Below are 55029 nucleotides of genomic sequence, written 5' to 3'. Positions count from 1 at the left end.
TACTGTAGAAGGAATTAATAATAAACTCAAATTAATCAAAAGACTTGGATATGGATTTCGTAACTTTAGTAATTTTAGATTACGTAGTTTATTAAACTGGCACTTTAGTATTAATTCTCCATAAAAGGGACGCAAGAGCCAGATTGAGTAATTGGAGAGATATTTTTCTTAAGTTCAATAAAGAAAAAACCAGAGAAAAAAGTATAGAAATTCTTATCTTCTTCTCTGGTTAATAGCTACAAATTTTCAAAATCAAAGGTTGAAATTAGAATTGAAAAACAAAATCGGTATTGACATTCAAACCGGTAACGCCATTAACAATAGCAACAGTTTGACCAAGTAAACCGATTTCTGTATTACCATTGAGAACATTGAGAGTCAAACTGCTAGAGGAAATACCAAGAACACCGATAACATCAGTGCCTTTTTGGAAGTCAAGGATAGTGTTAGCAGCTTTGGGTAGTTCAGCATTGACAATCCAGAATTGGTCAGTGCCAGCACCACCGGAAATTAAGTTACCACCACCAGTAGTAACAAAAAACTTATCATTGCCATCACCACCGAGGGCGCGACCATTAGAACCAAGGTAGAAGGTGTCATCACCCACACCACCTGAGAGGCGATAGCCGCTTACATCTCTCGCTTCAAGACGATCATTGCCAGAACTACCAAACACAACGTCATTGTTGCCGGCGTAAACTGTGTCATCACCGCTGCCAGTATCAATGCGGTTATTGCGAGCAGCACTTCCAGCCATAGATACGTCAACTTCGTCGTTACCAGCACCAGTAAAGACAACATCGTTGATACCATCAAAAGCAGGAATGACTCCAGCAACTGGACTGAATCCAGCCACCAAAGTGTCACCGCCAGTCGATCCACTCACTACTTCAGCCACCTGATTTGCTGCGGCAAGTTCAGAACTAATACCAAACATGGTTTCATACATGAGGTCATAGATCTCGGTATTGTCCAAGGTGCTAGGCAATTTTTCGGCATTCATCCCATAGGCTTTGGAAACAATACTACCTGGGAAATCGGGAGTACCGACCCAAGCTACACCAAAGTTACCCATTGGTCCATCAATGCTGCTTTGAGCTGCGAAGGGTTTCCAAGGTGCTTCTGCTGTACCTGTGCTGCCGTTGACACCATCCAAAACTGCACGGTTAGTATTAGTAGTGGTGGGGTTAACACCAACGAATGGCGCACTAGGCTCAGTATCTGCCAGTGTAGGATTAGAGGTTGAGTTACCAGAGGGACGGGTGTAAGGCTCAAATTGGAAAACTTGCAATCCGCCAGCATCGCTATCTGCGGCTGTGATTACCAAAGTATTGGGATCTTTGGTGTTGACGTAGTTCATAGCTACACCGATCGCTGCATCAGCCCGACGTGCCGCTTCAATCGTACCTACAGCATTATTAGGATTACCGAAGTTATCAGTACCCTCTTCTTCCATGACTACAAAGAAGCCATCAGGGTCTTGGCTGAGAATCTTTAAAGATGCCTCTAACATCTCTGCTACTGTGGGTGCAGTATCCACATAGAGAGGTAAAGGATTAGGGCTATTTAATCCTAGTTGTTCTTCGTTGCGGTCATCAAAGGTAGCCCTAGCAGCAAATACACCTAAAAGCTTGGTGGGTGGGTTTTGGCTATTAACCACCTGATTCATCTGGTCTTCGGTGTAAACTACGGTGTAACCCAGAGTTTGAGCCAATTGAATCAAATTAATGCTGGGGCGACGTTCATCACGCTGTTCAGAAGCGTCTATTTCGGCGGTGACGTGGAAGCCAGTTGTGCCTTTGGGCAACATATATAACTCACCACCACCCATGATGATATCTGTACCAGAGCGGATGGTTTGTTCTATAATCTCGACGTATTTATCCCGCGCCCGAATATTGTCACCCAACCGGTTAGTAGTTGATGCAGCAAAGGCAGCTGTACCAGGTTCTGCTAAGTGTCCAGATTGTAATAATGCTGTTGCTTTACCTGCTGCGATCGCTTCTTCTAAAATTGTATAGCCAACTTTACCAGAAGCTGGAGTCACAATAGATTGGTCTTCATTCAAGCCAAAGGATTCGTTAAAAACCTTCACACCATTAGCATGAGTTACCGCCCCAGCATTGGAAGTACCAGTTAACTGGTTTTCCATATGTCCCAGATATACACCCGCATTGGACATCTTATCCCAATTGAGTCTACCATCAGGACCTTTGTCAATGTTACGAAGCGCCATGAAATGAGAAGGACTTGTACCATCTGGATGGATAAAAATCACATTCCCGGTTTGTTTGGTGGCTTGGGGTGCTGCTGTTGGTTCAGGGTTACGAGATTCTAATTCAACATCGAATAGAGTCTCATACATCAACTCATAAATTTTGGTATTGTCTAGGGTTGCAGGTAATTTGTCTGCATTTAGACCATGCGCTTTAGAAACTATCGAACCGCTAAAATCTGGTGTACCTGCCCAACCAATGCCAAACTTGAAAGTATCACCATTAACATCTGGTGCAGATACAAAAGGCGCAGTGTCAGCTCCGGTTTGTCCATCTAAAGGTACGTTACGGGATTCTGTGGTGGGGTTGTTGTTGACAGTACCTACTGTTTCACCAGTGCGGGGATCTCGCACTTGTAAACCACCAGCATCACTGTCAGCAGCAGTCACCATCAAGGTGTTAGGATGCTTCTTGATAAATTCCATTGCTACACCAATGGCTGCATCTGTGCGGCGCAATCCTTCTAAAGTTCCAGCCGCGTTGTTGTTATTCCCGAAGTTGTCTGTACCTTCCTCTTCCACAATGGCAATAGAACCATTCTTGAAGTTGGGGTGTTTTTCCATCAACTTCTGGGTTACATCCAACATCTCGCCAATGGTGGGTGCTGTAGCCAGATATAGTGGTAAATTGTTCGCTGCTAAAACTTCTTCAGGGCGATCATTAAAGGTATGGATAGGTGCAAATACACCCAATACTTTAGTTGGTGGTACAGGTAGGGCAAGTAACGCATTAAGTTGTTCTTCTGTATAAACAACTGTATAGCCCTTAGTTTTTGCTAATTCAATTAGGTTTTCGGTGGGGCGTACTAGAGAATTGGTACTCAGCGCATCGAGTTGAGCCGCAGTACCGTGAAAACCATTTGTACCAACAGGTAGAAGGTTTAGTTCACCACCACCCATAATAAAGTCAACACCTGAGTTAATTACCTGTTTGGCAATTTCCGCAGCTTGGGCGCGAGGTACGGTGATACTTCCATTAGCGTTAGTAATTTCCTGTGTCTTGGCAACAAAGGCGGCTGTACCAGGCTCAAAAATAGCTCCAGATTGAACTAGGGCAGTAACTTTACCTGCATCTCTAGCTTCTTCAACAATGGTTTTGGTAGTTCCAGAAAGGGACGTGATGGGTAAATTCCCTAATTCATAACCAAAAGACTCAGCATAAACCTTAGCACCTGTAGCATGGGTAACAGCACCAGCGTTAGATGTGCCGCCCAACTAGTCTTCCATGTGACCCAGATACACACCAGTATTGGACATCTTGTCCCAATTCAAACGGCCATCGGGACCCTTATCTACAAATCTTGCAAAGGCGAAGTGAGATGGACTAGTTCCATCTGGGTGCATGAAAATGACATGATTACCTGTTGTCATAAAACCTCTCAATTAGCTAGTTCAGTTTTTGCAAGTTACATTCAAATAATCATGCTTATGTTAAGAAAAGTTACGATAATAGGTTAAGACTAATTTATTTATTTCTTAAATTTATTGATTTAGATGATAAGTATTTATCTATGCAATAAGTTTGCAGCATTTTCACTGGTACAGTAGCTTATTTCTAATATAGGGAGTAAAACCCCCTATTTACCAGCAATACAAGTAGGTGAACCGAAAAATTTAATAGGTATGTGAAGAAAAGTAAAATCGCCCAAAACTCTCTCCCTGTTCCCTATTCCCTTGCCCCAAAGACAATTTTTAACGCCAACCTACTTATTTTATGAATTCTAGATAGATATTAGCTAAAAAATTGATGCTAACCTATCAATTTCTGCCAACTCATTGCCCCAATAATACCATCAGCAGTTAAACCATTTTGCTGTTGAAATTTCTTGATTGCTGCCTCTGTATTCGGTCCATAAATCCCATCAGGATCAGCACCTACACGATATTGTAAATATCTGATAATTACACCACTAGCATGAGTTCCTTGGACAACTCGTTTAGCTAATATTTGATTGATAGCATCCCAGGTGGTATTACCTGCAATTCCTGTGGGTAATACTCCCACAATTCTTTGAAATTTCTCTGTTGCTGAAGATGTAGCTGGACCCATGCTATTATCTTCTACTAAGGACTTATTATTTCTATCAGTAATTTTCAACCGATTTAAAGCCTGTTGTAGTCTGAGAATGCTCTTATCTTTATTGCTTTCTTCATCTATAACAGTATTAACAGGAACACTAGGAACAGGAATGGGAATAGACACACCAGGAGTAGGCTTTACAGGAGTAGGATTTACACGAGGAGGAGTGCTGGCTACTTTACCTGTTAATCCTGCAACTATAGCATTAGCCATTGTTTCACCATCATATAGTTGTATATCTTTGGCAGAATCAATGAAGCAACATTCTATGAGAATTCCTGGCATATTTGTTCTTCTGAGAACATACAGATGTGAACCACTTTTCACACCACGATTAAAAAAGCCTAATTTGACGATTTCATCTAATACAGATTTAGCAGTTTTTCTGCCAGCGTCACTAATAGCAAATACTTCAGTCCCATTAGCCTGTCCATTAAAAGCATTAAAATGAATAGATACAAAAATATCTACTCTGTTACTATTGGCTTTCTCACAACGGCTACCTAAAGATTGATTTACTGTCCTGGCACTATTAGGTTTACAGGCAATTACTGTATGTCCTAAACTTTCTAATTTAGCAATAACCTTATTACCCACTTCCGTTGTTAACTTATCTTCCGATTTAATACCACTTGCACCACTGTCGGGAGGGCAATTGTGACCAATATCAATGCCGAATTTCATTTGTATCTCCTTAATTGACTTTGTTGCTATGTCAAGAGTCTGCTACTGGTTAATATAGTTCCAAAAAGCATAGACATTATTTTAATCTCTCGGTAGAGATTCCCCCATTAATCCCCAAAAATGTTTAAGATCAATGTAAAGAAATATTTCGTAGCAAAAGCGCATGAAACGTATTGTCTTGATTGCTGGGTTTGAATCGTTTAACGCGGACTTGTACCGAAAAGCGGCTGATTTGGCTAATTCCCGGTGTCCAGAGTTGGATATTCGAGTATTTAGCGATCGCAATATTACCACCAATAGCCCGGAAGTAGAAGCAGCCCTCAAAAACGCAGATGTGTTCTTTGGCAGTTTACTCTTCGATTATGACCAAGTTGTGTGGTTACGTGAGCGTGTCGCTAACATCCCTATCCGTCTAATTTTCGAGTCAGCACTGGAATTAATGAGTTTAACCAAAATAGGTGAATTTTCCATTGGAGATAAACCCAAAGGAATGCCTAAACCCATTAAATTCATCCTTGACAAATTCAGCAACGGTAAAGAAGAAGACAAACTCGCCGGTTATATCAGTTTTCTGAAAATCGGACCCAAGTTATTAAAATTTATCCCAGTCCAAAAAGTCCAAGACCTTCGTAACTGGTTAATTATCTATGGTTACTGGAACGCCGGCGGTTCAGAAAACGTCGCTTCCCTATTTTGGACAATTGCGGAAAAATACCTAGATTTAAGAGTCGGCGATATACCCCCACCCATCGAAACCCCCGACATGGGTTTATTACATCCCGACTATCAAGGCTTTTTTACATCACCCAAAGCATACTTACAATGGTATGAAAAAAGGGAACAGGACGTAGGGGCGCAGGGCCTGCGCCCAATCATCGGTATCCTACTTTACCGAAAGCACGTTATCACCAAATTGCCCTATATTCCCCAACTAATCCGCTATTTTGAAAAAGCGGGCTTAACTCCCTTACCCATCTTTATCAACGGCGTAGAAGGTCACGTAGCCGTTAGAGATTGGATGACTAGCGACCACGAAACCCAACAACGTCAAAGAGGTAACATTGAAACCCCTTCCCTCTCCGCAGAAGCAGTAAAAATTGATGCCATAGTTTCTACTATCGGTTTTCCCCTAGTTGGTGGTCCCGCTGGTTCAATGGAAGCAGGAAGACAGGTGGAAGTGGCTAAACGCATTCTCACCGCTAAAAATGTCCCTTATGTCGTTGCTGCGCCTTTATTAATTCAAGATATTTACTCTTGGACGCGCCAAGGTGTAAGCGGTTTGCAAAGTGTTGTCCTATATGCTTTACCTGAATTAGATGGCGCGATTGATACAATTCCTCTCGGTGGTTTAGTTGGGGAACAAATTTATTTAGTTCCTGAACGAGTCCGGCGTTTAACTAATAGAGTCAAAAGTTGGGTTTCTCTCCGCCAAAAACCTATTTCTCAACGAAAAATTGCCATTATTTTATATGGTTTTCCTCCAGGTTATGGCGCAGTGGGAACTGCTGCATTATTAAACGTTCCGCGCAGTTTAATTAAATTACTAAATGCACTAAAAGAACAAGGTTATACAGTTGGTGATATTCCTGAAGATGGTGAAGCATTAATTCAGCAAATTAAAGCAGCAGATGAAATCAATCCCTTAGTAGAAAATAACAAAAAAGATATTACAACCGTCAATGCTAAAACATTAGAAAAATGGTTAGGATATCTTTTCACATCTCGCATTGAAAAACAATGGCAATATCTCACAGGTAGCGGCATTAAAACATACAATGATGAATTTAATATTGGTGGTGTACAACTAGGAAATGTGTGGATAGGTGTCCAGCCACCCTTGGGAATTCAAGGAGATCCCATGCGGTTAATGTTTGAAAGAGATTTAACCCCCCATCCCCAATATGCAGCCTATTATAAATGGCTACAAAATGAATTTGAAGCTGATGCAATTGTCCATTTTGGAATGCACGGAACGGTTGAATGGTTGCCCGGTTCACCATTAGGAAATACAGGTTATTCTTGGTCTGATATTCTCTTGGGAAATATGCCCAATCTCTACATCTATGCCGCAAATAATCCTTCCGAATCAATATTAGCCAAACGTCGCGGTTATGGTGTGTTAATTTCTCACAATGTCCCTCCCTATGGACGTGCTGGTTTATATAAAGAGTTGGTGAATTTACGCGATTTAATTGCAGAATATAGGGAAGATCCAGAAAAGAATTATCTGTTAAAGGAAGGAATTTGTAAAAAGATAGTTGATACTGGTTTGGAGGTAGATTGTCCTTTTGATGATGCCAAAAGGTTAGGTATTCCCTTCACACCGGAGAATGTAAGGATGTTTAGTAATCATGCTTTTGATCATTATTTGGTGAAGTTGTATGAATATTTGCAAGTTCTCGAAAATCGTCTTTTTTCTTCTGGTTTACATACTTTAGGTGAAGCACCGAATCAGGAGGAGTTAACTGGTTATTTGGATGCTTATTTTGGGGGAGATAATGAACCACGTTCGCATAGCGTCCCGCAGGGTAGAAGCGAAGAACACGAAGGAAGAAAAGAAGAAGAAAGAAAGGAAATTACAAGGTTATTAAATCAATCTACTGATGAGTTAACAAATTTATTAAGAGGTTTAAATGGTGAGTTTATTCCTCCTGCACCTGGTGGGGATTTGTTAAGAGATGGTGCTGGTGTGTTACCTACGGGGAGAAATATTCATGCTTTAGATCCTTATCGGATGCCTTCTCCTGCGGCTTTTGAAAGGGGTAAGGAAATTGCCAAGAAAATTATTTCTCAATCTTTGGATGAAAATAAGAAATATCCTGAAACAGTAGCAGTTTTATTATGGGGTTTGGATGCTATTAAAACCAAGGGTGAATCTCTTGGTATTCTTTTGGAATTAGTAGGTGCTGAACCTGTGAAGGAGGGAACGGGAAGAATTGTAAGATATGATTTAAAACCTCTGGCTGAAGTTGGACATCCACGCATTGATGTGTTAGCAAATCTATCGGGTATTTTTCGAGATAGTTTTGTCAATATCATTGAATTGTTAGATGATTTATTTCAACGCGCTGCGGAAATTGATGAACCAGAAGAAATGAATTTTATTAGAAAACACGCTTTGATTTTAAAAGCTAAAGGTGTAGAAAATTCTTCAGCAAGATTGTTTTCTAATCCCTCTGGTGATTTTGGTTCTTTGGTAAATGATAGAGTTGTTGATGGTAATTGGGAATCTGGGGAAGAGTTGGGGAATACTTGGGAAAGTCGCAATGTCTTTAGTTATGGTAGAAATGATAAAGGACAAGCTAGGCCAGAAGTATTACAAACTTTATTAAAAACTAGCGATCGCATTATTCAAGAAATAGATTCGGTAGAATATGGATTAACCGATATTCAGGAATATTATGCCAACACAGGCGGTTTGAAAAAAGCCGCAGAAAAACAAAGCGGCAAAAAAGTACAAGCCAGTTTTGTCGAAAGTTTTTCTAAAGACACCACACCCCGCAATTTAGATGATTTATTGCGAATGGAATATAGAACCAAGTTATTAAATCCCAAATGGGCTGACGCAATGGCTAATCAAGGTTCTGGAGGTGCTTTTGAAATTTCCCAACGCATGACAGCCTTAATAGGTTGGGGTGGAACTGCCGATTTTCAAGATGATTGGGTATATGATCAAGCAGCCGAAACCTATGCTTTAGATCCAGAAATGGCAGAAAAATTACGCAAAGCCAATCCTGAAGCCTTCAAAAATATTATTGGGAGAATGTTAGAAGCATCAGGACGCGGTTTATGGCAAGCTGATGGAGATAAGTTAGATAAACTACGGAAATTGTATGATTTAACTGATGAAGAATTGGAAGGGGTGACGGTGTAAAATGCCATTTACGCAGCCTTACTTCTAAAGCCGGAATAACGGTAGAGGAATTTATGGAAGTTTTGGAAAATTGAACTGGTGTTTTGAATACATTCCGAGTTTTGTCAGTTGGCTTAAACAAAACTTTTGTAGGGTGCGTTAGCAATAGCGTAACGCACCTTTTTATACTCAAATTGGTTGGGACATGGACTTTCATAAAACAACGAAAACCCTAGATTTGTAGGGGTTTAGCAGTGCTAAACCCCTACCCGGAGAATCAAATAATTAAGCCGTGTTGGGTATACATTGAGTTAAGTAGAGTAACAAAAAAATCCAAGCTGTTTAAATTTTTCTGTTAACCTACTTAGGGCTTGCTGAATAAAACTGAAACCTTTTATTAATAAGGGGTTCGCTGATTTTTATCACAATAAAGTGCAAGGTTTTGGCTTATGGTGTCTCAAAATTGGTGCATTTTCCTGGGTCGGATTTAGAAAATTGAGGATATCCAGATGGCTAAAACTGTTCCCTGTTCCCTGTTCCCTGCCCTCACGGACAACTTTTTCAGCAAACCCTACTTATATTGCTAATTGCTGACTGGGCGCAAGCCCTACATTCCCCTATGCCAAGTGCATAAATATCATTTTCAGCAACTCAGCGCGGGTAAAAGGCTTGGTTAAATATCCCGAAGCACCGACAAATCTCGCTTTTACCTTATCTATAATTCCCTTATTGCTAGTCACAAAAATAATGGGAATAGTTTTAAACATGGAATTATTGCGGATAATCTTACATAGTTCATAACCGTCAATTCCTGCCATATTCAAATCCAGTAAAATCAAATCCGGTTTATGTCTAATAATTGACATCACCGCCTTCACTGGTTCATTAATAGTCACCAAAGTAAAATTCTCATCTTCCAAATAACGACTGATTTCCTTGAGAATTGTCGGACTATCATCTACAGAAATAATTTTGTAAGTCTTTTGGGTAATTCTCGTATTGATTTTGACTTTTTGTGAATCGGCTTCTATGTTACTATTAACAACTTCAGGTGCAAAATCCTCTGAAGGTAAATCAGTCACATCTGGGACTAGCTGTTGAACCGACAGATGATTCTGCGAAATAATTGGAGTTTCTGAAGAAGAATCTTGACTGGGTGCTACATCCGCAACAAATAATTTACCCTTAATTAACTCTGTGCTATCTTCAGAAAATAGTAATGAACTTCCACAAGTTTTTGGTAACTTATCAAATGGGGGATCTGGTTCATGTAATACTATAGAACCCTTAACAATATAGGGGTATAAACTTAAAGCTAGTTGCAACTCATCCTGATTCATAATAATCGCTAGATGACGCAAGCTAAACCCCTTCATCCAATTGGTAATATTTTCTTTTAGTGGTGGTAATCTTTTATCCTGAAACTTGCTACTAACTAACAAATATGGACGCTGATAGGGAGAAGAGATGTATCTACCAAGATAGCGCCAATTTTGTAACTGATTTTGGCATTTTTCGATGATATCATTAACATCTAACTTACAAATTCTGGTAAAATTTTCCAGTGGTTCTGTTAGTTCAAAATCGCCTATTTTAATCAGGAGAAATGATTCAATTACTTCTTTAACTAATTCTTGAATCAGTAATGATGCGTGATCAGGAAGAAGATGTTGTTCATTAACCAGCCAATTAATCGCTTCATATTCGGGAATTTGGTTGGGTAAATGATGATTATCTTCAGGTTCAAACATCAAGCGCATTTGTACACGCACTTCATTATCAACTAAAGGAATTTGTGAATGGAGACGACGCATTTGTCGTTCTAATCTATCAAAGGGTTCTACTGAATGAGTTGCATAGATAATTTTTCCTTGTTCTATATATATCAACCAAGATATAGAGTTGCTATGTGCTTGCAAACGGGTAGTTTCATAACAATTGCTTAATTGTCTTAATAAACCTTGGGGTGATAATTTGGTAAATGTGCCAGTATTTTTCATATTTTTACAATTTTTTAGGCGGATACATCAACATAGTATGGGAAAAGATTAAATATCAGGCTGCAATATGATATCACCTGAAAATATGGTCATGATCACAAGTTGTTAAATTATGAATATCAATGAAAAACATTTTTTAAGAATTATCCTCCTGGGTTGAATGTAACAGTTTTTGTAGTTTTTTATTTTGATTTTTTATCATTGGTCTGGATAAAGATCTCTGTTTTGTCATATTTTGTCACTATTTCATCTTGATCAACTAAGTAGTGATACTGTTAAGTATGCTGAGATTTTTTTGGTAGTTTAAATTCATCAATTTTCAGCCGGATCTTCGCACTTTTCCTGGATTTAACAATAATGAATTTATTTACCGAAAGACAGACTTAAATCCCACATAGAATCTTTAAAAATTTATGGAGGTAAATGTATATATTGATTATTACAGCAGATGGCAACTCAATAGACTGGAGAATCTAGGTTAAAAGTTAGGCATTGAGGTTGTTGAACTCCTGAATTCTGGCATTTTAATTTTGGCAAAGTTCAATTATGGTAGACACTTGACAATAAGTAAGATTAAATATCCAATCCTCATAAATTACCAGTGACTAAGTAGTAATGAGGAGTGGGGGAGACATTTGGTAAAATTGCCCCAAGTGAATATCTTTATGAAAAAATTCAATTATCTCCCGCAAAATACCATAATTTTAGTCATACTAGCGCCAGAAACTATATACTTTGAGTAAAAGGAAAATAAGACTTTGGACTATAACATAACACAAAAAGTTATGATTGATACATTTAATCTTGACGAAGTTGTAGAATTCGCGGAAAACCCTGAACCCCGTTGCCCATGCGTGTTATTGCTAGATACTTCTGGCTCGATGCAAGGAGAACGAATCGAAGCTTTAAATCAAGGTTTGTTGAGTTTAAAAGATGAACTGGTTAAAAATTCCTTGGCATCCAGAAGAGTCGAGGTAGCAATTATTACATTTGATAGTAATGTTAATGTTGTCCAGGACTTTGTAACTGCTGATCAATTTAACCCACCGATTCTCACAGCCCAGGGTTTAACAATTATGGGTTCGGCTATTCATAAAGCTTTGGATATTATTCAAGAGCGCAAATCCCAATATCGGACGAATGGTATTGCTTATTACCGTCCTTGGGTATTTATGATTACTGATGGTGAACCCCAGGGTGAACTAGATCATGTTGTTGAACAAGCAGCCCAAAGACTGCAAGGGGATGAGTCTAATAAGCGGGTGGCGTTCTTTACTGTAGGTGTAGAGAATGCGAACATGAGCCGATTAAGTCAAATTGCTGTACGGAGTCCTCTGAAATTAAAAGGATTGAATTTTATTGAAATGTTTGTTTGGCTGTCTGCGAGTATGTCAGCGGTGTCTCATTCTCAGGTAGATGAACAGGTAGCACTACCACCAATTGGTTGGGGATCTGTTTAATGAAAATTGCAGCTTGTTGTTTAAACTGAACTAGCTGTGGAAAACAAATTATATGAATACATCAAAACAGATTTCTCAATGGCGGATAGTGGCTGCTTCTGTATGTGGGACTAGTCATTCAAAAAACCAGCAACTTTGTCAGGATGCTCACCATTGGCAGTTATTGGCTAATAATGTGTTGGTGATAGCAGCGGCCGATGGTGCGGGTTCTGCTAAACTAGGAAAGGTGGGATCAATGATTGCGGTGGAAACGGCAATAGATCATCTTTCTCGCCAAGAGATGACGAGTGATTCTCTGGCTAATGATGATGTTTTGCGTTATTTGCTTACTGATGCGATGTTAGCAGCCCGCAAGGCTATAGAAACTGAGGCGGATGTTTGTAATCATCAACCTCATGATTTAGCAACTACCTTGATTCTGATGATTGCTACACCAGAAATTGTGGCTGTAGGACAGGTTGGTGATGGTTTGGCTGTGGCTAAAAATGGTATGGGTAATCTGATAGCGTTAACCATTCCTAGCAATGGCGAATATATCAATCAAACAACTTTTCTCACATCTCTTGATGGTTTAGAGACAGCACAATTTAAAATATGCCGGGATGAGATTGTTAATGTGGGTGTTTTGACTGATGGTTTACAAATGTTAGCTTTAAATATGATTGTTGGTGAACCTCACAAGCCTTTCTTTTTTCCTTTGTTTGAGTTTGTAGCGAATGCTGAAGATAGAATATTAGCAAAAGAGCATTTGATGCGGTTTTTAAGTTCTGATAAGATTACTCAGCGGACTGATGATGATTTAACTTTAATTTTGGCTGCATTTATTAACTGATAATTTATAGTCATTAGGGATTAAAAATAGTATGGTATTAGCCATACTCTTGAATTTCTGAACTTTTGACGGATTCTAATCACCTCATATAACCTTTATTCTGCCATGCAGGTACTACGTCATCTTCCTAACCCGGAAATTCTCAACCTCTCTGTCAGTGTGGGACATGGTGGTGAGGCTTGTATCTATGCAGTTCCATCGGATGAGAATGTGGTAGCGAAAATCTATCATAAACCAACTGTTGCTTATGCCCAAAAACTGCGGGCGATGCTGGCTAATCCTCCTGTGAATCCGACGGATAATTTAGGGCATATTTCTATTGCTTGGCCACAGGAATTGTTGCAAGCGGCTGATGGTAGCGGCAATGTTGTTGGCTTTGTGATGCCCAGGATTCGGGGAATGCGGCCAATTATGGATTTTTATAATCCAGGGATTCGCCGACAACATTGCCCTTTGTTTAATTATCAATATTTGTTGCGAACTGCCCGGAATCTGGCTGCGGCTTTTGCGGCTTTGCACGCCAGCCGATACTGTGTTGGTGATGTGAATGAGTCGAATATTTTGGTGAGTGATACGGCTTTGGTGACGTTGGTGGATACGGATTCGTTTCAAGTTCCAGAACCGTTGCAGAGTGTTGTTTATCGTTGTTCTGTGGGTAAGCCTGAATATACGCCTCCAGAATTACAGAATAAAACTTTTGCGGACTATGATCGAGAAATTCATCATGATTTGTTTGGGTTGGCTGTGCTGATTTTTCAGTTGTTAATGGAAGGAACTCATCCATTTTCAGGGATATTTCAAGGGGCGATAGATCCTCCTACCTACCAAGGGAGGATTCTTTCTGGGCATTTTACCTATAGTCAAAAGAAACAAGTTCCCTATCTGCCAACGCCTATTTCTCCTGGCTGGGATTTGCTTCATCCTAGTTTGCAAGATTTATTTGTGCGTTGTTTTGAAGAGGGTCATGATCAACCTTTGTTACGCCCTAATGCTCAAACTTGGTTGTCGGCTTTAACGGCGGTGGAGGAGAGTTTGATGATTTGTCGGGTGAATCCTCAGCATCTTTATCATAATCATTTGGAGAAGTGTCCTTGGTGTGTGCGGACTAAAAGATTGGGTGGGAGAGATCCATTTCCGTCATTGGTGGCGATCGCTTCTAAACAACATTTGCAACCACGCGCTAAACCTAAGTCTAAACGTCGCTATATTCCGACTCCACGCATTACACAGCCTTTAAAATCAAATTCTCCGGTGTATCATTGGCAACCTATAGCTAATCAGCAGTTTTATCATCCTCCCTCTGGTAAAAAATTAAATCGGAAGTTATATGGTGTGATTTTTGGGGTGATGGGATTGGGTCTTTTGGGCTATTTGGATGTCATGATTAAATTTACCCGTCCTTTTGTGGCGCAAAATCCTTATACTCAACAAAGTTTGATGTCTCGGACACCTAATCAAACTGGTGATTTGGCAAGTCTTTCTTTTGCGGATTACTACCAGCGCGGTGATGCTGCTTATCAACAACAAGATTATGAACAAGCAGTGGTCAACTTTACCGAAGCTACTAAAAAGAATCCTCAATCTGCTAAGGGGTATATAAATTTGGGTAATGCCCAATATAATTTGAATAATTATGAAGCGGCATTAGCTAATTATAACCAAGCTTTGAAGTTGAATCCTCAAGAAGTTAAAGCATATATAAATAGGGGTAATGCTTATTATATGCTGGCTGATTATAGTAGTGATCCTGATAAAGAATACAAACAAGCGATCGCTGATTTTAATACTGCCATTGGTATAGATAAAACTGATGCAGAAGCTTATATAAGACGGGGTGTTGTCAGATTTGAAACTACTAAATACATCAATAATTCTTTTCCAGAATACCAAAGGTCAATTGCTGATTTTACTGAAGCCATTAGGCTCAATTCAGCTAAAATAGATGCTTACTTTCAACGGGGTTTGGTGCGGTATCAAATGGCGCAATACAGTAGTAATTATGCCACAGAATACAAACAGGCGATCGCTGATTTTAGTGAAGCATTAAAACTTAATCCTCGATTAGCTAAAGGTTACCTAAAACGTGGGATGGCTTACTATGAACTAGCACAATATGGAGAAGGTATAGCTGACAAAAATCATGTTAGAGCAGTAGTTGCAGATTTAGAAACAGCCGCTAAAGTTGCTTTGGAGCAAAATGATATGGATAATTATCAACAGTCCTTAAGTAGTATGTGTATCGTTATTGCTAATAAATGTGACAGTTTATTATCTAACTCAATTCTCTCTGGACAAAGTAATTGATCTAGTAGGAGTTCGGAGTTAGGAGTTAGGAGTTCGGAGTTAGAAGAAGAAAGGAAGAAGAAGAAAGAAGGAAGGAATTAAAATCATCTAAAGTGTGAATAATTTGTAAAAAATAATAGTTAAAATTCACTCCTGACTTCATTAAGAAATTGGGGGTTTTTGTTTTTGTGATTAAAATTACTATAGCGGAATGTGGCTTGAATAAGGCACAAAATTCACGAAAAAAGACAAACACAAAAACACTTTTACTGCTTATTATTATTCTTCCTTCTTTTCCTTGTTCCTTCTTCCTTCTTCTCTTTTTCTCCTTCTTTCTCCTTCTTTCTTATTCTGACTCCTGACTCCTTCTATAAATATTTTACAGATAAAATATCTTAATTTACTTATTCTTTATGATTTTCTAGAAAATAACAGTTAAATTATGTTTATCTACCTAAGAAAGAGAAAGAAAAAATTATTTATTTTTTTACCATCACTGTGCATTCTCTTCATTTCCATCAGTTGAAATTATCATCCATCTGCAAATTTTTGAGGTAACTACATGAAAGCAGTAATTTTAGCAGGAGGTCTGGGTACAAGGTTAAGTGAAGAAACCAGTATCAGACCCAAACCAATGGTTGAAGTTGGTGGTAAGCCAATTCTCTGGCACATCATGAAAACTTACTCTGCTCATGGTATTAATGATTTCATTATTTGTTGCGGCTACAAAGGGTACATCATTAAAGAATACTTTGCTAACTATTTTTTACATATGTCAGACGTGACATTTGATATGCGATTTAATCAAATGAATGTCCATTCTGGATATGCTGAACCCTGGCGCGTCACCTTAGTAAATACAGGTGATAATACAATGACAGGTGGACGTTTAAAGCAAGTTCGTGAACATATTGGCAATGAAACCTTTTGCTTTACCTATGGTGATGGTGTAAGTAATATTAATATTACAGAATTAATTAAATTCCATCGAGAACAAAAGACATTAGCAACACTCAGCGCAGTGCAACCAGCAGGAAGATTTGGCGCAATTTCTCTAGGACAAGAACAAACTAAAATTACCAGTTTTAAAGAAAAACCTGAAGGTGATGGTGCTTGGATTAATGGTGGCTATTTTGTTTTAGAACCACAGGTAATTGATTTTGTTGCTGATAGTTCAACTGTGTGGGAGAAAGAACCATTAGAAAAGTTAGCTGATTTAGAACAATTATCGGCTTACAAACATGATGGTTTCTGGCAACCAATGGACACATTAAGAGATAAAAACTATCTAGAGGAGCTATGGAAAAGTGGTAAAGCTCCTTGGCAAGTTTGGTAATAGCAATTTTGGATTTGAGATATTGGATTAGGGAAAGATTACTAATGTACGATTTTGCGATTATTGGTGGGGGAATAGTTGGACTTTCCACCGCAATGGCTTTAGGAGAGCGTTATCCCCATGCCAAAATATTAGTTTTAGAAAAAGAGAGCCAATGGGCATTTCATCAAACTGGTAATAACAGCGGTGTAATTCATTCGGGAATTTACTATAAACCGGGAAGCTTTAAGGCTAAATTTTCCCGTGATGGTAGCCGTTCAATGGTAGAATTTTGCCAGAAATATGATATTGATCATGAAGTTTGTGGTAAAGTAATTGTTGCTAGTAATGAACAAGAATTACCTCGCTTAGAAAATCTCTACACACGCGGTTTAGAAAACGGCATTCCTGTTAAAAGAATTAGTGCTGAAGAAGTCAAAGAAATTGAACCTCATGTTAGTTGTGTTGGTGGGGTTCAGGTATTCAGCACAGGAATTGTCAATTACAAACAGGTTTGTTTAAAATATGCGGAATTAATTCGCAATCAAGGGGGAGATTTACGTCTCAATACCCAAGTTTTGAAAATTGTCCGCAGTGGCAAAAATCAGGTATTAGAAACTAACAAGGGCAGTTTTGAAACTCGATTTGTAATTAATTGTGCCGGATTGCATAGCGATCGCATTGCCAAATTAGGTAAAGCTAATCCTGAAGCTAAAATCGTTCCCTTTCGCGGTGAATATTACGAACTTACCCCCGAAAAGCGTTATTTGGTGAAAACTCTCATTTACCCAGTTCCTAACCCAGATTTTCCCTTCTTGGGCGTGCATTTCACCCGGATGATTGATAACACCGTTCACGCGGGTCCCAATGCAGTTCTCAGCCTCAAACGCGAAGGTTACAAAAAAACCGACTTTGACTTGCGAGATTTTGCCGAAGTGATCACCTATCCTGGCTTTTGGAAACTAGCAGCAAAACACGCCGACGAAGGGATTCAAGAAATCATTCGTTCCTTTAGTAAAGCAGCCTTTGTCAAAAGTTTGCAAAAACTAATTCCCGAAATTCAAGCCGCAGATGTAATTCCCACCCATGCAGGAGTTCGCGCTCAAGCATTAATGAATAATGGTTCTCTGGTAGATGACTTCTTAATCATTGCAGGTGATAATTCCATTCATGTTTGCAATGCACCTTCACCCGCTGCAACCTCTTCCTTAGAAATTGGTAAAGCCATAGTTAAGCAAATACCAGAACCCACCCATTTACACAGTTTAGTAGCGTAACACAATCATCTCTTATCTGTGTTCATCTGCGTTTATCTGCGGTTAATTATTCTGGAAATATTCTTCCCTACAGACTCTTCAAGAAACAAGTTAATTTCCCACATCAAAAACTTTAACATCATGAAAATTTTAGTAACTGGAACAGAAGGTTATCTTGGTTCTTTATTGCCTTCTTTATTAATGCAAAAAGGACATGAAGTTCTGGGAGTTGACACTGGATTTTATAAAGTTGGTTGGCTATATAACGGCACTAACATCACAGCTAAAACCCTAAATAAAGATATTCGTGATATCAATCCCGAAGATTTAGAAGGCGTAGATGCTATCGTTCACATGGCAGAATTATCCAACGATCCTACTGGACAATTATCCCCCACAATTACCTATGATATTAATCATTTAGGTTCAGTTCGTCTAGCTAATTTGGCAAAATCAGTAGGTATCCGCCGCTTTGTTTATATGTCCTCCTGTAGTGTTTACGGCGTAGCTAGTGAAGGTGATATTACAGAATCATCACCAGTTAATCCGCAAACAGCTTACGCCGAATGTAAAACATTAGTAGAAAGAGATTTACAACCATTAGCTGATGATGATTTCTCCCCTACTTTCATGCGGAATGCGACTGCTTTTGGTGCTTCCCCCAGAATGCGATTTGATATTGTTTTAAACAACTTGGCGGGGTTAGCTTGGACTACAAAAGAAATTAAAATGACCAGTGATGGTACACCTTGGCGGCCATTAGTTCACGCCTTAGATATTTGTAAAGCCATCGTTTGTGCCTTGGAAGCACCAAGAGATATTATTCACAATCAAATTTTTAATGTTGGTGATACAGGCAATAACTATCGAGTTAAAGAAATAGCAGAAATTGTTGCCGATGTTTTCCCTGGTTGTCAATTATCTTTTGGTAATAACGGTTCAGACAATCGTAGCTATCGAGTATCTTTTGAAAAGATCAACACAATTTTACCTGGATTTAAGTGTGATTGGAATGCTCAAAAAGGGGCTGGACAACTATTTAGTTTATTCAAGCAAATTGATATGACCGAAGATACTTTCTTGTCTAGAGGATTCACTCGTCTTAAACAATTAGAATATTTAATTCGCACAGAACAAATTGACAAAGATTTCTTCTGGAACAAACAGGAAAATTATTAACTTATTCCTGAAAATTCCGAAAATATTGTAGGTTGGGTTACGCGACAGCAAAACCCAACTTGATTAATAATTTTTTTTGGTTTCCTTGCGTCAACCTAACCTAAATTTCTACATTTCCTTAACCGAACATTATTGCATCAAGGTGGATTAAATTGAATTTTCTTAATTCAAGATATTCGATTTAAAAGCCTTTTTTAGACACCAACTAATATCATCATACCAGAATTACCATATAATGCAAAAGTTACTAACTATTGCTATTCCTACATACAATCGTGCTGCATTGCTAGATAAACAACTAGCTTGGTTAGCAACAGCAATCAAAGGTTTTGAATCAGAATGTGAAATTATTATTTCCGATAATTGCTCAACAGATAATACACCAGGAGTTGTCAAAAAATGGCAATCTGCTTTTAGTAAAACCGTATTTATAGCGAATAGAAATCGGGAAAATATAGGGTTAATGCCAAATATTGCCTTTTGTCTTCAAGCTGCTGGTAGTAAATATGTTTGGACAGTGGGAGATGACGATCCAATTCAGGAAAGGACTCTAGCTTATGTTATCAATAAAATTAAAGAAAATTCCAATTTATCACTGATGTTTCTCAACTGTTGTGGACGAGATAAAAACACAAATAAAGTTTTGGTAAAACACTGGTTTCCTAGTGATAGTGATGAAATTATTGTTGATAGTAAACCTGTATTTCAAAAGTATCTACAGGGCAGTTTTGGTGGCGTACTATTCATGACAGCTACCATTTATAATACCGAACTTGTGCAACAAGCTTTGCAAAACTGGACCACTTCTTATAAAAATTTAGCATCCCAAGCTTATTGGACTGGATTTTGTGCGGCTCATGGAAATATCATTGTTACTCAAGATAATTATTTGGAATGTACAATGCACGCTAGTTCCCTAGAAGAAAATCCTCGCTGGTCATTAATGATGCGATATGTCTACATCCCAGAAATTTATCTGAAATTGCTAAGTTTAGGATATTCTGCTAAATTTTGTCAAGGCATGATTCTAGAAAATATTTTCAAACTGAGTGATTGGAAAATATTATTAGGTGCTTTAAGAAGATGGCCAGTTCTAGCCACAAATATTATAATTACTTACTTGCAATTGGTAGGCAAATTTATCTATCAATTGAATTTTAATCAGAAAAAATCATCAACAAATATCTCACACCTAAGCAATTAAATAAAAAATAAAATCTTCCTCTATTAACCATATAAAATATTTTTTGCATCAAAAACCATGAACAAACTCCTAACTATTGCTATTCCTACTTACAATCGAGCCGAATTACTAGATAAACAATTAACTTGGTTATCCCAAGCTATTCAAGGATTTGAATCAGAGTGTGAAATTTTAGTTTCTGATAACTGTTCTACTGATCATACTCAATCTATCATTAGTAAATGGCAAAATATTCTCAATAATATCACATTCAAATCAAATAGAAATCCTGAAAACATCGGCGTAATGCGAAATATTTTTCATTGCCTAAGTTTTGTAACAACCAAGTATGTTTGGACAATTGGTGATGATGATCCAATTCAGGAAAGAGCAGTTGCCTATGTGATAGATAAAATTAAAAATATTGATGATTTATCATTATTATTTCTGAATTTTTCTGGTCGAAACAAAATTACTGGTGAAGCAGTACATCCACCAAAAATAGTTGGTAATCGCTGGTTTGATGCGGATACTGAAGATGGTAAAAGTGATGGTAAAGCAATATTTGAACATTGTTTTAGTAAAAGTGTAGGAGCAGTAATTTTTCTAACGGCTACAGTATATCGTGCTGATTTAATTAAAGACGCTCTCCAAATTTGGCCAACTGCTAGTAATAATTGGATATCTTTAGCATATTTAGCCGGTTATTGTGCTGCTAATGGCAAAGTCATTGTGACTAAAGATATCTATTTAGAATGTGTTGTTGGTGTTAGTTATTGGCAAAAAGAACCTAAGTCTGCACTTTTAATGCAATACCAACATATCCCTGAAGTTATTTTAAAACTTGAGCAAGTTGGTTATTCTAAAGCATATTGTTGTCGGATGCTTTTACAAAACTACCATGAAGTAGACCTGAAAGTCTTTTTAGGAGCAATGAGAAGATGGCCTGTATCAGCTATTAAGACAGTAGTTCCCTTTTTAGGTTTAGCTAGTGTGGCAGCATTGGAATTAATACCAATGAGAGAATTTAAAGTAGCAGAAGCAGAAATGGAGACAACAACGACTTCAGAAGTCAGAAAATATCAGGGATAAATCACCAATTGTTTATACAAAAAAACTTTGATTGGGAGGTATTTGGATTGTGATTAATAACGTTACAGAAAAAATCTCAGTCTTAAAAGATGAGTTAGACTATAAAGTGAAGCTTTGGCAACATCAAATAAATTTACCTGCTCTTGATCCAGGAGATAAATTGATTGTTGATACTCTAAAAACATCAGGTGTTTACATTACATCCTTGGAAGATTTAGGTTTTTCATCTACGGCTACAATGTTAGCGACTGCTAATAGTTGCACTGATAGGATGGTAAATCCTAGAGATATTCATGCCGGATACAAATTACCACAAATTTATACGGTTACAGATTTATCGGAATTTTTTAATTGGGGAATGGAATCCCGACTACAAAATATCATTGAGCATTATATAGGTTTACCTATCGCTTTTCATGGTGTTCATGTGCGGAAAGACTTCCCTAATGAAAAACAATCGGAAACTTTACTCTGGCATAAAGATTCTGAAGATAGACGGATGATTAAAGTTATTATCTATTTAGATGATGTGACTGAAGAACATGGACCATTTGAATATATTCCACTACCGACTAATGTTTTAGAGCAAGTTAAGAATTATCAAGTTGATTATGAATTATGGCGTGTTAATTTTTTGGGAATTAACGATGATAAAATGATGAAAGTTATTCCTAAATCAGCTTGGAAATCATGTCCTGGTAAAGCTGGAACCGTGATTTTTGCCGATGTCAGAAATATTTTACATCATGGGACTGTGAGAATCCAAGAACGGTCAACTATATTTTTCACATACACGGCTAAATCTCCTAAAAGACCTGAACTTTGTACACAATATCATGATGATACCTTTCCCAAAATAAGTCAACAATCAATAACTGGTAGCTTAGTTTAAAGATGGAAAATAATAGCCAAAAACATTCGCACTTTTAATAAGAGTTTCTCTACTATGAATGCATTACTGACCATTGCGATACCCACATACAATCGTGCGGAATTATTAAATAAACAGTTGGCTTGGTTAGCTAAATCTATCAAAGGTTATGAATCTGAATGTGAAATTATTGTTTCTGATAATTGTTCAGAAGATCATACACAAGAAATAGTTAAGAAATGGCAGTCATTGTTACCAACTACAACATTTCATATCAATAAAAGTAGTGAAAATGTTGGCGTAATGAAAAATATTACTTATTGCATTGAAGCAGCAACAAGTAAATATGTTTGGACTATTAGCGATGATGACATTATCGCTGATACAACGATCTCTTATATCATCAATACCTTAAAGAAAGAGCCAGATTTAGGATTACTGCTTTTGAATTTTTCCTGTCGTCATGAAGTAACAGGTGAATTATTATATCAACGCTGTTATGAGCTTAATTATGAACAAGTCGAGCATAATGGCAAAGCGGCATTTGAGCGTTGTATACAGGAAAATCGCTCTGGTGTACAACTAATGTCTGCTCAAGTATACAAAACAGAATTAGCTCAAGCTGCTCTCCAAAAATGGCCTAATGGTGTGAAAAACTTAGATTACCAGGTCTATTTAACTGGTTTTTGTGCTTTTCATGGCAGTGTCAAAGTAACCAAAGATAGTTTGTTAGAAAATGCTTTTGGTGCTAGTCATTGGATGGTAAAACCAAAAGTATTGCTGAAAATGCAATATACTTATTCACCCGAAGTTAATATCAAGCTTAAGGAAATAGGATACTCTCAATCATTTTGTAGCCAATTAATTCTTCGGCATTTAACTGATAATAATTGGCGAATTTTCTTCGGGGCTTTAAGAAGATGGCCAATCATAGCAGTTACCACCATTATTCCTTATTTTGGTTTAGTGGCTACGTCAATTTTGGAAAATGTTATGTCACAACAAGAAAGAGAAATTAAAATTTACCAATCAAGCAACTTAGAAAATAAACAAATATCATGATCATACCTTTCCCAAAATAAATCCCCAATTAGGATTCAAGGTATAAACGCAACAGCAAAACCATTTTTTATTTCAACAAAAACCTTATAAACAGCTATGATTTTTACCTCTACTAAACTCGCTGGTGCTTTCATTATTGACTTAGAAGAAAAGCCTGATTCTCGTGGTTTTTTTGCTCGGACTTTTTGCGCTGATGAATTTATTGCTCATGGTTTAAAACCAACAGTTGCCCAATGTAACCTTTCTTTTAATCATAAAAAAGGCACATTGCGAGGAATGCATTATCAAACTCTCCCCGCAGCCGAAACAAAATTAATTCGCTGTACTCAAGGAGCTATTTATGATGTGATTGTGGATATGCGTCCTGAATCTCCCACTTATCTAGCGCATATTGGTGTAGAACTGAGTGCAGAAAATCGTCGCGCTCTTTATGTTCCAGAAATGTTTGCTCATGGTTATCAAGCTTTAACAGATGGCGCAGAAGTTGTATATCAAGTGGGTGAATTTTACACTCCTGGATATGAACGGGGTTTACGTTATGATGATCCAATTTTAGAAATTTCCTGGCCATTGAGTGCAACAGAAATGTCTGATAAAGATCGCAATTGGCCTTTACTAGAATCTATTTTGATAGGAGTTTAATCATGATTATTGTTGATAAGGCTTTACAAGCACGAGCGGCATTAGGTAAACCAGTTAAAGTTGCCATGATTGGTGCTGGTTTTATGGGTCGAGGAATTGCTAATCAAATTATCAATTCTGTGCCAGGAATGGAGTTGGTGGCTATTTCTAATCGTCACATTGATAACGCTAAACGAGCTTATTTAGAAGCAGGAATTGAAGATATCAAAATTGTTGCTAATTTGGCTGATTTAGAAGAGGCGATCGCTCAAAATGAATATGCAATCACCGAAGATGCCATGCTCCTGTGTGAAGCAGATGGCATAGATGCAATCATCGAAGTCACTGGGACAATTGAATACGCGGCTCATTTGGTGTTATGTGCGATCGCTCATCACAAGCATATCATCCTCATGAATGCCGAACTAGATGGCACAATTGGCCCCATCCTCAAAGTCCATGCAGACCGCGCTGGAGTCGTCCTGAGCGCCTGTGACGGCGACCAGCCAGGGGTAGAAATGAACCTCTACCGCTTTGTCAAAAGCATCGGTTTAAAGCCCCTCCTCTGCGGTAACATCAAAGGCTTACAAGACCCCTACCGCAACCCCACCACCCAAGCCGGTTTTGCCCAACGTTGGGGACAAAATCCCGCTATGGTAACAAGCTTTGCCGATGGTACAAAAATCTCCTTTGAGCAAGCCATAGTCGCCAACGGCACAGGTATGAAAGTAGCCAAGCGGGGAATGTTGGGATATGACTACACCGGTCATGTAGATGAAATGACCAAAATGTACGACATTGACCAACTCCAAGAACTAGGCGGTATCGTTGATTACGTAGTTGGTACTAAACCCGGTCCAGGAGTATTCGTATTTGCCACCCACGAAGACCCCAAACAACGTCACTACCTCAACCTTTATAAACTCGGTGAAGGCCCCCTCTACAGCTTCTACACTCCCTATCACCTGTGCCATTTTGAAGTTCCCCTCTCCGTAGCCCGGGCGGTTCTCTTCCATGATGCTGTGCTTGCACCAATCGCCGGTCCCGTTGTTGATGTCGTCACCACCGCCAAAACTGACCTCCAAGCCGGAGCAACCCTTGATGGTATTGGTTATTACATGACCTATGGGCAATGTGAAAATTCCCCAATTGTGCAACAACAAAACCTACTCCCAATGGGTTTAGCCGAAGGATGTCGCTTAAAGCGTGATATTCCTAAAGATCAAGTCCTCACTTATGATGACGTGGAACTACCAGAAGGTAGACTTTGTGATCAATTACGCGCTGAACAAACAGTTTACTTTGCTCCTGTGAGAACTTTAACACTAACAAAATAGTTTTCCAAAAATAGCAACCGTCAAGGTGATCAGGATATGAATTGTTCTAACGTACCGTAGGTATTCATGCAACTTCATCCACAACAGGTTTTTACTCCTGACTCCTGACTCCTGACTCCTGCTATAGCGTCAAAATAATTCAGAGGTTTCCTGATACTTTCATTTAACCTCTGAATTCACATATATACAATAAATGACAGAGATTATTTTGATAATCTTGCGAGGTTTTCCATGATTCAACACCTTATTAAACAACATAAAATAATTGATACCAAACAACTGATACAACCTAGTAATACAACATTAAAAATTTAATTACTAGCCAATAAATATTAAAACCAATCATCAACTACCAAATTATCAAGAAAAAATGAAAATAGCTCTCGTCCATGATTACTTAACCCAACGCGGTGGAGCAGAGCGCGTATTTGAATTATTGTGTAAACGGTATCCCGACGCTGACATTTTCACCTCATTATACGACCCGCAAAAAAGTATTGATTTAGGTGAACGAATTATCAACACCACATTTTTACAAAAAATTCCTGGTGCAACCAAATATTTTCGGATGTTAGCCCCCTTATATTTTCCCGCATTTCGTTCCTTGGATCTTCAAGATTATGACCTAATTATCAGCAGTAGCACCAGTTTTGCCAAAGCAGTACGGAAAAATCCCCAAGCAAAACATATTTGTTTTTGTCATAATGTTACCCGCTTTTTATGGGATACAGAAACATATTTACGGGAATACGGAGACTATAGATACTTTGCTCCTCTCATCGAAAAAATCTTTCAAATGATGAGAGATGTAGACCTGAAATATGCTCAAGAACCCGATCTCTACATCGCTAACTCTAGTATTGTTGCCCAACGGATTCAAAAAATTTATCACAAACAAGCGATCGCCATTAACTATCCAATTGATACTAGCAACTTTGTTTTTTCCGATACTAAAGAAGAATACTACTTGGCATCGGCGCGGATGATAAGTTATAAACGTCTTGATATAATAGTCGAAGCTTTTAATTGGTTAGGCTGGAACTTATTAATATCAGGTGATGGACCAGAACAAGAAAGATTAAAAGCCCAGGCATTACCCAACATCCAATTTCTAGGTCATGTCAGTGATAAAGAACGTAAAGACTTATTTTCTAAAGCCAAATCAATTATTGTTGCGGCTTTGGAAGATTATGGATTAGTTCCAGTCGAGGCAAACGCCAGTGGTACACCAGTCATTGCTTATGGAGCCGGAGGAGTCTTAGACACTCAAATACCAGGTAAAACAGGTGTATTTTTCAAAAGACAAGCACCATGCTCTTTACAAGCAGCTTTACTAGAAGCTGGAGGAATATCTTGGGATTACGAAACTATCCGTAATCATGCTGTTAGTAATTTCTCAGAACAGTCATTCTTTAGTAAAGTTGAGCAAGTTATTGATCAAGCTAGTGCAGCATGGCAAAAATAACTCATCATTAAAAGTTCCGAGAAAGCTTATATGAAGAAGGAGTCAGGAGTCAGTAACCAGGAGTCAGAATAAATTAGTGCGGGATTCATAGCCACCACGAATTAAAGACCAGCAAATCTATGAATTAGTGGGGTCTTAAACCCAATTATACATCCGCTTTTCGGTCATAATTCATTCTGAATTGTGACTCCTGACTTCTGTATTCTTTTTGATAATTTGCTTTTTTAATTTTTAATTCTGCCTTGCAGTATTGGAGGTGTGCATCGCTAATTCATTTAATTTTTTAGGTGTTTGCGTCGTGTATCGCAGATAAGGATAATAAAAGTGGTTCAAACTAGTCTAAATCCCAATATAAATCCAGCATCAGAAACAGAACCAGGTTATGGACAAATGTTTGCAGTAATTCTGCGAAGATTTCCCTGGTTATTATTAGTATTGCTCAGTTCTACGGCTATTGCTGGCATCATCACATTAAAAACTCCACCCAGCTTCAAAAGCACAATGCAATTGTTAGTAGAACCTAACTATCAAGGCAAGAAAGAAGTAGATAACACCGAAAGTCAATTTACTGATGCTAATATCGAGGTAGATACAGCTACTCAATTAAACTTGATGCAGAGTTCTGGACTGATTAAAAAAGCAGTTGATCAACTTAAAACTGAATATCCAGACTTAACCGTAATGAATTTAAAAAAATCCTTAGTTCTTACTCAAATTAAGACTCCAGAGGATAATGTTGCTACTAAAATATTTCAAGTTGATTACACCGATAATGATCCAGAAAAAACTCAAAAAGTTCTCAAGACAATTCAGAAAGTTTATTTAGAATACAATAAACAACAGCAAGATTCACGCTTACAAAAAGGCTTGCAAGTTATCAGAGATCAATTAAGAAAAGCTACTGATGAAGTAAGCGCTTCCGAAGCAAATCTCCAAAGATTTCGCAGAAGTCAAAATTTAATTGATCCAGATGCTCAAGCTAAAACCGTAGAGATAGCTTTAAATACTGTTCAACAGGAACGACAAACAACTCGTTCCCAGTATGAAGAAGCCTTAGCAAAACAAAAATCTTTGCAAACACAACTGAACCGTTCTCCACAAAATGCCTTAGTTTCTTCTCGTCTGAGTCAGTCTACCCGCTACCAAAGCTTACTCAATGAAATCCAAAAAACAGAACTGGCTTTAGCACAAGAACGTTTACGTTTCACAGATGATACTCCCAGCGTTCAAAAATTCAACGAACAACTGCAAAGTCAAAAACAACTTTTACAAAAAGAAGTTAGCAGAACTTTAGGAGAAAAGACCAATCCTACCTTTAGTTCAGGAGACAATCTTTTAGAACAAGGACAACTAGGACAAATTGATCTTAATCTCACAGGTCAATTAGTAGAAACCCAAACTACTATCGTTGCATTAACCGCCCGCGATCAAACCTTAGCAGCAAAAGAGAAAGAATTACAAGCCGACCTCAAGCGGTTTCCTTCTCTATTGGCTTATTACAATCGCATTCTCCCTCAACTACAATTTAGCAGAGAAAGATTAGAACAATTATTAAGAGCAGAACAAAAATTACGCCAAGAACTTTCTAAAGGTGGATTTAATTGGGAAGTAGTAGAAGAACCCCAAGAAGGTTTGCATACTGGGCCGAACATGAGACAAAATCTCTTGTTAGGAGGAGTAATTGGGTTAATGTTAGGAGGAATTGCTGCCTTTATTCGTGAAGCATCTGATGACGCTGTACATACAACTGCGGAATTAGAAAAACAAGCTGCTCTCCCATTATTAGGAACAACTCCTAAATTGCCGCCTGCCAGACCCAGAGAATCCATGATAAAGTTGCCATTTGGCAAGCCAGAAGTTCTCGCACCTTGGACAATTCAAGTATTACAATCTTCTCCCCGTTGGGAATCACTTGATCTCATTTACAAAAATATTGAACTGCTCAATCAAGTCTCAGATTTAAGATCATTAATGGTAACATCAGCATTACCCGATGATGGTAAATCAGCTTTGGCATTAGGTCTAGCTATGAGTGCGGCTCGTCTACATAAAAAAGTCTTACTAATTGATGCCAATTTACGCGATCCTAATCTGCACAAACAGTTAAATCTTCCTAATGAACAAGGACTTTCTAGTTTATTAGAAAGTGAAGTTAATCTACCTAATCATATCAGTGTTCCTTACTCTGGGTCGTCTTACATTGATATTTTAACAGCCGGGCCAACTCCGACCGATCCTGCCCATCTTTTGAGTTCTCCTCGGATGATTAAATTAATGGCTGCATTTGAAGAAAATTATGATTTGGTAATCATAGATGCCCCTTCTGTGCTTGGATTAGTAGATGCTATGCTTACGGCATCATCCTGTCGTAGTGTGGTGATGATGGCAAGTATTGGTAAAGTGACACGCACCCAACTTAATCAAGCCACAGGGATGTTGAGTAGGTTAAATCTGATTGGGGTTGTAGCTAATGGCGTATCTCCATCTGATAGCACCTATGTACCTTATGTAAAGCCAAAACAATTAGTTTTACAACCAGCAATGGAAGAATAAAGCAAAATATTTGCTGACTATTTGACCAAATAAAATATATTAACCCCTGTCTAAGGCAGGGGTTTTTGTCTTGACTATTCAAGATAAATTATTTATTGAACTCTAATTAAGGTGAGTTCGACGAAAATACAACGGTTTTCGCTCTAAGGACATACAATCGAGAGGGCGGGGAAATCCCGCCCCTACGGATTTGAATATAAAAACTGTACCTTAAGTGCTGTAATTTGACTCCTCATTCACAAATTAAGTAGGTAGGCGTTAAAAATTGTCGTTGTGGTAAGGGAACAGGAAGAGAGTTTTGAGTGATTTTACTTTTCTTCACATACCTTTAATTTTTTCTGTTTATCTACTTAAGTAGGAGTCATATATTTAAACCTCTGCTAACAAATTGGTATTATTTGCTTTTTTAATTTTCAGTTTATTACTGTAGTAGGTGGACAAATTACCATTAAATATACAAAATATTTTTGTTGCATAACGAATACACTTTATATTTATTTTTGTTATCCAATAAGTAATTAATAATATGTTTTGTAAGTACAAAAGCGAGATTTATTTTGATTTAGTGACGATTAATTCATTTCACCATATCTTAATATTGGGAAGAAAAAAGTAATCTTTATTTAAAGAGTGAATAAAGAAGTTGTTTCTTGATGATTTATTTATCGAGATTCTTATATTCTAGAGATTGAACCCCATGATCAAAATCTCCAAGACAAAACTGAAGTAATTTTTGAGGGTTGTAAAAATTTAGTATCTTCTCTGGGATGACTACTCTTGAGAAGAAATATCAGTGTCCCTAATTTCCTGTTGTCATATTTAATCATTGCTATAGGACTCCTATACAATAATGTTCGGTTGAGGAAATATTAATTTCCTAATTGTAAATGTTAAGTCAATCTTTTACTACTTTATCACTGTTAATATATGTCAATCTCAGTCATTTCTAGTCTAAATAATAACTCTATTGTCCCCCAGCAATCTGAAAATTTTAACTTCTTGTCATGCTCATTAAAATGGCGGAGAGGAAAATTATTGGTGAAAGCTTCTGAAAAATTTTCACAACTCCATTTAGCTGCACTAGAAAATGAAGAATCTTTAATAGAATGTTTAAAACATTCTCCAGTTAACTTAGTCAGCATAGACCCCAAAATTGGATATTCTTTATTAAAGGTTTGGGCAAATGCTTGTCAAAAAGCTAACAAGCCTATATTTATGAATATTTCTGGAGATCAAAAATTATCGAAACAGCGTAATCAAATTTTCAAGACTTTACAAATAATAATTGATTGGACTTGGGCTTTATTTTCAATACTATTTATGAGTCCAGTCATACTAGGAGGATTGATAACTATACAGATATATTCTCCTAAGTTGTTGTTTGATTATGAGTGGTATGTGGGAGAAAATGGGCAACTTTTTCAGGCTATTAAGTTTAGTGCGATCGCTAAACAGGAAATGACAGATTTGAATATTACTTTAGGTACATTCATTTTGAATAATTTATCTAATGTATTGAACTTATTGCAGGGAAAATTTTGTCTAATCAATAATCGTTCTTTGTGTTTAGAAGATGCGGTAAGTTTAAATTTAGAAAAACACCAAACCAGTTTAAGTAAAGAACATCAAGTAATTAATTGATCCCAAATATCCTTTGAGGTTCACTAGTTTATTATCTAGGATTAATATGGATCTTGGTATCTGAAAATATTCTTGATTTCATTAAGCGTTATTTCCTGTTTTGATATCTCTAACCATGAATTATGTACATAATTAAAAACTGAGAAAACCATACAGACAAGAATTTGTACCGAATTTGAACTTTTTGATAGTTCTGCTTTTAGTTATTGGATTCACGTTGCTTCAATTCAAGAATATTTCTTTTCTTTTCATTAATGATTCTGTACTTAATTATCGTTCAAGCTTTTTATGAATTCTGAATTTCTTCCGTCAACTCTAAAAATATTGCAAGCTACAAGTTTTTGGCAAAATAATCGGTTAATATTACGAGAATTTACACACTTTCGACTAATAGCAATTTTAGCTGTAGTTTTTTCAGCTATAGCTGCAAGTTTGGAAGGATTTGGTTTAGGATTTTTGTTGGTATTTTTACAAAGCTTAACTACTCCTGGTGCTGAACCTGTAAAAACGGGAATTGAATGGTTTGATATTTTAATTTTAGGAATTAATACTTCAGCTAATGAGCGATTATATCGAGTATCAGCTTTAATCGTGATCACAACCTGTTTACGTGCATCGTTTAATTACTTTGGACAAATTTGCATCCAGTTTAGTGAAGTTAGTTTAGTAGATAATCTTCGGAAACGAGTTTTTGAACAGTTAGAAGCTCAAAGTCTTAGTTATTTTGCCAAGAAAAAATCTGGGGAATTAATTAATACGCTCACCAATGAGATGGAGAGAATTAAACAGATTTTTGGAGGTATAGCTTTTTTAACTACTAGAAGCTTTACACTCATCGTCTATTCTATTTCTTTGTTTGTCCTTTCTTGGAAACTATCAATAGTTTCAATTTTGCTATTTAGTCTTTTAGCTGTTGGCTTATCTACACTAAATAAACAAATTAGAGAACGTAGTTTTGCTACTACTATAGCTAATGATAATTTTACGACTAGGACACTAGAATTTATCGAAGGTATCCGCACAATCCATGCTTTTTCTACTCAAGAATTTGAGCGAAAACGGTATTATCAAGCAAGTCAGAAAATAGTTAATACTTGGAAAAGTGTTTATTGGATTTCTTTGATAGTTAGGCCACTTGCTGAGAGTATAGCAACGCTGATTCTCATCAGTATGATTATCGTGGCTCTAGTGACAGGAATCATGAAGGTTTCTGCTTTATTGACGTTCTTTTTTGTGCTATTTCGCATTATACCTATGACTCAAGATTTAAATGGAGTAGTAGCTTTTTTAAGTACCCAAGCGGGAGCAGTGGAAAATATCAAGAATTTGTTGAAAACTGATGATAAAGTCTATTTTCAAAATGGCGCACTGAGATTTTCTGGTTTCAAAAGATCAATTGATTTAGTATCTGTAGATTTTGATTATAGTCTTAATCAAAGAGTTTTACATAATATTACTCTTTCAATTAAACAAGGTGAAATGACGGCTTTAGTGGGTTCATCTGGTGCTGGTAAAACTACACTGGCAGATTTAATTCCTCGCTTCCATGACGCTACTGATGGCTATATTTATATAGATGAAGTTGATATTCGCAAATTTGACATAAATACTCTTCGTTCTAAAATAGCGGTTGTTAGTCAGGATACATTTATTTTCAATACTTCTGTTTGGAATAATATTGCTTATGGGACACCAACAGCTACAGAAGCAGAAATTAAAGAAGCTGCACGATTGGCAAATGCTTTAGAATTTATTCTGGAAATGCCGGAGGGTTTTAATACGCAATTAGGAGATAGAGGTGTACGGTTATCAGGTGGACAAAGACAAAGAATTGCGATCGCTCGCGCATTGCTGAAAAACCCCGAAATCCTGATTCTAGATGAAGCTACAAGTGCCTTAGACTCGGTTTCTGAGCGGTTAATTCAAGAATCCTTAGAAAAGCTATCTGTAGGACGGACAGTAATTGCGATCGCTCACCGTCTCTCTACTATAGCTAAAGCCGATAAAGTTGTGGTTTTAGAACAAGGAAAAATCGTAGAACAGGGAGCATATCAAGAACTACTGCAACAACATGGCAAGTTTTGGCAATATTATCAAATTCAAAATGAAGTGAGATAAACAATCATTCAAGTTTTCCATAGTTTATTTTCTCATCCTCCAAGCAATGTTAAATATTAACTACTCTGAACCTTTGGTAAGCGTGATTATCCCCACCTATAATCGCCCCGAATACCTGAAACAAGCCCTTAATAGTGCTGTTAACCAAACCTATCAAAATCTAGAAATTATTGTTTCTGATAATTGTAGTTCTGAAAATCCCCAAGCACTAATAGAATCATATCAAGACTCACGGATCAAATTTTGGCGACATGAAGAAAATATTGGAATGTTAGCTAATCAGTTTCATGGTTTTAAAATTGCCACAGGTAAATATGTAGCTAGTCTCCATGATGATGATATGTGGAATGAAGATTTTTTATCGAAACTTGTCCCCAATTTAGAAGCAAATCCAGATTTAATTCTGGCATTTTGTGACCAATATATTATAGATAGTGATAGTAAAATTAATGTCGCTGCCACTGAAAACAATACCCGCAGTTATAAACGTGATCAAATCACTTCCGGAGTTCATAAAAATTTTACTCAAATTGGCTTAATTGATAAAAGTATTCCCACTGCGGCTGCTTGTGTAATCAGAAATGGCGTGCTTAATTGGGATAATATTCCTTCAAAAGTTGACGGAATGTGGGATTTATATTTAACATATCTTTGTTGTATTTCCGGTTATGGAGTTTACTATGTTCCCGAAAAATTAACCAAATATCGAGAGCATGAACAAACTGATACTATGCTCAGTGGTAGTCGCAGTGTGCAAGCAAAAATCCGTAAAGGTAAAAGTGAGATATTCTGTTATCAAACTTTTATGGAAGATCAACATTTACAGGAATTTCATTCCTACTTTAAAACCAAATGGTTAGAAGCTAATACAACTTTAGGAATTGGCTTATTAAGAGATCAAAAAATCACAGATGCTCGCCGTTATTTTTGGCAAACTTTAAGTGAACAAAAATTTAATTTGCGAACTTTAGCGGGTTTAATTATTAGTTTTATTCCCACCAATTTAACGAATAAAATCTGGAAAATTTCCTAATTTAGTCAATCAAAAGAGGTTATGAGTGAAAATTTGTATTGTTACTCACAAAATTAGAAAAGGTGATGGTCAAGGTAGAGTTAATTATGAAGTAGTTCAAGAAGCCATCCGGCGTGGTCATGATCTGACATTATTAGCTAGTGAAATTGCCCCAGATTTAGCAGAAAATAGTGCTGTTAATTGTATTTGTATTCCAGTAGAAATGTATCCTACAGAATTTATTCGCAATTTCATTTTTGCTCAAAAAAGTGCCGATTGGTTGCGTAAAAATCGGGCTAATTTGGATTTAATTAAAGTCAATGGCGCGATTACTATGGGGGCAAGTGATGTAAATGCTGTCCATTTTGTGCATAGTTCATGGTTAAGTTCTCCTGTCCATATTTCTCGCACTCGCAAAGATTTATATGGTTTTTATCAATGGTTATTTACTGCGGCTAATGCTTATTGGGAAAAACAAGCTTTCCGCCAATCTAAAATTATTATTACTGTCTCAGAAAAAGTTGCCCAAGAATTAGTAATTATTGGTGTACCTCGTTCACAAATTCGGGTTGTTGCTAATGGTGTAGACTTACAAGAATTTGCTCCTGGTGTCAGTTCTCGGACGGAATTGGGATTGCCTGAAAATGTTAATTTGGCATTATTTGCAGGTGATATTCGGATTTCTCGAAAGAACTTAGATACCATACTTCATGCTTTGGTAAAAGTTCCTGAATTACATTTAGCAGTTGTCGGTGGTACTCAAGATAGCCCTTATCCGGCAATGGCAAAAGCATTAAATATTAGTGAACGAGTGCATTTTTTAGGTTATCGCCATGATATGCCTCAAATTCAGCGGGCAGCAGATTTATTTGTGTTTCCGTCCCGTTATGAACCCTTTGGACTTGTAGTGATTGAAGCGATGGCTTCAGGTTTGCCTGTGATTACCGCCACTACTACTGGTGCGGCTGATTTAGTTAATTCTGACTGTGGCATCGTTTTAGAAGATTGTGATGATGTTAATGCTTTAGCCGATGCGTTGAAGTTGTTAAATAGCGATCGCTCACTGCGTCAACAAATGGGTAAAGTTGCCCGGACTATTGCCGAACAACATAGCTGGTCAACAATGGCACAAACCTATCTAAATATATTTGAGGAGTTAATCACCCATGAGAAACACAGTTCTCATCCCCACCTATCGCCGTCCTCAAGACCTAGCCCGGTGTCTGAAAGCACTGCAACAGCAAACTAAATCAGTTGAGCAGGCGATCGTTGTTGTCAGAGATACAGACACAGAAACCCAGCAATTTCTCCAACAATTTCCGCCCCACCTCCTCCCCTTACAGATTGTCACCGTCACCCAGCCCGGAGTCGTCGCCGCCCTCAACGCCGGACTGGCACAAGTCCGGGGAGACATTCTTTCCATCACCGATGATGATGCCGTCCCTCACCCGGATTGGTTAGCAAAAATCAATACTCACTTCAGCGTTAATTATGCTATTGGTGGCGTTGGTGGTCGTGATTGGGTATATCAAGGAGACAAACTCGAAAATGGTTCTTGTTCCACAGTTGGTAAATTGCAATGGTGTGGGCGCGTCATTGGCAACCATCACTTAGGAATAGGCGCACCCCGTGAAGTTGATGTTCTCAAAGGTGTGAATATGAGCTTTCGTACCCAGGCGATCGGCAAACTACGCTTTGATGACAGAATGCAAGGAACAGGCGCACAAGTACATTTTGAAATGTCCTTCGCCCTCACTCTCAAACGGGCTGGATGGAAAATGATTTATGATCCCAGCATTGCAGTAGATCACTATCCTGCCCAACGATTTGACGAAGATCAACGCCACAACTTTAACGACACCGCATTAATTAACCTAGTCCACAACGAAACCTTAATTTTATTAGAACATCTTTCGCCCCTGCGTCAAATTGTATTTTTATCCTGGTCAATTTTAGTTGGCACAAGAGAAAGTTTAGGAATATGTCAATGGCTGAGACTATTTCCCCAACAAAGAGAAATTGCCACTAAAAAATTGCGAGCATCTTTACAAGGAAGATGGTTAGGATATCAAAAATATAGAAACATAGAAAAACACAATCTTGTAGGAGTCAGGAGTCAGGAGTCAGGAGTCAGGAGTTAAGAATCTTTATCCGCGTTCAATACCTCTTTAAATACTCCTTCCTAATACAAAATAGGCAAACATAGAGAATGATTTCCAAACCAATACTTTTCAATACAGTTTTAAAAGAACAATTTTCTCCCCAAGATCGATCAGCCCAAAGTTGGATCATCATCCTGGGTTTTATCTTAATTACAACAGCTTGCTACTTTACCACTACAGGCAGTTTGCGCCTCGTTTATCCCGCCAGTTCCTTTCTAGTAGCCGTGTTTTTGTACTTACGGCATCCCATCCACTATATCGGCTTCACCTGGTGGATATGGTTTCTCACCCCCTTAATCACTCGTTTAGTTGACTATAAAATTGGCTGGGACCCCACCAGACAAATGTTAATTGCACCTTATTTAGTCGTATTCCTGACCATATTCACTTTTTTAAAACATCTGCCTAGCACTTTTCGTCAAGGGGGACTACCATTTCTTTTAGCAGCTATAGGAGTTTCTTATGGATGTTTAGTGGGTTTAATTTACAATCAACCACTCCCTGTAGTTCGGAGTTTTTTGGATTGGTTAAGTCCCATAATTTTTGCTTTTCACCTATTTTCTAATTGGCGAGATTATCCCAGTTATCGTCAGCATCTTCAAAGAGTATTTATTTGGTGTGTACTCATCTTGGGAGCTTACGGTGTCTATCAATTTGTTGTCGCTCCTGAATGGGATAGATATTGGCTAATCCAATCGGAAATGTTTACCAGTGCTGGACATCCAATTCCTTTTGGAATGCGCGTTTGGAGTACATTACACTCACCTGGTCCATTTGGGACTGTAATGCAAGCTGGTTTACTATTATTATTTACCAGCACTGGACCATTAATTTTCCCCGCATCTGCTGTGGGTTATTTATCATTTTTACTTTCCCAAGTGCGGACAAGTTGGGGCGGTTGGTTGCTAGGAATAATTATGATTTTTGGTTCAGTCAAACCCAAAATTCAAATGCGATTAATTACCGTAATTTTAGTGATGTCAATCTGTGTTATTCCCTTGGTAACTATCGAACCGCTTTCTAAAGTCATTACCACTCGATTTGAAAGTTTTTCTAATCTGGAAAAAGATGGTAGTTTTAGGGATAGATCAGCAACTTATGACAGAAACCTGAATTTAGCTCTTTCTAATATTGTCGGTAACGGCTTTGGAAATATCTGGAAAGTGAATGAAAAAACTGGACAAATAGAAGTGATTGTTATTGATAGCGGCATTTTAGATATGTTTTTTACCTTGGGTTGGATTGGCGCTATACCCTATATTAGTGGGTTAGTATTGCTGCTTATTACCGTTAGTAATTATACAGAAGGTCGTTTTGATAGTTTTCTCAGTGCTGCCCGTGCTATTGGTATCAGTTCTTGCGCCCAATTAATTATCTATAGCGGGATGTTAAGTATTGCCGGGATGATTATGTGGGGATTTTTGGCAATGGCTATGGCAGGACATAAATACTACAGCAGACCACAGAATTGAGGTGAAACAGGATATTTTAAAAGTCTTATGGCACAATCTTGAGATCCCCCTAAATCCCCCTTACCAAGGGGGACTTTGACTCTAGTTCCCCCCTTTTTAAGGGGGGTTAGGGGGGATCTTTATACAACTTGAGACTTTACAAATATCTTCTTAAAATGGAGAAATAAAAGAAATTGGCTTATTTGCTCCTTTGTGCGATGACACCACAGAGGAGTTATAATTATTATGATCACATTTTATTGATAAATTGTGATAAAATTTAGTACAAATATTTCCTGTATGAAAAGTAATTAAACTCTTAAACAAGAGGTGAAATACCATGTTAAAAATACAACCTCCAACTATAATTGATTTTCAACCAGCAATTGCTGCTAAAGATAAAGATGATAAATCTATTTTGATAATAGATGTGAGATTTTCCGCTATGTATTCTTCCCCGGATCTTAATATCTTAAAAATGGAACAATACCAGCATATTCCTTTTTTAATGTTTGTTAATTCTAATGTCATGAGAATCTTTAAGAGTCCGACTTTTACAGAAGTAGCAAGATTGGACACAAAAAAGGTTTTAGGACATTATAATCCAAAAAGTATCGAAGGAATCATCTATCAATCTACTTTAATAACTTTAACTCAATCATGGTTAAGAGATTTAGCTTATCATTGGAAAAGTGAAACCCCTCCTTACATTGAGGAAATGAAGAAAATTGGCTTATTTACTCTTTTGTTTGATGGTACAACAGAGGAGTTGGAATTATTATGATTATTTATTTAGAAACTAATTCATAAGTAAGATATTTTGTGTTACACTACTTACATTGCTATGGTTATATTAATATTCATTTGAGGTTAAGTAATGAAAGCTTTTGAAGTCATGGGAAAAATTGATGAAAAAGGTCAATTATTATTAGATAAACCTTTAGAAATTTATACATCTGGTCAAGTCAGAGTAATTATCCTTGTATCAGATGACATTGAATCTGATCCTGATGATACTTCGGTTGTGGAAATTAAAGCAAGTTTAAAAAAAGCATTACAAGAAGCAAAAGCAGGAAAAAGAATCCCTTTAGAAAAAATGTGGGAAGGAATTGATGCAGAATGATTCTTTCTTAATTAATATTGATTTAACTCCTGAATATTAGAGAAATTTAAAACATTTAGCCAAAAAATACCGAAATATTCTTTCTGATACTCAATCTTTCATTACAGAACTGCAAAGAGGAAATTTATTAGGAGATAGATTAACTGGTTTTAATGAAGATGTTTATATTTATAAAGCTAGACTCAAAAATAGTAATCTTCAAAAAGGTAAAAGTGCTGGTTATCGGGTAATTTATTTACTTGAATCAGAAACCAGCATTTTATTGTTAACCATTTACAGTAAATCTGAACAAGAAGATATTAGTGATTATGAGATTAATTCTATTTTAGACGAGTTTTATAGAGATGAATAAAAACGTTAATAAGAGTAAAGATAATCAATGTTGGGTTTTGTTTCCTCAACCCAACCTACTTACTATTATGTTCAATTTGGCAATTTTAAATATCTGATGTATAATTAGGTATATCTTAGCAAAAATCACTCCATGTAAATTAAATGCTATGGAAACAATAACTTTAAATTCTCATGTTGGTCAAGATGGAATATTACATTTAGATATTCCTGTAAATCTTGTTAATACTGATTTAACTATTACTATTATTTTAAAATCTAGTGCTGATTTTCAACAGGAAAATAAACCAAAAGGAAAAGGTTGGCCTGCTAATTTTTTTGAGGAAACATCAGGATGTTTAAAAGATACTCCTTTAACTATAGATTCTGAAGGTGTTTTTGATGATTTAGAGGAGTTTGAATTATAATGAAATATTTGTTAGATACAAATGTATGTATTAAATATCTTAATGAAGATTTGATTATTCGCCGCAAGTTAGAAAATACTGATCTAGAAGATGTTGCTGTTTGTTCAGTTGTCAAGTTAGAGTTATTTTATGGAGCAATGAGAAGTGATAATCCTGATCAAGTTTGGGCAAAAGTAAAGCGATTTTTAGAAGTATTTATTTCTTTACCTTTAGATGATATTTCAGCTTTAAATGCAGGTAAAATTCGGGCGCAGTTAGCGAATATTGGTACTCCTATTGGTTATAATGATTTATTAATTGCTTCTATTGGATTGTCTCATGATTTGATTTTAGTGACTCATAATACTAAGGAATTTGTCAGAGTTGAAGGTTTGAAAATAGAAGATTGGGAAATTGAAGGATAGAATGCCTATTTGGTAGTGATCTATCGCTATTATCAGTTAGGTTAAGTAATTGAATTGTTTGATGAGAATTAGATATAAATGTTGGGTTTCGTTACCTCAACCCAACCTACTTTAAAAATTATTAAATATCTAAGTCCATCTCTATCTGATTAACTCTGATTTCTTTGTGTTTTTCTGCACTTTTAAGAACTTCATTAATTAAGGGAATATTTAACTTTTGTTTGTTTTCAATAATATCTTGAATTGTAATAATCTGAACTTTATCACAACTATGAGTCATGAATTTATTTTGATAAAAGCCAGCGGATTTGGCGGTTTTTAACATATCTTTTGTAGGATTTTCTAAAGTTATAAACACAGCTATACTAGCATTTTCTAGGGTCATTGTTCCTAGTAAATCCCGGATATCTCCTGATTTAACTTTACCAGATTTAACTTGAAAAATTACTTTCTCTAGTTCACCTTTATCACCATAAAATGAACCAATCCCATCTACACCTTTATCTGCTCCTTTTTTAGTGTTAATCATGGCTCGATTATTAGTATAAGTTAATATTGCCCATTTTTCAAACTCTTTACGAGTGCGATCATCTGCTTTATTTGCTAATGCTTTTGCACTTTCTATATCTTTAGGAATACCATGAAGTTTGATGGTATCTACAAATTGTTTACCAAAGCTATCTTCTAATCTTTTTAAAATTAAACTAATGCTTTGATAAGTAATATCAATTCCTATCCATTGTCTATCTAATTTTTGGCAAACAGCAACAGTTGTACCACATCCACAATAAGCATCTAATATTACATCATTTTTGTTAGAACTTGCTTTAATTATTCTTTCTAATAATGATTCTGGTTTTTGGGTAGGATAACCTAAACGTTCTCGATTATTTCTAAACAATGGTTGAATATTCCAAACATCTCTCATAGATGCTAAATGAAAAAAACCGCCCTTTTGTCCACAGGTTTCACATCCTTCTTCATCAGTTTGAGCGTTAAGCTTTTCTTTAGCAAAATTTCTTCCTCGTAGTGTAGGAATATAAGCCTTTTCTTTGGGTTGATTAAAAATATATTGTCTTTTACTAGTTTTTACATAAAAAAGAATTATGTCATGCTTTTTGCCAAACCAATATTTACTAATTCCACCTGTTTTATAACTCCAAATAATTTCATTCAAAAAATCCCCACCCTGAGAACAAAAGATAGCATCCAATATTAACTTCAAATAGTGACTAGAGGTAGGATCACAATGTAGATAAAAACTTCCTGTAGGTTTCAAAACTCGATGAATTTCTGTTATTCTTAAAGTCATACTCACCAAATAAGCGAGTAAACTTCCTTTCCCTAAAACATTACTTAAACCTGTAATTAAAGCAATACATTGTTGAGTAAATAAACCATGATAATTAGTAATGATTTCATCTATTCCCCGAATAGCGTGATCATCCCATTCCCAAGTATCAATAAATGCTTGAGCTTGCGCTTTATCTTCTCCACCAATATTGTTATAAATTTGATTGTAATTGCGTTTAGAATTAAAAGGAGGATCAATATAACATAAGTCAACAGACTCATCTTTAATGTAACGTCTTAAAACTTCTAAATTGTCCCCATAATAAAGTTGATTAACCATTGTTTTCGTGCAATTATTTTGCTTAAATTAACCCTGATTAATCATTCTTATACCTAATTACTTTTTTGTCATACCAGAAAATATGAGATATTCTCTGATATTTTATTAAGAAATTTTAAGAAAATACCTGAAAAACCCTGATAATCTAGAAACAGATTGAGTTATAATGGCTACAAAGGTTAATTCATCTAAGTTTTATGACTGTTACAGAAATTTTACAATTTGTGGATAATTTAGTATTTAATAAGACTGATAAACATTTAGATGATCTGCAAAAAAAGATTATTGAGGAACTATTTCAGGGTAAAACTTATAGACAAATTGCCAATATTTATGATTATGATGAGGGTTATATTGGTGATGAAAGTAGGAATTTATTTAAACTTTTATCTGAAATTCTAGGTCAAGATATTAATAAATCTAATTTTTGTTGGACTCTGGAAAGAGTTAAAAATTGTTCTAAAATTGTTAGTTTTGGAAATAATAATCATATTAATTGTTATTCTAATTATGAAAAATTAAATTATCAAGAAAATAATAATACGGAAAAAGCTAAATTCGCTTATCATGATTTAAGTTTATCACCTAAAATTACTCGTTTCTATGGACGAGAACAAGAATTAAACCTTTTATCTAATGGAGTATTAAATCAACACACTCATTTAATTTCAGTTGTAGGATTATCTGGAATTGGTAAAACTACCCTTGTGAAAAGATTTATTGATCTAAATATTCAACAATTTGAAGTTATTATCTGGAGAAGTTTAAAATTCCCTAAATCCCTAGATTTACTTATTGATGATTTATTGAATGTTTGTCAACAAGAAGCTAAAGCAACCATAGATGATAAATTAAAACAATTATTTAATATCCTTAAAAAGAAAAAATGTTTGATTATTTTAGATGATCTAGAAAATATCTTTGTTAATTGTCAATTTGCTGGACAATATAAACCTGAATATCAAGATTATAAAACCTTTCTGCAAATGATTACAGAAATTGAACATCAAAGTTGTTTAATTCTCATCAGTCAGGAAAAATGCCAAGAAATGATTTCTTTAGATACTGAACTTTACCCGATTCATTGTTTAGAATTATCAGGTTTAGATAATTCAGCTACAGAGATATTAAAAAATCAAGGCTTAAATAATGAGGAAAATTGGTTAAACTTAATTAACTTATATGAAAGTCATCCTAAATATTTACAATATATCAGCATCTTAATTAAAGATGTCTTTCAGGGTGAAGTTTCAGAATTTATCAAAGAAGATAATTTAATATTAACAGAAGATTTTAAAACTCTGTTTGATTCAATATGGATGAGATTATCTGAAGTTGAAAAAGAGATATTATTAAAAATTAGTCAAAATGATCAACCTATATCTAGAGATGAGATAAAACAGTTTTTATCATTGTCATCAATGGATATAATAAACGGGTTACAATCATTAACAAGAAGATTTTTAGTAACTAAATTAGAAAATGATCAAAAACTATATACTCTTTCTGCTGTTTTTAGCGAATATCTAAGAACTTATCATCATTAATCATACTCTCTTGCTATTGGCATCTGGACTGTGAGAAAATTATTTATGCAGCATCTCAGCATAAATAGGACTTACACAGGTGTCACACTAAAAATCTGTTGTAGTTGTAGGGTGCGTCAGATATCAATAATCTGTTTATTTGCAAAATTTATGCAGTCTGACGCACCCTACCAATGTGCCAGTTGCGTAAGTCCTGATAAAGTGGCTATGGACTGATAAAATGTGTTCACTTTCATGGCTAGGTTGCTTACAAATAAGGTATTTATGAATCAAATTCATCGGGTGGCGATTGTTGGGGGAAATCACGGTAATGAGTTAACGGGAGTTTACTTGGTGAAAAAGTTTCAGCAATATCCCCATTTAATTCATCGAGGCAGTTTTGAAACTTTATCATTACTTGGTAATCCTAAAGCTATTGCTGCACGGACAAGATATATTGATACGGATCTGAATCGTTGCTTTAATCAAGATAAATTATCAAGTTCAAATATCTCAAGTTATGAAGAATTAAGGGCGCGAGAAATTCAACGAATATTACAACCAGAAAATCAAGAATCTGTAGATACAATTATTGATGTCCATACGACTACTGCCAATATGGGATTATGTATTATTCTGGGAAATTGGCATCCTTTCCTGCTCAAATTAGCTGCTGATTTGAGTGCGGTTAATCCTTTGGTGAAGGTTTATATTCATGAACAACCTCAAGGGAGTGGGTTTCTGCGTTCTTTGTGTGATTTGGGTTTTGCGATTGAAGTTGGTGCTGTACCTCAAGGAATTTTAAATGCGGAATTATTTCAACAAACTGAACAACTTATTTATAGTGTTTTAGATTATTTTGAAGACTATAATCAAGGAAAAGATTTGCCAAAAAATAACACACTCACAGTTTATAAATCCATTGGTGTGATTGATTATCCGAGAAATGAAGCAGGGGAAATTCAGGCGATGATTCACCCCCAACTTCAATACCAAGATTATGAACCTTTACATCCTGGTGATCCTATTTTTCTGACTTTCACAGGAGAAGAAATTTTCTATTTAGGAAATTCTACTGTTTATCCTATCTTTATTAATGAAGCTGCCTATTACGAGAAAGGAATTGCGATGCACATTAGCGAACAGGAGTTAATTAAGATTGGCTAATTCTCTGGTTTCCATGACTCTGATGATATTATCTTTTCTCATTAATTCACGATATACACTTAGTGTTTCTTCATTGACTCGTGCGGCGCTAAATCTTTCTAGATTTTGTTGGGCGCGGAATTTCCACTGATCTAAAAGTTGGCGATCGCTCAATAATTGTGTCAAAGTATTAGCTAAGGCTGGAATATCCCTGGGTGGCACTAAAATCCCCGCCTGACTATAATCTAAAGTCTCAGGAATGCCATCTACATCACTGGCTACAATTGCACAACCAGCTTCCCGCGCTTCCGTTAGCACTAAGCCAAAAGATTCACAATGTGAAGCCAAAACAAAAATATCTGTTGCTAACATATAGCGTTGTGGTTCTGCCTGAAATCCTTCAAAATGAATGCGATTGCTAAAATCTGTATTTTGCACTATTGCCTCAAATATCGAACGATCTGGACCATCTCCTACTAAATATAAATGTGCTTGCGGCAAGTCTTTGGAAACAATTTTAAATGCCTCAATTAACTCATAAATACCTTTGCGGGTATACATCCCAGCCACAGTAATTATAGATGGATGTGGCATTTCTAACGGTTGATAATCTTCAAGTTTTTTATGTCGAGGACTTCCTAAAGTCCCATTACTAACCACGCGCAACTTTTGAGGTGGAATACCCCGTTTAATCATTGAATTAGCTACTGCTTTACTAACTGCAATTACCTGATCAGCTAACCCCATAAGGATAGCACTGTGTTGAAATTCATTATGGACAGTAGAAACTAAATGATATTCTCGATTTTTGCGAAAAATACCTGCTAAAATTGCCCCTGTCATCATGTGGACATGAACAATATCTGGTTGAAACTCTTTAATAATTTGGCGATAATGCCAAGCAGCTTTAATGAGATTTAATGGTGTCCGACATTGATTAAGATGAAAATGTTCAACACCGTGATCTGCTAATAATTTTTCATATTCTCCACCAGCGGAAGCTACAGCAATATCCAGACCACTGTTTGCTTGTAAACAAGCTAAATCTACAGCAACATTAACAATTCCATTACCGATTTTTTGGACATGATTAGTAATATGTAGAATCCGCATTTAAATTTTCTCCACTGTAATTATTTATAGCAAATCTTCAGACGCTTACCACTCAAAACCTTACTCAGATTTAAAAAATATTTCTTCCGAATATAAAAATCGGTTAATAAATCCACGAGGTAACATTTCAATCTGGGAAGGATAGGCAGCAATAGCTTTTTGTTTTTTCTCTTTTACTGATGTTACTGATAAGCGATAAGCCGCAGCAATATCTTGTAACTTTAACAGAATAAATAATGGCGATCGCCAAAATACCCAAATAGGATACTGAAGTAGTTCTGTATTAATTTGCGATTGGATAATTGCCTCTTTCACTAAATTATAAGTAGCTTCATGATCTTGATGACAGTCTTTACGGTGAGGCACATAAACCTCTCCCGGTTGATATAAATTTAGTAGTTCTGAAATTTCAGTAATTATCTGTTGCCTTTTCTCTATATTCAAAGAAGCTAAACTACCATCTTGGTGATTTAAAAAATGAATCTCTGAAGGGTTGACCCCCAAAATATTTAAAGCCATCAAAGATTCTTGTTGACGAATCTGGATAACTTGACTTTGCATAAGTGGATCTGAACCATGAGAACCTCTACCGTCAGTTAAAAAAGTTATACCTACTTGTATTCCTTGTTCTCTTTTACGGGCAATCATCCCTCCACAACCAAAGGTTTCATCATCTTGATGAGGAGAAAAAACCATTGCTGATTTTTCAGAAAATTTTAAAGGCTGACTTCCCCAATGCAAAATCCACCAGGAAACTAAACTACAATGAATATACTGTATCTGATTTAACAATTTATTAGGAATTATTTTTTCTAAGGAGATTAGGTTTTTTTTATGATTCATAAATTTAAAATTGATTCCCGACACAATTTAAGTTTTGTAGATAACAAATATTGATGATTTCCATAAATCCCAATAACTATTTTTATAATAGTCAAGGAGTGGACAAGAGTATTTATTTTTTTAATAAAGTTATGCTGAACATATCAATAAGAAAGTGTTTAAAAATCAGAGGGATTGTAAAAAAATCTCTCAGTAGTATGGACTAAAGATGAGGACTAGCAAAGAATAAATTTGAATTACCTATATTTCACAAAAAGCTGGATTAGCTAACGACTAACGACTGAATGCTTACTATTTTTCTACCCAGAAGTGTTTCTATAGAAACAGTAAATTATTAGTTAGATTAGTTAGAATTTATGGAAATCATCGAAATCTCCATAACCTACTATATAAAGTTAAGCAGTGCTTAATTACAGTAGGTGTTGATGTTTACCGTTACATTTAGCTAGTTTTTGTATTCCAGAGGACTGTAATAATTACTAAATTTTGGCTGAAGTTATAAATTGAGTAATTATTGCATTAGTATAAGTTATCTTGGGTATGCAATGGTGTGCCACTATCATGCAGATGAATTGGATTAGTTTACTAAAAGCGCAACAAACTGACTTCTTAAACCGGGTGAAAAAACCGAAAACGGCGGATCTTTCTCTTTTAGAAAGTCGAGTTAAAGGTTATCACAGTGAGGTAATGGCATTTGCGGGGGATTCATTAACGAAAATTCTTGAATGTTCTCGTCAGCAAGCTGAAATCCTTGCCAAAAACCCTCCACCCATACCACCAGAATATCCTGAATATCCTGATTGGATCATTCCCTTTCCGACCTATTTTCAACGTCAAGCAGAAGATTATCTTGTCCGCGAACAAATTGTTGATTGGATGATTACGGAACGGTTAGGAAAGTTGGTGAGAAAAGTGCCACAAGACACTTTAGGTAATATGGTTTTGGATGACGAGGGAAATTTACGTGGTGAAAGTAAGTTTACTTATTTGTTAGCAAATAACCCAAAAGTGAGTATTCAAATTCACGTAGCAGATGGAGAAAGTTTTAACGGTATTAAAAAAGATAAAATTCGTTGGTCTGTGAGTCAAGAAGATATCAATAACCACCAAGTATTGATTTTCTTGTGTTTGTTTTATCCAGGAAATACTCAATCAGGATACCACAAACAAACTGTAATTACTGGTTTTTTACCAACAAATCAACTAGATTTTTCAGACTCCAAGATTTATCTAACTCCTAGTAGTCTATTGTATGCAGGAGGATTAAATTGGTATTTACAATCTCTAGGTGGTAAGTCAGATGATGTGCCAATCACTGATGAGAAAATGCTGGTAGAAACCATTCAAACCTTACCATCAGATCATCCTAAAAAGAAGATTATTGGTGATTGGGAATGCTGGCAAACACTGAAAGGACATACCAAAGGTATTAACTGTTTAGCCTATGCTATCAAAACTTTAGTAGTTCAGGATGCCGGAACTAAAAATGTGAAAACAATCCCGATGTTAGCTAGTGGTAGCAGGGGAGAAACAAAATTATGGGACTTATCAAAAGGTGAATTAATCGAGACATTATCAGAATATCCTTGGGTTATTTCTGCCAACGTAGATGAAGTTAATTCCCTGGCTTTTAGTACCGATGGACAAACATTAGTAAGTGTAGGTGCAGATTCCACAGTTAAAATTTGGCATACTGGGGCGTTAGAGTTAATTGATATTCTCCATAAACATCATGGCGATGTCCGTTGTGTGGCGTTTACACCTGATGGTAAGATGTTAGCGACTGGTGGTCATGATCGGAAGATTTTGTTTTGGAATTTGCGCGATCGCCAAGTCGAAAACACCCTATCCTTAGATGATACAGCAGCCCATTCAATGGTGTTAAGTCAAGATGGCAAAATTTTAATTACAGGTAGTTATCGCAAAATCAAAGTTTGGGAAACATCCTCAACACTCAATCAGAAAAATTTGCCAGATATACAACCAATATACACCCTCATGGGTCATTCTCATATTGTCAGTTCCCTAGCCATGAGTGCTGATGCTAAATTTTTAGTCAGTGGTAGTCAAGATCAAACTATTCGAGTTTGGAATTTAGCTACTGGGGAATTAGTTCACACTCTCAAAGGACATCGAGATAGCGTGAATACAGTTGCTTTAAGTCCTGATGAACAAATTATTGCCAGTGGTAGTGCTGATAAAACCATCAAATTGTGGCATTTACAATCTGGGGAATTATTAGGGACATTTACAGGTCATGCTAACACAGTGACAGCTTTATCCTTTACTGCTTCTGGAGAAATGTTAGTCAGTGGGAGTTTGGACAAAACAATTAAAATTTGGCAGCGGAGTTAGATCAAAACTGCGGTTGTCCCTACAAGTTTGTGCCACTTATAAAACTGGTACAAATTTTTTATGAATAACTGCTTTATTTACTGCCCTTTTCGTGATTTTAATTAAGTACAGTTACGGAACTGGTAAGTTACTCTCACCTCATTTTTTACTAATACATACAATTGTGTTGTTAGTAAGTAATTAAAAGGTGAGAAATATGCAAACATTTAATCAACAAAAAGATAGTCCTGCTTGGATTTTTCAAACATGGGCAGCTTTTATTCTGTCTATTTCTATGACTACTTTTGGTGTTGTCAATTTACCTGTAGACAACTGGATTAAAGGATTTATGGGTATGGGGTTAGCTTTTTCTGTTGGTTCTACTTTTACTTTAGCAAAAACTACCAGAGATTTGTATGAAACCAAACGGTTAACTTCCCGCATTGAAGAAGCCAAAGTAGAAAAATTGCTTTCTCAACATGATGTGATTTTGAAATAAGAAATTTTTTCTGATAATCTGGTTTGATAAAATAGCAAAAATTAGGGGTTTATGAATGATATGAATGATAAACCCTTATTTAATTGCAAATAATTCGATTCGAGTAAATTACATAAATCCTGAATATTTGTAAAAACCAGAGTTTTTATTACCAATTACCAATTACCAGCCTCAACAAAATAAATAGCAACTTGAGTTAATATAATAAATATGCTTTCTAGTTACCAATTATGACTATAGCCACTGAACGCCAGATTACACTAGAAAATTTTCTCAAGTTACCAGAAACAAAACCAGCATCAGAATTTATTAATGGGGAAATCCTACAAAAACATAAGCCACAAGGTGAACACAGCTTAATTCAGACTACTTTTATTGAAGTTGTCAATGGACTCACTAGAAGTCAAAAAATTGCCATAGCCTTCTCAGAACTACGCTGTACTTTTGGTGGTAGTACCATTGTGCCTGATATTGCGGTGTTCCGGTGGGAAAGAATCCCCAAAACTGAATCTGGGAGAATTGCTAACCGTTTTGAAATTCATCCTGACTGGGTAATAGAAATTCTTTCTCCTGAACAACCACAAAAAAAAGTATTAACGAAATTATTGCATTGTTCCCGAAATGGAACTGAATTAGGTTGGTTATTAAACCCAGAGGAAGAAAGTGTATTGGCTGTATTTCCTGGACAAAAAATAGAAATATATGAAGGTGATGATAAATTACCAATTTTGGAAAATATCAATTTAGAATTAACTGTTAAAGAAATTTTTGGTTGGTTGAGTTTTGGTTCATGATTGTTAAGGGCGGGGTTTCCCCGCCCCTACGTTAAAATTGTTGTAGGAAGCGTAAATCGCTGTTATATAAACGGCGAATATCATCAATTTGGTGTAATACCATAGCAAAACGTTCTACGCCAAAACCGGCTGCAAATCCGCTATAAACTTCTGGGTCATAACCAACGGATTTTAATACGTTGGGGTCAACCATGCCGCAACCCATGACTTCTAACCAACGTCCTTTCCACTGTAAATCTACTTCGGCTGAAGGTTCGGTGAAAGGAAAATAACTAGCACGAAAACGAATTGGTAAATCGCCAAATATTGATTGTAAAAATATTTTCACAGTTCCTTTCAGGTCTGTAAAAGTTAGTCCTTCATCTATGGCTAAAAGTTCAATTTGATGGAAAACTGCTGAGTGGGTCGCATCTACATCATCTCTGCGATATACTCTACCTGGGGCAACAACTCTAATAGGTGGTTCTTCTTTTTCCATGTAGCGAATTTGCACTGAGGAAGTATGAGTCCGCAGTAAATTACCATCTGGTAAATAGAAGGTATCTTGCATATCACGGGCTGGATGATCTGGGGGGGTGTTAAGAGCTTCAAAATTGTAGTAGTCTGTTTCCATTTCTGATCCTTGGGCAACGGTGTAACCCATGCCAACAAAGATATCTAGGGTTTGGTCAATTATGCCATTGAGGGGATGAATCCGACCTTGAGGGCGGTAAATACCGGGCATGGTGACATCTATGGTTTCCGCCTCTAATTGTACCTGAATTTGAGCAGATTCCAGGGTTGTGCGTTGCTGGTCAAGGCTGTTTTGAATGGCTTCTTTGACTGTGTTAGCGATCGCCCCAATTTTAGGCCGTTCTTCCGCGCTCATTTGCCCCATACTTCGCAATAGCGCCCCCAATTCCCCTTTTTTGCCCAAATAGTTGACTCTGAGTTCTTCTAGGCGTTCTAGGGTATCAGCAGCAGCGATCGCTGTTTCTCCTTCTTGCCGTAATGCTAAAAGTTGGTCTTCTAAATTGCTAGTCATTAGTCATTAGTCATTGGTGATTAGTCATTAGTCTATAGTAGGGGACGGGGAACAGGGAATGGAAGTAGGGGGAGGTAGGGGAAGTAGGGGAAAAATATTCTTTTGCAACGGACAACTGACCACTGACAACTGACAACTGACAACTAACAACTGACCAATGAAATTATTAGTTAGCAACGATGATGGAATTTCTGCTTTGGGTATTCGCGCCCTAGCCAACACCTTAGCAGCAGCGGGTCATGAAGTAACAGTAGTTTGTCCAGATCGAGAGCGATCGGCAACAGGACACGGATTAACCTTACTCCAACCAATTCGTGCGGAAATAGTAGAATCTGTTTTTCATCCTGAGATTAAAGCTTGGGCTTGTGATGGTACGCCTTCAGACTGTGTAAAATTGGCACTATGGGCTTTATTAGATTCTCCACCCGACTTAGTGCTATCTGGAATTAACCAAGGCGCAAATTTAGGGACAGAGATCCTCTACTCTGGGACTGTTTCCGCAGCAATGGAAGGAGTCATCGAAGGTATTCCTAGTATTGCTTTTAGTTTAACCAGTCATACTCATAAAGACTTTCAAGCAGCGGCTAAATTTGCCGAAATCCTAGTTGCTAAAATAGCTGCCCAACCACTCCCAGAATTGATGTTACTGAATGTCAACGTCCCCCCCTTATCTTGGGAAGAAATAGCTGGAGTTACTTTTACCAGACAAGGAGTACGACGTTACGTGGATGTTTTTGACAAGCGAACTGATCCTAGAGGTAAAACTTACTACTGGTTAACGGGAGAAGTGATCGAAGATGTAGAACCACCGATAGAATTAAACTTACCAACCCACATTCCCCTCGATGTTCATGCCATTCAAAAAAAATATATCAGTATTACTCCATTGCAATATAATTTGACTTATGGGCATGGACTTAATCAGCTATCTGGGTGGGAATCTGAATTTCCATAGATTTAGGCATTCTCATTTTAACTAGAAAAAATTATTTTCAGTCACTTTAGTGGATTAGGACTAGCTATTACTTAGGTAAGTGTAGTAACCTATAATAACATTGATGAAAAAAACAGCTATAGCAGGAGTCACCGAGTCAGGAGTAAAAACCTGTTGTGGACGGAGTTTTATAATCAATTCATGTCCTAACTGCTTTGACGGTTGCTATATATAATAATTCCTGTATTGCTGATGCTAACTAAACTCTGCTAAAACTAGCTGCATTTTAAGTCAAAGTGATTGCAAGTCTCAAAGCCGATTCCGTTGTTTTCAGCAATAAAATTTGTAAAACAGCATACACTTAAATAAAATAAGAAGTCGTGTGTTTTCATTATCCTTTTGCTTAGTCCAGCCAGCCAACAATACCCATGTCTAGGATAGAGAACCAATTTAATGTGCAGTTTTGGGGCGTTAGGGGCAGCATCCCCAGTCCAGGAATAGATACCGTCCGCTACGGAGGTAATACTCCTTGTGTCTCCATGCAGGTGGGCGGTAAACGACTAATTTTTGATGCGGGGACAGGATTACACGTTTTAGGAAAATCCTTATTGTCACAGATGCCAGTAGAGGGGCATTTATTTTTTACCCATTCTCACTGGGATCATATTCAAGGATTTCCCTTTTTTACCCCAGCATTTATTAGTGGTAATAAATTTGATATTTATGGAGCGATCGCCCCAGATGGTTCTACCATAGAACAGCGGTTGAATGACCAAATGCTGCATCCTAACTTCCCTGTACCATTACAGATTATGCAGTCTAATTTAACCTTTCACAACGTCCAAATCGGACAGCCCATCACTATTGATGACATTATTATAGAAACCGCTCATTTAAATCATCCCGGTGAAGCAGTAGGATATCGAGTTAATTGGCGAGGTGGTGCTGCTGTCTACATCACGGATACTGAACATTATCCTGATCATTTAGATGAAAATGTCTTGTGGTTAGCCCGCAATGCTGACGTACTCATTTATGATTCTACCTATTCTGATGAAGAATACAGTCATCCCAAATTCCCAAAAATTGGTTGGGGACATTCTACGTGGCAAGAAGCTATAAAAGTTGCTAAAGCTGCCAATGTGAAAACCTTAGTAATTTATCACCATGATCCAGCCCACAATGATGATTATTTAGATAGTGTCGGTGAAGCTGCTTGTGCAATTTTTCCCGGTGCAATTATGGCAAAAGAAGGATTAGTTATCCCAATTACTACAACTGATGTTACCTCAGCATCTTTTTCAGATAGTAAGGATTCAGACTAACAATATTTTATTAATTATAGGAATCATCACCTAAAAATTCGTTATATCGTAGGTTGGGTTGACGTAAGGAAACCCAACGAAATCCTTAATAATCTTGGGTTAAGAGTCACTCAATCCAACCAATATTTCCTTAACCTGACTTCTGCTATATCGCTACACATTTATATATAATTTATCTGGGAACAGATTCAGCAGCAATAAAACTTCTTCAACAATTAGAACCTAACCGTCGTTTATATCTTGCTATTCGGCAAGAAACATATTCAGAATTGTTTCAAGAACCTGTTGGTAAAATATTATTAGAAAATCAACGTCTTTGTTTACTTGTCTTTGATTCTGAACAGGAGATAATTCTCAAATGGATACCTTAACTAATTATCGCCAAATCATTGAAAAGATATTAAAAGAATATGCCGCACTACCTTATGCCTATGGAGAACTAGAAAGAGAACTAATTATTGATAAGTCTGAAAACAGTTACTTATTACTAACAATTGGCTGGGAAAACAAACAAAGAGTACATGGCTGTTTAATTCATATTGATATTATCAATAATCAAGTTTGGATTCAAAGAGATGGTACAGAAGATGGGATTACAAATGAACTTGTCAATGCTGGTATTCCCAAAAATCAAATAGTTTTAGCTTTTCATCCTGTTAATATCAGAAAACATACAGAATATGCTGTAGGAGTTTAGCGAAGATTATTGTCAGAATCAGGTGGTTATCGAGCGATAGCCTGCGTGGCGTAGCCATAGTTGAGATAATATCCACCGATTAAAGGATTAACAAGATGTTTGATTGTAATTGAATGATGAGATTTTAATAATTTTCTGTTATTCTCACAGTTACTTTCTTCTTTGCGTCTTTCCTCCTTGGCGACTCTGCGCGAAACATAGCACACAGAAACACACGAAGAGAATATTATTTTTATCCTGAAAATCCTTTAATCCTGAAAATCCTGATATGGCTACGCCACGCTACGCTATCAGACAATTAACAAAGTCGTCAACAATTTGCAATATTACTGGAAGCTGAAGGTAAGTAAGGTTAAAATTACAAGCAATGTCTAAATCTGAAGTAGAACTGTCAGTAACCCAGCCCTAAAGGGACTGAGCTTGCAAGAGTAATCAAGCAAGCTGTGCTGACCAGACCACCCTGAGCTTAGTCTCATGGTAGCCGTTATTTGAGTCACGACACCCCGGAATGCGAAGCTAGTTCCCTGCTATGTCATTTGCAATTAAACAGTTCTAAGGTCACTGGAACAGTGTTGTAAGTCTAAAAAGCTCTTATAACTGGTCGTTCGCGTAAGCGTGCCTCTGGCATCTAGCTAACATTACCCCAGAAATGGGAGGCACATCGCGTGCAAAACATTATGCGTACAGAGTTGGAAAATTTGAATCGGTAATTGTCCCGTTGAAAGTACATCACAAAAGTACCCCGAATTTCCCGACTCCAAGGCGGTAATGAAAAAATATTCAAGGCGGTTTTAACCGCTCGTGTTGTTTCCCTCTCAGGGCTGAAGCCTCTGAGTTTCCCACTTACCGGGTATTCTTATGAAGACGGCTGAAAAACTGGCTGCTGGTTGGCTACTCACTCTCGGATTCATGTTTTTGGCAATATCAGTTTCAGAAATTATAGATAAATCAGTGCAATCAGGAGTAACGGTATATCCTGTGGAGGGGGAACAGGTATTTTCTGCTCCCAATGCGGTTCAGGATAGCAAAGATACGATTGTGGGAGGGATAATTTTTGGTGTTCCTAGTGGTCTGTCAGTTTTCTATTTGTG

43 protein-coding genes and 1 pseudogene are annotated in these 55029 nt (G+C 36.8%); 37 read left to right on the top strand and 7 right to left on the bottom strand.

Going from position 1 to position 55029, the window contains the following annotated elements; all coding sequences use genetic code 11:
- A partial coding sequence (locus tag FJR05_RS10075) for a transposase (protein ID WP_168642427.1) occupies positions 1–124 on the top strand: 124 nt, incomplete at its 5' end.
- Positions 125–265: 141 nt separating this feature from the next.
- Here the strand turns inward: FJR05_RS10075 and FJR05_RS10070 are convergent.
- A complete protein-coding gene (locus FJR05_RS10070; RefSeq protein ID WP_254446893.1) occupies positions 266–3490 on the bottom strand; it encodes an alkaline phosphatase in 3225 nt (1074 codons plus the stop codon).
- Positions 3491–4025: 535 nt separating this feature from the next.
- Positions 4026–5039, bottom strand: a complete 1014-nt coding sequence (locus FJR05_RS10065; RefSeq protein WP_168643972.1) for an N-acetylmuramoyl-L-alanine amidase — start codon at positions 5037–5039, stop codon at positions 4026–4028.
- A 163-nt stretch (positions 5040–5202) separates the two neighbouring features.
- Here FJR05_RS10065 and bchH point away from each other — a divergent pair, with 163 nt between their 5' ends.
- Positions 5203–8913, top strand: a complete 3711-nt coding sequence (gene bchH / locus FJR05_RS10060) for a magnesium chelatase subunit H (protein WP_168643971.1) — start codon at positions 5203–5205, stop codon at positions 8911–8913.
- Between the two features lie 596 nt (positions 8914–9509).
- On the opposite strand, the gene FJR05_RS10055 is transcribed toward bchH, so the two are convergent.
- On the bottom strand, positions 9510–10892 hold the full coding sequence (locus FJR05_RS10055) for a response regulator (RefSeq protein WP_168643970.1): 1383 nt from the start codon (positions 10890–10892) through the stop codon (positions 9510–9512).
- Between the two features lie 785 nt (positions 10893–11677).
- Between FJR05_RS10055 and FJR05_RS10050 the strand changes: the two genes are divergently transcribed.
- The 25 genes from FJR05_RS10050 (at position 11678) to FJR05_RS09930 (ending at position 40070) form a co-directional block, all read left to right on the top strand.
- Entirely contained in the window at positions 11678–12352 is a 675-nt protein-coding gene (locus FJR05_RS10050) for a VWA domain-containing protein (RefSeq protein WP_039204101.1), read from the top strand.
- Between the two features lie 52 nt (positions 12353–12404).
- Entirely contained in the window at positions 12405–13184 is a 780-nt protein-coding gene (locus FJR05_RS10045; RefSeq protein ID WP_168643969.1) for a PP2C family serine/threonine-protein phosphatase, read from the top strand.
- A 105-nt stretch (positions 13185–13289) separates the two neighbouring features.
- Positions 13290–15488: a tetratricopeptide repeat protein gene (locus FJR05_RS10040; RefSeq protein WP_168643968.1), complete on the top strand. Its 2199-nt coding sequence runs from the start codon at positions 13290–13292 to the stop codon at positions 15486–15488.
- A 541-nt stretch (positions 15489–16029) separates the two neighbouring features.
- Entirely contained in the window at positions 16030–16803 is a 774-nt protein-coding gene (rfbF, locus tag FJR05_RS10035; protein ID WP_168643967.1) for a glucose-1-phosphate cytidylyltransferase, read from the top strand.
- 44 nt (positions 16804–16847) lie between these two features.
- The gene (gene lhgO / locus FJR05_RS10030) at positions 16848–18059 is read left to right on the top strand and encodes an L-2-hydroxyglutarate oxidase (protein ID WP_168643966.1); all 1212 of its coding nucleotides are present in this window, start codon (positions 16848–16850) and stop codon (positions 18057–18059) included.
- 120 nt (positions 18060–18179) lie between these two features.
- A complete protein-coding gene (locus FJR05_RS10025) occupies positions 18180–19217 on the top strand; it encodes an NAD(P)-dependent oxidoreductase (RefSeq protein ID WP_168643965.1) in 1038 nt (345 codons plus the stop codon).
- Positions 19218–19452: 235 nt separating this feature from the next.
- Positions 19453–20421 (top strand): glycosyltransferase family 2 protein, encoded by a 969-nt coding sequence (locus FJR05_RS10020; protein WP_168643964.1) that lies wholly within the window; start codon positions 19453–19455, stop codon positions 20419–20421.
- Positions 20422–20478: 57 nt separating this feature from the next.
- Positions 20479–21492 (top strand): glycosyltransferase family 2 protein, encoded by a 1014-nt coding sequence (locus FJR05_RS10015; protein ID WP_168643963.1) that lies wholly within the window; start codon positions 20479–20481, stop codon positions 21490–21492.
- A 49-nt stretch (positions 21493–21541) separates the two neighbouring features.
- Positions 21542–22384, top strand: coding sequence for a phytanoyl-CoA dioxygenase (locus tag FJR05_RS10010; RefSeq protein ID WP_371416869.1), 843 nt, complete (start codon positions 21542–21544; stop codon positions 22382–22384).
- Positions 22385–22438: 54 nt separating this feature from the next.
- Positions 22439–23425 (top strand): glycosyltransferase family 2 protein, encoded by a 987-nt coding sequence (locus tag FJR05_RS10005; protein ID WP_168643962.1) that lies wholly within the window; start codon positions 22439–22441, stop codon positions 23423–23425.
- A gap of 96 nt (positions 23426–23521) precedes the next feature.
- Positions 23522–24067, top strand: coding sequence for a dTDP-4-dehydrorhamnose 3,5-epimerase (rfbC, locus tag FJR05_RS10000; RefSeq protein WP_015078007.1), 546 nt, complete (start codon positions 23522–23524; stop codon positions 24065–24067).
- A 2-nt stretch (positions 24068–24069) separates the two neighbouring features.
- Entirely contained in the window at positions 24070–25383 is a 1314-nt protein-coding gene (locus FJR05_RS09995; RefSeq protein ID WP_168643961.1) for an NAD(P)H-dependent oxidoreductase, read from the top strand.
- Between the two features lie 370 nt (positions 25384–25753).
- Positions 25754–26848 carry a glycosyltransferase gene (locus FJR05_RS09990; RefSeq protein WP_096664623.1) on the top strand — a complete coding sequence of 365 codons (1095 nt, stop codon included), beginning with the start codon at positions 25754–25756 and terminating at the stop codon, positions 26846–26848.
- A 324-nt stretch (positions 26849–27172) separates the two neighbouring features.
- Complete coding sequence (locus tag FJR05_RS09985) at positions 27173–29401, top strand: polysaccharide biosynthesis tyrosine autokinase (protein WP_168643960.1); 2229 nt, start codon at positions 27173–27175, stop codon at positions 29399–29401.
- Positions 29402–30328: 927 nt separating this feature from the next.
- Positions 30329–31042, top strand: a complete 714-nt coding sequence (gene hepC, locus FJR05_RS27935; protein ID WP_371416868.1) for a heterocyst development glycosyltransferase HepC — start codon at positions 30329–30331, stop codon at positions 31040–31042.
- Between the two features lie 288 nt (positions 31043–31330).
- Positions 31331–33160 (top strand): heterocyst formation ABC transporter subunit HepA, encoded by a 1830-nt coding sequence (gene hepA, locus FJR05_RS09975; RefSeq protein ID WP_168643958.1) that lies wholly within the window; start codon positions 31331–31333, stop codon positions 33158–33160.
- Positions 33161–33206: 46 nt separating this feature from the next.
- On the top strand, positions 33207–34193 hold the full coding sequence (locus tag FJR05_RS09970; protein WP_168643957.1) for a glycosyltransferase family 2 protein: 987 nt from the start codon (positions 33207–33209) through the stop codon (positions 34191–34193).
- A 25-nt stretch (positions 34194–34218) separates the two neighbouring features.
- Positions 34219–35421 (top strand): glycosyltransferase family 4 protein, encoded by a 1203-nt coding sequence (locus FJR05_RS09965; protein ID WP_168643956.1) that lies wholly within the window; start codon positions 34219–34221, stop codon positions 35419–35421.
- Positions 35339–36313, top strand: a complete 975-nt coding sequence (locus FJR05_RS09960) for a glycosyltransferase family 2 protein (RefSeq protein WP_168643955.1) — start codon at positions 35339–35341, stop codon at positions 36311–36313. The genes FJR05_RS09965 and FJR05_RS09960 overlap by 83 nt, the downstream gene beginning before the upstream one ends.
- 68 nt (positions 36314–36381) lie before the next feature.
- Complete coding sequence (locus FJR05_RS09955; protein WP_168643954.1) at positions 36382–37806, top strand: O-antigen ligase family protein; 1425 nt, start codon at positions 36382–36384, stop codon at positions 37804–37806.
- Positions 37807–38125: 319 nt separating this feature from the next.
- Positions 38126–38569, top strand: coding sequence for a hypothetical protein (locus FJR05_RS09950; protein ID WP_168643953.1), 444 nt, complete (start codon positions 38126–38128; stop codon positions 38567–38569).
- 93 nt (positions 38570–38662) lie between these two features.
- Positions 38663–38908 (top strand): hypothetical protein, encoded by a 246-nt coding sequence (locus FJR05_RS09945; RefSeq protein ID WP_168643952.1) that lies wholly within the window; start codon positions 38663–38665, stop codon positions 38906–38908.
- A 76-nt stretch (positions 38909–38984) separates the two neighbouring features.
- A complete protein-coding gene (locus tag FJR05_RS09940; protein WP_371416870.1) occupies positions 38985–39260 on the top strand; it encodes a type II toxin-antitoxin system RelE/ParE family toxin in 276 nt (91 codons plus the stop codon).
- A gap of 148 nt (positions 39261–39408) precedes the next feature.
- On the top strand, positions 39409–39666 hold the full coding sequence (locus FJR05_RS09935) for a hypothetical protein (protein WP_168643951.1): 258 nt from the start codon (positions 39409–39411) through the stop codon (positions 39664–39666).
- A complete protein-coding gene (locus tag FJR05_RS09930) occupies positions 39666–40070 on the top strand; it encodes a type II toxin-antitoxin system VapC family toxin (protein WP_168643950.1) in 405 nt (134 codons plus the stop codon). Before FJR05_RS09935 ends, FJR05_RS09930 begins: the two co-directional genes overlap by 1 nt.
- Before the next feature lie 121 nt (positions 40071–40191).
- Here FJR05_RS09930 and FJR05_RS09925 read toward each other — a convergent pair whose 3' ends face one another.
- On the bottom strand, positions 40192–41703 hold the full coding sequence (locus tag FJR05_RS09925) for a DNA methyltransferase (protein WP_168643949.1): 1512 nt from the start codon (positions 41701–41703) through the stop codon (positions 40192–40194).
- A gap of 197 nt (positions 41704–41900) precedes the next feature.
- On the opposite strand from FJR05_RS09925, the gene FJR05_RS09920 reads away from it, so the two are divergent.
- The gene (locus FJR05_RS09920) at positions 41901–43250 is read left to right on the top strand and encodes an NB-ARC domain-containing protein (protein ID WP_168643948.1); all 1350 of its coding nucleotides are present in this window, start codon (positions 41901–41903) and stop codon (positions 43248–43250) included.
- Between the two features lie 264 nt (positions 43251–43514).
- Entirely contained in the window at positions 43515–44396 is an 882-nt protein-coding gene (locus FJR05_RS09915) for an aspartoacylase (RefSeq protein WP_168643947.1), read from the top strand.
- Here FJR05_RS09915 and FJR05_RS09910 read toward each other — a convergent pair.
- Together FJR05_RS09910 and FJR05_RS09905 are read right to left on the bottom strand one after the other, a co-directional pair.
- Positions 44379–45488, bottom strand: coding sequence for a glycosyltransferase family 4 protein (locus FJR05_RS09910; RefSeq protein ID WP_168643946.1), 1110 nt, complete (start codon positions 45486–45488; stop codon positions 44379–44381). The two genes, FJR05_RS09915 and FJR05_RS09910, sit on opposite strands and share 18 nt — an antisense overlap.
- Positions 45489–45548: 60 nt before the next feature.
- Complete coding sequence (locus tag FJR05_RS09905; RefSeq protein ID WP_168643945.1) at positions 45549–46331, bottom strand: PIG-L deacetylase family protein; 783 nt, start codon at positions 46329–46331, stop codon at positions 45549–45551.
- Positions 46332–46892: 561 nt separating this feature from the next.
- On the opposite strand from FJR05_RS09905, the gene FJR05_RS09900 reads away from it, so the two are divergent.
- The 3 genes from FJR05_RS09900 to FJR05_RS09890 all read left to right on the top strand — a co-directional run bounded on the left by FJR05_RS09900 (position 46893) and on the right by FJR05_RS09890 (position 49958).
- Complete coding sequence (locus FJR05_RS09900) at positions 46893–48686, top strand: WD40 repeat domain-containing protein (RefSeq protein WP_168643974.1); 1794 nt, start codon at positions 46893–46895, stop codon at positions 48684–48686.
- Between the two features lie 196 nt (positions 48687–48882).
- Positions 48883–49164 carry a YiaA/YiaB family inner membrane protein gene (locus FJR05_RS09895; protein ID WP_168643944.1) on the top strand — a complete coding sequence of 94 codons (282 nt, stop codon included), beginning with the start codon at positions 48883–48885 and terminating at the stop codon, positions 49162–49164.
- A 230-nt stretch (positions 49165–49394) separates the two neighbouring features.
- Entirely contained in the window at positions 49395–49958 is a 564-nt protein-coding gene (locus tag FJR05_RS09890; RefSeq protein ID WP_168643943.1) for a Uma2 family endonuclease, read from the top strand.
- Positions 49959–49989: 31 nt separating this feature from the next.
- On the opposite strand, the gene pheS is transcribed toward FJR05_RS09890, so the two are convergent.
- Complete coding sequence (gene pheS, locus FJR05_RS09885) at positions 49990–50982, bottom strand: phenylalanine--tRNA ligase subunit alpha (protein WP_168643942.1); 993 nt, start codon at positions 50980–50982, stop codon at positions 49990–49992.
- A gap of 157 nt (positions 50983–51139) precedes the next feature.
- Here pheS and surE point away from each other — a divergent pair, with 157 nt between their 5' ends.
- The 5 genes and pseudogenes from surE to FJR05_RS09860 all read left to right on the top strand — a co-directional run.
- On the top strand, positions 51140–51937 hold the full coding sequence (surE, locus tag FJR05_RS09880) for a 5'/3'-nucleotidase SurE (RefSeq protein ID WP_168643941.1): 798 nt from the start codon (positions 51140–51142) through the stop codon (positions 51935–51937).
- A gap of 407 nt (positions 51938–52344) precedes the next feature.
- On the top strand, positions 52345–53241 hold the full coding sequence (locus FJR05_RS09875) for an MBL fold metallo-hydrolase (protein ID WP_168643940.1): 897 nt from the start codon (positions 52345–52347) through the stop codon (positions 53239–53241).
- A 149-nt stretch (positions 53242–53390) separates the two neighbouring features.
- Entirely contained in the window at positions 53391–53612 is a 222-nt protein-coding gene (locus FJR05_RS27930; RefSeq protein WP_168643973.1) for an element excision factor XisH family protein, read from the top strand.
- Positions 53600–53938, top strand: a complete 339-nt coding sequence (locus FJR05_RS09865) for a XisI protein (protein WP_168643939.1) — start codon at positions 53600–53602, stop codon at positions 53936–53938. The genes FJR05_RS27930 and FJR05_RS09865 overlap by 13 nt, the downstream gene beginning before the upstream one ends.
- Before the next feature lie 858 nt (positions 53939–54796).
- Positions 54797–55029 (top strand): annotated as a pseudogene (locus FJR05_RS09860) (hypothetical protein); the annotation flags it as partial.

It is taken from the genome of Dolichospermum sp. UHCC 0259 (genome assembly GCF_009711935.1).
GTDB lineage: Bacteria > Cyanobacteriota > Cyanobacteriia > Cyanobacteriales > Nostocaceae > Dolichospermum.
Note: the sequence above shows the minus strand (reverse complement) of the source record. Positions and strands in the feature narration are given on the sequence as shown.

Coding starts and splice junctions, on each gene's coding strand:
- FJR05_RS10065 (WP_168643972.1), bottom strand. CDS start 5,039: ATGAAATTCGGCATTGATATTGGTCACAATTGCCCTCCCGACAGTGGT.
- bchH (WP_168643971.1), top strand. CDS start 5,203: ATGAAACGTATTGTCTTGATTGCTGGGTTTGAATCGTTTAACGCGGAC.
- FJR05_RS10055 (WP_168643970.1), bottom strand. CDS start 10,892: ATGAAAAATACTGGCACATTTACCAAATTATCACCCCAAGGTTTATTA.
- FJR05_RS10050 (WP_039204101.1), top strand. CDS start 11,678: ATGATTGATACATTTAATCTTGACGAAGTTGTAGAATTCGCGGAAAAC.
- FJR05_RS10045 (WP_168643969.1), top strand. CDS start 12,405: ATGAATACATCAAAACAGATTTCTCAATGGCGGATAGTGGCTGCTTCT.
- FJR05_RS10040 (WP_168643968.1), top strand. CDS start 13,290: ATGCAGGTACTACGTCATCTTCCTAACCCGGAAATTCTCAACCTCTCT.
- rfbF (WP_168643967.1), top strand. CDS start 16,030: ATGAAAGCAGTAATTTTAGCAGGAGGTCTGGGTACAAGGTTAAGTGAA.
- lhgO (WP_168643966.1), top strand. CDS start 16,848: ATGTACGATTTTGCGATTATTGGTGGGGGAATAGTTGGACTTTCCACC.
- FJR05_RS10025 (WP_168643965.1), top strand. CDS start 18,180: ATGAAAATTTTAGTAACTGGAACAGAAGGTTATCTTGGTTCTTTATTG.
- FJR05_RS10020 (WP_168643964.1), top strand. CDS start 19,453: ATGCAAAAGTTACTAACTATTGCTATTCCTACATACAATCGTGCTGCA.
- FJR05_RS10015 (WP_168643963.1), top strand. CDS start 20,479: ATGAACAAACTCCTAACTATTGCTATTCCTACTTACAATCGAGCCGAA.
- FJR05_RS10005 (WP_168643962.1), top strand. CDS start 22,439: ATGAATGCATTACTGACCATTGCGATACCCACATACAATCGTGCGGAA.
- rfbC (WP_015078007.1), top strand. CDS start 23,522: ATGATTTTTACCTCTACTAAACTCGCTGGTGCTTTCATTATTGACTTA.
- FJR05_RS09995 (WP_168643961.1), top strand. CDS start 24,070: ATGATTATTGTTGATAAGGCTTTACAAGCACGAGCGGCATTAGGTAAA.
- FJR05_RS09990 (WP_096664623.1), top strand. CDS start 25,754: ATGAAAATAGCTCTCGTCCATGATTACTTAACCCAACGCGGTGGAGCA.
- hepC (WP_371416868.1), top strand. CDS start 30,329: ATGTCAATCTCAGTCATTTCTAGTCTAAATAATAACTCTATTGTCCCC.
- hepA (WP_168643958.1), top strand. CDS start 31,331: ATGAATTCTGAATTTCTTCCGTCAACTCTAAAAATATTGCAAGCTACA.
- FJR05_RS09970 (WP_168643957.1), top strand. CDS start 33,207: ATGTTAAATATTAACTACTCTGAACCTTTGGTAAGCGTGATTATCCCC.
- FJR05_RS09960 (WP_168643955.1), top strand. CDS start 35,339: ATGAGAAACACAGTTCTCATCCCCACCTATCGCCGTCCTCAAGACCTA.
- FJR05_RS09955 (WP_168643954.1), top strand. CDS start 36,382: ATGATTTCCAAACCAATACTTTTCAATACAGTTTTAAAAGAACAATTT.
- FJR05_RS09950 (WP_168643953.1), top strand. CDS start 38,126: ATGTTAAAAATACAACCTCCAACTATAATTGATTTTCAACCAGCAATT.
- FJR05_RS09945 (WP_168643952.1), top strand. CDS start 38,663: ATGAAAGCTTTTGAAGTCATGGGAAAAATTGATGAAAAAGGTCAATTA.
- FJR05_RS09935 (WP_168643951.1), top strand. CDS start 39,409: ATGGAAACAATAACTTTAAATTCTCATGTTGGTCAAGATGGAATATTA.
- FJR05_RS09930 (WP_168643950.1), top strand. CDS start 39,666: ATGAAATATTTGTTAGATACAAATGTATGTATTAAATATCTTAATGAA.
- FJR05_RS09925 (WP_168643949.1), bottom strand. CDS start 41,703: ATGGTTAATCAACTTTATTATGGGGACAATTTAGAAGTTTTAAGACGT.
- FJR05_RS09920 (WP_168643948.1), top strand. CDS start 41,901: ATGACTGTTACAGAAATTTTACAATTTGTGGATAATTTAGTATTTAAT.
- FJR05_RS09915 (WP_168643947.1), top strand. CDS start 43,515: ATGAATCAAATTCATCGGGTGGCGATTGTTGGGGGAAATCACGGTAAT.
- FJR05_RS09910 (WP_168643946.1), bottom strand. CDS start 45,488: ATGCGGATTCTACATATTACTAATCATGTCCAAAAAATCGGTAATGGA.
- FJR05_RS09905 (WP_168643945.1), bottom strand. CDS start 46,331: ATGAATCATAAAAAAAACCTAATCTCCTTAGAAAAAATAATTCCTAAT.
- FJR05_RS09900 (WP_168643974.1), top strand. CDS start 46,893: ATGCAGATGAATTGGATTAGTTTACTAAAAGCGCAACAAACTGACTTC.
- FJR05_RS09895 (WP_168643944.1), top strand. CDS start 48,883: ATGCAAACATTTAATCAACAAAAAGATAGTCCTGCTTGGATTTTTCAA.
- FJR05_RS09890 (WP_168643943.1), top strand. CDS start 49,395: ATGACTATAGCCACTGAACGCCAGATTACACTAGAAAATTTTCTCAAG.
- pheS (WP_168643942.1), bottom strand. CDS start 50,982: ATGACTAGCAATTTAGAAGACCAACTTTTAGCATTACGGCAAGAAGGA.
- surE (WP_168643941.1), top strand. CDS start 51,140: ATGAAATTATTAGTTAGCAACGATGATGGAATTTCTGCTTTGGGTATT.
- FJR05_RS09875 (WP_168643940.1), top strand. CDS start 52,345: ATGTCTAGGATAGAGAACCAATTTAATGTGCAGTTTTGGGGCGTTAGG.
- FJR05_RS09865 (WP_168643939.1), top strand. CDS start 53,600: ATGGATACCTTAACTAATTATCGCCAAATCATTGAAAAGATATTAAAA.